Consider the following 56,264-nt stretch of genomic DNA (forward strand, 5'->3'; position numbering starts at 1 on the left):
CCGTCAGGCAGTACACCGTGATCGACTACACCTCGACCTTCTTCGGCTTCCTGTTCCTGGCCATGCCCTCGTTCTGGCTGGCCGTGCTGCTGAAGGAGGGCGGGGTCTTCGCCAACAACAACCTGGGCACGACGGTCTTCTACACGGTCGGCGAGTCCTCGGTCGTGGTGGAGGGCGGCTTCTGGGCGAGCTTCGTCGACGGGCTGGGACACCTGATCCTGCCCACGATCGCGCTGGCCCTGATCAACTTCGCCTCCTGGAGCCGCTACCAGCGCGCCTCCATGCTGGAGGTGCTCAACAGCGACTACGTACGGCTGGCCAGGGCCAAGGGCCTGCGCTGGCGCAAGGTCATGACCAGGCACGCGCTGCGCACCGCGCTCATCCCGCTGGTCACGATCACCGCGCTCGACCTGGCCAACATCATCGGCGGGGCGGTCGTCACCGAGACCGTCTTCCAGTGGCGCGGCGCGGGCCGCCTGCTGCTCGACGCGATCAGGGCCAGGGACGTGCACGTCGTCATGGCCTGGCTGCTGGTCGCCTCGGTCGCCGTGGTGCTGTTCAACCTGCTGGCGGACCTGCTGTACGCCAAGCTCGACCCGAGGATCCGCTATGACTGACCCCCCTCAGCAGGTCCGCGCACCGCTGCCGCTCGCCGACCAGCCGTTCGCGGTCACCGAGCGGACCCAGACCCAGCTCGTCCTGCGCCGCTTCCTGCGGCACCGGCTGGCCGTGCTCAGCCTGCTGGTGTTCGTCCTGATCGTGCTGTTCGCCTTCGTCGGGCCGCTGCTGTGGAAGTACACCTACTTCACCAGTACGCCCGACAACTCCCAGCCGCCCTCGCTCACCCACCCGTTCGGCACCACCGGCGACGGCAAGGACCTGCTGGCCCTGGTCATGCGGGGCACCCAGCAGTCGGTGAAGATCTCGTTGCTGATCGCGGTGGTCTCCACCGCGTTCGGCACGATCTGGGGCGCGGCGGCCGGCTATTTCCGCGGCGTGGTCGACGCCGTGCTGATGCGCATCGCCGACCTGGTCATCATCCTGCCGATCCTGGCGGTGGCCGCCGTGCTGGCCAACTCCTCCGACGGCGCCTGGTGGATGGTGTCGCTGGTCATCGCCGGGCTGGTCTGGTCGCACGTGGCCCGGGTGGTACGCGGGGTGGTGCTGTCCCTGCGGGAACGCGAGTTCGTCGAGGCGGCCAGGGCACTCGGCGCGACCGACGCCCGCATCATCTTCCGCCACCTCGTGCCGAACGCCATCGGCCCGATCATCGTGGCGGCCACGGTCCTGGTCGCCTCCGGCATCCTCATCGAGACCGCGCTGTCGTTCCTCGGCTTCGGCGTGCAACCCCCCGACACCTCGCTGGGCATCCTGATCAGCGAGGCACGCACGGCCGTGCAGACCCGGCCGTGGCTGTTCTACTTCCCCGGCCTGTTCATCATCCTCATCGCGCTGTGCGTCAACTTCATCGGTGACGGCCTGCGCGACGCCCTCGACCCCAAGCAGACCAGGGTGCGCCAATGACCGTGCTCCAGGTGGAGGACCTCCACGTCGGCTTTCCCACCGATGACGGGCTCGTACAGGCCGTCCGCGGCGTGAGCTTCTCGCTGGCCGCGGGCGAGTCGCTCGGCATCGTGGGCGAGTCCGGATCCGGCAAGTCGGTCACCTCCCTGGCCATCATGGGCCTGCTCCCGGTCAACGCCCAGGTCAAGGGGGAGATCCGGTTCGAGGGCAGGCAACTGCTGGGGCTGAACGACGACGAGATGAGCGACGTGCGCGGCGGCCGCATCGCGATGATCTTTCAGGATCCGATGACGTCGCTCAACCCCGTCTACACCGTCGGCTACCAGGTCGCCGAGGCGATCCTGGCCCACCGCGACGTGGGGGAGGCCAAGGCCCGCAAGAGGGCCATCGAGCTGCTGGAGATCGTCGGCATCCCGCACGCCGAGCAGCGGGCCGGCAGCTACCCGCATGAGTTGTCCGGCGGCATGCGCCAGCGGGTCGTCATCGCCATCGCGATGGCCAACGACCCCGACGTCATCATCGCCGACGAGCCCACCACCGCCCTCGACGTGACCGTCCAGGCGCAGATCCTGGCCGCGCTGGAGCGGGCCAGGCAGGAGACCGGGGCCGCGCTGATCCTCATCACCCACGACCTGGGCGTGGTGGCCGGGCACACCGACCGGGTCGCGGTCATGTACGCGGGCCGGCTGGTGGAGACCGGGTCGGCGCGGGAGGTGTTCTACCGGCCGCGCATGCCGTACACCATGGGGTTGCTGGCCGGGGTGCCGCGGCTGGACCGGCCGCAGCGGCGGCTGACCCCCATCGCCGGGGCGCCGCCGTCGCTGCTCAGCCTGGGCGCCGGATGCCCGTTCGCGCCGCGTTGCCCGCTCGCGGAGACCGCCTGCGAGCAGGAGCCGGAGCTGCGCGTGGTCTCGCCCGCCGGGCAGCGGGCGGCCTGCCACTTCGCCGAGACACTGACCGGCGGGACCGTCTACCCGCCGGAGGAGGAGCGGCCGCTGCCCACCGTCGGCGAGCCGATCCTGCGGGTCCGCGAGCTGGTCAAGCACTTCCCGCTGCGCTCGCGCGGGGTGCTTCGCAAGCAGGTCGGCACCGTGCACGCCGTGTGCGGGGTCTCCTTCGAGGTACGGCAGGGCGAGACGCTCGGCCTGGTCGGCGAGTCCGGCTGCGGCAAGACCACCACGGCCCGGGCGCTGCTGAACCTGGTCAAACCCACCTCCGGCCAGGTGCTGTACGGCGACCGCGACCTGGCCACGCTCAGCCGCTCGGACATGCGGCCGCTGCGCCGGGACCTGCAGATCATCTTCCAGGACCCCTACGCCTCGCTCGATCCCCGGATGACGGTCAGCGAGATCGTCGCCGAGCCGCTGCGCATCCACGGCTCCTACGACCGCGCCCACGTCAGGGAGCTGCTGCGGCTGGTCGGGCTCAATCCCGAGCACGGCAACCGGTATCCGCACGAGTTCTCCGGCGGCCAGCGCCAGCGCATCGGCGTGGCCCGGGCGCTGGCGCTCAAGCCGCGGCTGCTGGTGCTCGACGAGCCGGTCTCCGCGCTGGACGTGTCGATCCAGGCCGGCGTGCTCAACCTGCTGAAGGATCTGCAGGAGGAGCTCGGGCTGGGCTACCTGTTCGTCTCGCACGACCTGTCCGTGGTCAGGCACATCGCCCACCGGGTGGCGGTCATGTACCTCGGCAAGATCGTCGAGGTGGCCCCGGCCGAGCAGCTCTTCTCCCGCCCGGCCCACCCCTACACACAGGCGCTGATCTCGGCCATCCCCATCCCCGACCCCGACAAGGAACGCAGCCGCCCGCGCATCCTGCTGACCGGGGACGTGCCCAGTCCTTCGGCGCCGCCCAGCGGGTGCCGCTTCCGTACCCGCTGTCCGACCTTCGCCCTGCGGCTGAGCCAGGACGAGCGCGCCCGCTGCGTGGAGGAGGAGCCCATCCTGGAACGGCGCGGCGCCCCGGGCGCCGAGGGGGCGCCGGTCGCCTGCCACTACGCGGAGGAGGCCACGCTGCTGTAGCTCACGCGGCAGGCCGGCTTCGTGTCGCGGTCGCCCGGTGCGGGCCGGACGTCAGGGGAGGTGGCGCAGGCCCGAGGGAGCGGCGGCGGCGCGGAGGCGTGCCGCGTCCTGGCCGGGCGGGGCACCGAACAGGCGCCGGTATTCACGGTTGAACTGTGACGGGCTGTCGTAGCCGACGAGATGCCCGACGCCCGCGACGTCGTCGGACCGGGCGACCAGCAGCGCCCGGGCCTCCTGCAGCCGGATGCGCTTCTGGAACTGCAGCGGGCTCATCCCGGTGACCACGCGGAAATGGCGGTGGAACGCGGACGGGCTCATCCCGGCCAGCCGGGCGAGGTCCTCGATCCGCAGCGGCTCGGCGTAGTTGCCGCGGATCCAGCCGATCGCCCGGTTGACGTGGGTCAGGCTGCTGTCGACCAGCCCGATCTGGCGGAGCATGCCGCCGTACGGGCCGGTGAGCAGCCGCCACAGGATCTCCCGCTCGACCAGCGGGGCGAGCACGCGCGCGTCCGCGGGGTGGCCGACCAGCCGCACCAGCCGGATCGCGGCGTCGAGCAGGTCGGGCCCTGCCTCACCGGTCATGATCGCGGGCAGCCCGGCCGTGGTGCGCGTCCACTGCCCGGCCGGGGCCTCCAGCAGCAGCGGGGCGATGGCGGCCGGGCGCAGCACCAGCCCCATGCCCAGCGCCGGGGTCCGTGGGGTGGCGCCGACGAAGTGGCCGGTGACGGGCAGGTCGGCGGTGACCAGGAGGCACTGACCCGCCCCGTACTCGTAGACCCGGTCGCCGAGCAGCAGCCGCTTGCCGCCCTGGGCCATGACGACCAGCAGCGGTTCGGTCAGGGAGTAGTCGGGCTCCGACGTCTCCGTCCTGGACAGCAGCAGCGTGCCGATCGGGGTCCGCAGGTCGGCTGTGGCATGGGCGTCGATCAGGTCGCGGAGCTCGGCCAGGTGGTCGTAGGGGGCGCGCACAGGTTCACGAAAGCATGCGGGGAACGGCCGGGGCAAGCCCGATCCAGGCAAGTTCGGCAGGATCGTGCAAGAGCGGGAGCGGATCGATCTACCGCCTACCAGGCGGATCGAGATTCCATAGGGGAACCGATACGACACACAGGAGGCGGATCATGCCGCTCGATCACTACGTCACTCTCGGCCGGTCGGGGCTGCGGGTCAGCCCGTTCGCGCTCGGCGCCATGACCTTCGGGGAGGAGCCGGGGGCCGCCGGGACCAGCGTCGAGGAGTCGGAGAAGATCCTGGCGACCTACCTCGACCTGGGCGGGAACTTCATCGACACCGCCAACTTCTACACCAACGGCCACTCCGAGAAGATCCTCGGGGACTGGTTCGCCGCCCGACCCGGCCGGCGCGGGCGGGTGGTGCTGGCGTCGAAGTTCTTCGCCAACCTGTTCCCCGGCGACCCCAACGGAGGTGGCGCGGGCCGCTCGTCGATCATCGGCCAGCTCGACGAGACGCTGCGCCGGCTGCGTACCGACTACCTGGACCTGTACTGGCTGCACAACTGGGACCGGAACACCCCGATCGAGGAGACGATGCGCACCCTCGACGACCTCGTCCGCGCCGGAAAGATCCGCTACATCGGGTTCTCCAACACCCCCGGCTGGGTCACCGCCCAGGCCCAGACCATGGCGCTGCTGCGGGGCTGGACGCCGCTGATCGCGCTCCAGGTCGAGTACTCGCTGCTGGCCCGCACGGTGGAGGGCGAACTCGCGCCCCTCGCGCTCGACCAGGGCATGGCGCTGGTTCCGTGGAGCCCGCTGAAGAACGGGTTCCTGTCGGGCAAGTATCGTCGCGGCACCCAGGTCGCCGACTCCGCCCGTACGGCCTTCGTCGGCGGTCCCGGCCGGCACGAGTACCCGGTCATCGACGCGGTCGCCGAAATCGCCGCCGACCTCGGGGCCACGTCGGCGGCGGTGGCGCTGGCCTGGCTGCGTACACGTCCGGGCACCGTCGTACCCATCCTGGGCGCCAGGCGGGTGGCGCACCTCCACGACAACCTCACCGCCCTGGACGTGACCCTCACCCCGGACCACCTGCGCGCACTGGACGAGGTGTCGGCCCCGTCCCTGAACTACCCGGCCCCGATGCACGGCGAGCTGCGCGCGATGCTCCAGTTCGCCGGGACCACGGTGGACGGCGAACCATCCACCGTCTATCCCCCACTCCTCCAGAGCACCGTCCGCTACTGACGTGTTTTCACCGTGGAGGACCGGGTTTCGACGCGACCGCCATCAGGTGAGCGCTGATGCCCAGCATGGACGGCTCACCTTCGGTCAGCCGGATCACGCGCATCAACTGCTCAGGCTCCCGCAGCAGTTCCGCGAGATTGCCCACCGAGCCCGCGAACCCCTCCACGGCGAGGAGGCGTTCGTTACTGAACCCGGCCCGCTCCACCTCGGGCCCCACTTCCTCGACGCGATGGAAATACGCCCAGAAGACCTCATCGGGCCGGTCCGGCGTATTGCTGTGTCCGGTGCGCAGATTCAGATCGAACGTGTCCCAGACACCTTCCTGGCCGAGCAAACCTTGGGCGGTGGCGTCGATGATCCACGCGTAGCGGCTGATGACTTCGGCCAGTAACCGCCCCCCGGGCCGCAGCACCCGGTACGCCTCCCGCAGCGCCACCTGCCTGTCGGCGGCATCGGCAAGGTGATAGAGCGGCCCCATCAGCAGCACCACGTCGAAACTCGCGTCAGGCAGCGGAAGGCGGCGAGCGTCTCCGAGCAGGCACGCGAACCCGGCACCGTGATCGGCAGCGGCGGAGGCTTGTTCGATGTGCTTGGGCACCGGATCGACCAGGGTCACCTCGTAGCCGAGCCCCGCCAGATGCGATGCGTGCGTGCCCGGACCACCTCCGACGTCGGCGACCCGTCCGCCGCCGGGAAGGAACCGCGAGAAGATGTCCCAGGTGCGTAGCCGGGTCAGCGCGCCACGAGCGGTGGTCCAGAGCCGGCCGGCCTCGTCGTTCAGCGCGTAGTGCCGAAGCACCCGCTCAGCGCCCCGGTCCGTCACCACGGGACCGGGGCCACTGTGACGGCTACCAGCAGGACGGGTTCATGACCGCCGAAGCAGGGCACGTCCAGCGCCCCCGCCCTGCGCCACGTGGCCGCCCGGTCAGCTGACCGGAAGGCCCGCCGAGGCCCTCGTCCCGGACCTGCCGGGGCGAGGGGCAGAGGTTCCGGGCCGCGGTCACCATCACAGACGTCTCTGCCACCGGCGACGACGCCGATCACTCGCTCACCGACGCCGGGCCGGTGAACACCCCCGGCAGGACCAGCAACAGCGCGGCGAACATGGCGGATCGGCAAAGCTTCGACAACACGGATGCTGCCCCCCTTGGCAGGTGACACGACCCCGTGCCACGACCTGTTCTGATCGGCTCCCAGTAGATCAGCAGGGGGCCGCCGACGCATCGCGAACGCGGATCTTCTCCGCCTGAGCATCGTTCAGCGGAGGAATGTGGACCAGTTGGCCAAGATTCCGGACCTGGGCCGGGGGAGTCCTTACGGCGTCGGGTGGAACTGGCGACGCTCGGATCATGACGCTACTGTCCGAGTCGGCCGGTGTGCTGCCGGCCGTCGCCCGCCGCTGGCCTACGCTGCTCGGGCTGGGGTTCGCCGCATTCAACCTGCTGGACGTGGCGGATGGTCGCCGTCTGGGATTCGTCGTGTTCCTGGCGGCGCTCATCTACCTCGGTACGGCGGTGCTCGATAGGCCCGGTGCGGTGTGGGTCCTGTTCGTCGTCAGCGTCGTGGGGTGGGGGGTGCTGGAGCGGCTTGGGATCGACCCGTGGCCCGGCCTGGTGGGTGCGGCGATCTGTGTCGTCGTCCTCGGGCTGGCCGGCGGGTTGCTACGCCGGCCGGCGCTGACGGCGGCGCAGGTGCCGGCCATGCTGGTGTTCGGCGGGGCGGCACTGCTGGCGCTCACCCTGTCGCCGCAGGCCGGCGGTCTCCTGGCCGCGGCGGCGTTGATCGGTCACGCCGTGCAGGACGTGCTGGTCTGGCGGGCCAAGCAGGTCGTGGCGCGGTCGATGGCCGAGTTCTGCATGGTCCTCGACCTGGCCCTCGGTGTCGGCCTCGTGGTGCTGAGCCTCTGAGCGCGCAGCTCCGGCATCCGGCTGCGCGGCATACGCTTGATGCCGTCCTGGACGACGGCGAGAGCGAAGGATCCCTCATGTCGTACACCGTCCGGCCGCTGGACGCCGCCACGTGGGCCGCGTTCGCCGAGCTCCTCGAGCGCAACAACGGGATCTTCGGCGGGTGCTGGTGCGTCGGCTTCCATCCGGAGGGCAACCAGCGGGGACCGGGCCGTCGCGCGATCAAGGAGGACCGGGTCCGTACGGATCGCGCCCATGCCGCGCTCGTCCTCGACGAGCACGGCACCGCGCAGGGATGGTGCCAGTACGGCAGCCCCGACGAGCTCCCCGGCATCAAGCACCGGCGCGCCTACCACAAGGACGCGCCGCCCCGCCCGGACTGGCGGATCACCTGCTTCTACGTCGACAAACGGCATCGCGGCCAGGGCGTCGCCCGGGCGGCCCTCGAAGGCGCGCTCGACCAGATCGCCCAGGCCGGGGGCGGACTCGTCGAGGCCATCTCCGAGGCGACCGCCGACCGCGAGGCGCCGGCCCGCTTCCTGTTCAGCGCGACCGTCGAGCTCTTCGAACAGTACGGATTCACCCGCGGCCGGCAGCTCGGCAAGCACGCGTGGATCGTGAGCAGGGTGATCGATCCGGGGTGAGGCGAGCGGCGTCGCCCGGCCCGTTCGGGCTGCCCGGCCACGTCACAGGACGGGGCGCGGGCCCTCCGGAGGCAGGTCGCGCGGAGGCACCGGACCGGGAGGAGGAAGCGTCCCGCCGGGAGGCGCGTTGTCGCCGCCGACCGTGCCGGGCGGGACCGGCCCGGGCTCACCGTACGTGGAGCCGGGCCCGCCGTACGTGGAGCCGGGCTCGTGCGGGCCGGGCACGTCGCCGCGCCACCCGCCGGTCTGGCGCCCGTGCGCCTCGATGAACGCCCTGAACCGCTTCATGTCGTTGACGACCCGCATGCGGACGAGCTGCAGCCAGTCGCCCGCGGTCTCGACGAAGCCCTCGGGGTCGTACTCCATCCGCAGCGTGACCTTGGTGGCGGAGTCGCCGAGCCGCTGGAAGGTCACCACGCCCGCCTGGTGCGGCTTGCCGGTCGAACGCCAGGCGATGCGGTCGTCCGGGTGCTGCTCGGTGATCTCGGCCTCGAACTCGCGCCGCACCCCGGCGATCTCCACCACCCAGGCCGTGCGCGTGTCACCGAGCTGCTTGACCGACTCCACACCCTCCATGAACTCGGGGTAGCTCTCGAACTGCGTCCACTGGTCGTAGGCCACCCTGATGGGAACCTCGACCTCTTCTGAATGTTCGATGGTGGTCATAGGGCGTGCCACTGCCCGCGTACGCCGGGGGCTAACGCCCGGCGGGCGGCACCTCCGGGAGGCATTCTTGACCTATGGGCGATGAGCTGGACCCCTTCACCATCCAGAGTCGGGACGAAGTTAACAAGCGCCGCTTCACCCGCATGTTCGGCGATCCTGATCAGGCGGCACGACTGCTGGCGGAGGCCGCGGAGCAGGACCGGGCGCCCCTCGGGGTCTCCAGCATCCTGCTCGACCGCGCGTCCGTGGACTATGCCTGGGGCTACTTCGGCGGGAATGCGAAGCCGCCCCGGCTCACTCTGCCGGCTGTGGCCGAGTTCGTGAACGCGGCCGTGCTCTATGACCACGTGCTCACCGGCCCCGAAGGAAGCCGGTCGGAGCGTTTCACGCGAGGGCCTGACGGGAGCTGGATCGAGCAGCCCCTGTGGAAGGGCGCCGGGGAGGTGGTCGAGGAGATCGACGGGCATCTGTCCTGGGCTGAGATCTTCTCGGTGCTCGCGGTGGCGAAGGGCCCGGCCCTGGAGGGCCTGGAGGTGACCGTTCCGGGAGTCGAGCAACTCCTGGACGCCCCGCTGGACCAGCGGAAGGTCGCCGGTCGGCTGGCGGCCATCACGCCGCGGGCGGCGATGCTCTCACCGCACAAACTCTACGATCTCGTGGACCGGGACGATCACTACTACAGTGACTTCTCGCTCGGCACGCTGGGGCCGACGAAGGCCGCGCTCGACACCGTGGATCCGGAGCTCGCGGGAACGTCGCCGCGTAACAGGCACTGGGACGTCTACGCGTACAGGGACGGCGAGAGCTTCCCCGAACAGGACACCGGGGAGCACTTCGCCGCGCACCTCGTCTACCGCACGCACGTCTACCTGCTGTTCGCCGACCTCCTCGGCTGCCCCTACAGCGCGGACGCGGTGCGCGGTGAGCTGGTCTCGCGGCTGGACGGGCCCCGGCGCGGTTTCGCCGAACGCGTCGTGGATCTGGTCGGGCAGGCGGAGCAGGCCAAGGACGAGCAGGTCAACGCGTTCCTGGGGAGCCCGGCGTTCCGGGTGCGCATCCCGCTGGTCCTCAAACACGTGCTCAGCCGCGCCCGCACCCGCGAGGAGGTCCTCCAGATCACCATGGACACCCGCGACAGCCGGGAGGCACGCAGGTTCCGCCGCTACGCCAGGAACGTGGACGAGGCGATCGCCGAGGGCAGGCGCGAGGACGTGGTCCGGGCCTGCGCGGAACTCACCGCGTACGGGGTGACGTTCGACGCCGGACTGGCGGAGCGCTCTCCGCGGAGCTCCGCCGGCACCGTGATGACCGACGTCGCCAAAGAACTCGTCAGCGTCGGCTCGCCCCTGCTGGGTGCCCTCGTCCCGGGGGTCGCACTGGCGTCCGGGCGGCTGCGGCACCGGTTCGGGCGGCGCAGGTTCGCCTTCGTGGAGCGACTGACGCGGCTCCCGCGTAACCTGAACGCGCTGGAACGGGAGTTCTCCGGCCTGTGGCCCCATCCGTAGCAGCCCGCCACTTGCCCTGACTGCCCCGCCCGGGCGTACCCGGCCGTTAATGAGGTGCGGCGCGTGGACCGCCCGGATGATAATCGCGGCGCCTGGCTTGCCGCCGGAGGGGTCCCACAGGAGGAGCGCCTGCCATGAGCGTCATCGAGTCCGTCGGTCCCGAGGTCCGTGTCACGGCGGGGAGGCTGCGCGGCCGGATGGAGGATGGCGTGGCCGTCTTCCGCGGCGTGCCTTTCGCCCGCCCGCCGGTCGGTGACCTGCGGCTGGCCGCGCCGGAGCCCGCCGAGCCGTGGGACGGGGTACGCGAGGGCGGCGCGTTCGGTCCGCCACCACCACAGTCCAACCTGCTGGGCACCTCGCCGGGAACCGGCTCGGACGGCGACTGGCTGACCGCCAACGTCTGGACTCCCGCCCCGGGCGCCGCAGGGCTGTCGGTGATGGTGTGGATCCAGGGCGGGGGATACATGTACGGGTGGTCCGGAGACCCGCTGTTCGACGGCGGCGTGCTGGCCAGGGACGGCGTCGTCGTGGTCACCTTCAACTACCGCGTCTCCGCGGAGGGGTTCGGGCACTTCGAGGGGGCGCCGGCCAACCGCGGGCTGCTGGACCAGGTGGCCGCGCTCCGCTGGATACGCGACGACATCGCGGCCTTCGGCGGGGACCCGGACCGGGTCACCCTCTTCGGCGAGTCCGCGGGAGCCGGGAGCATCGCGGCGCTGATGACGATGCCCCGCGCCGCCGGCCTGTTCCGCAGGGCGATCGCGCAGAGCGTGCCGGGCCTGTTCTTCACTCCGGAGCTGGCCGCCGACCTCGCAGGCGCCGTCGCCGGCCGGCTGGGCCTGCCGCCGTCCGCGAGCGAGCTGGCCCGCCGCTCGCCGGAGCAGCTGAACGACGCCGCGGACGCGGTGGCCGACGCGATGGGCGGCTGCCCGCGGTGGGGCCGGGCGGCACACGTCCAGACGCCGTTCGCGCCGGTCGTGGACGGCGAGGTCCTGCCCGCGGTGCCGTGGCGGGCACTGGCGGACGGGGCCGGGCGGGACGTCGAGCTGGTCGTGGGCCACACACGCGACGAATACCGGCTGTTCATGATGCTCAAGGGCGAAACCGGCCAGATCACCCCCGACCGCGCGAGCGCGGCGCTGCGGGTGCTCGCCCCGGACCCGGACGCCTACCGCGCCGCCCACCCGGGGATCGGCGCGGAGCGGCTGTACGAGTTGGTGCACTCCGACTGGCTCTTCCGCATGCCTTCCCTGCGGCTGGCCGAGGCCACCCACCAGGCGGGCGGCCGGGCCCATCTGTACGAGCTGACGTGGGCGGCCCCCGGCATGGGCGGCGATGTCCTCGGCGCGTGTCACGGGCTCGGCCTGCCGCTGACCTTCGGCAACCTCACGGCCGGAGCGGCAGGGCTGCTGATCGGCGGGGAGCCGACTGCGCAGGTGGCCGAGCTGTCGGCACGGGTCCGCGCCGCATGGACGGCTTTCGCCGCGACGGGCGATCCGGGATGGCCGGCCTACGAGCCAGCTGGCGGTCATACCTGGATCATCGACACCGAACCAGCCATAGCGGCATACCCGGAGGAAACCTCCCGGCGGTTGTGGGCCGGGCACACCTTCGACCCGCTCACCCTGGCCGCTGTCCCGTCCTAGCCCCGGCGTATCGGAGGGTGAGGGGGCCTGCGTCCCCGCAGGCCGGAGGCAAAGCGCCGGAGGATCCACACCCCGGCCATGACCGCCGGCAGGCTGGTCAGCCGGTCACGGCCTGGGCCACCAGCAGTCCCACCAGGCCGGCGCCGAGCCCGGCCACCACGCCGGCGACGACGTTGGCCAGCGCGTAGAAGCCCGAGCCGTTCTGGGCCAGCCGCAACGTCTCGTAGCTGAACGTGGAGTACGTGGTCAGCGTGCCGCAGAACCCGGTGCCGAGCAGCACCGACCAGGTCGCGTCGGCGGGCAGGCCCACCAGCAGGCCCAGCACGAACGACCCGGTCAGGTTGACGACCAGGGTGCCCCAGGGGAACACCGAGTCGTGCCGGGCCTGCACCAGCCGATCGGTCAGATAACGCAGCGGCGCGCCGATCGCCGCCCCGAGGGCCACCAGCAGGATCGTCATCGGCCGCCCGCCGACCCGGGCGTACGGCCCGCGTAGCGGATCACTTCGACCTCGTCGAGGATGACCAGCCCTTCGCCGATCAGCTCGTCCAGCTGGGGCAGGAAGCCGCGGATTTGCTCCTCGGTGTCCACGATGACGACGGCCACGGGCAGGTCCTCCGACAGTGACAGGATGCGCGTGGTGTGGACGCGGTTGGAGGCGCCGTACCCCTCCATGCCGCGGAACACGCTCGCGCCGGCCAGCCCGGCCGCGTGCGCCCGGCGCACGATCTCGTGGTGGAGCGGCTTGTGGTGCCAGGTGTCGGTGTCTCCGATGAAGACGGTCAGCCGCAGCGCGGGTCCGTGCAGTTTCACCGTTGCCTCCCGCGTTCGCTCCGGCGCCGGGCGAGCGCCAGCGCCTGACGGGTGATGGTGGTGCCCGCCCACACCGCCGGCAGGGCGGCGACCAGCGTCGCGGCCAGGTAGGCCAGGGCCACGCCGGGCGCGCCGGCCCGCATCGCCTGGTGGATGTCGAGGATGTACGTGGAGAAGGTGGTGTAGCCGCCCAGCACCCCCACTCCCCAGAACGGGCGCAGCAGCCGGCGCCCCGTCCACACCTGGTCGACGAGGGTCATGAGCACGCCGATCAGCAGGCAGCCCGACACGTTGACCAGGAACGTGGACCACGGGAAGCCGGTCGGGCCGTGCGGCAGCGAGGAAGAGATCCCGTAGCGCGCCAGCGCGCCCAGCACGCCTCCCGCGGAGATGGCCGCCAGCACCGGCCAGGCGTGCGGCCGCAGCTCCTCGCGCATGCCCGGGACATGAACGTCGACGTCGGAGTCGACGGGCGTAACAGGCTCGTGCATACAGCTCTCCCTACCAGAACGACACGCGCTTCTCCTGGCAGGGACCGTTGGCGGCGCTCACCGCGGTTTCCCCGTGCCGATCGGGGCGGCGGGCCCCACCGCCGCGAACCTCACCTTCCGGTCGAGATCCTCCTCGTCCACTGTACCGGCAGCGCCGGGCCCTGGGCCGTCACACCGCCTGGCTCCCGGCCGCCGGCGTCATGAGGTCGCGTGCTCGGCGGCGGTCAGGATGGCGCCCAGCTGGACGGCGACCAGCTTGCGCGGCTCGATCGGCGGGCCGGGGGAGTCGGCCGCGGCCTGGCCGTACCAGGTCTCGAAGCGCTCGCCGAGCAGGCGGCGCTGCTCGCGGACGGCCGGTGTGTGGTTGCCGGCGGCCAGTTCGGCGTCCAGCATGCGGAGGAACGTCCCGGTCAGGCGCAGCCGCATCAGGTGCGTCGCCTGGCGGTTGCCGAACTCCTCGGCGACCGTGACCGGGCGGTCCCGATCGGGCAGCGCCTCCTCCAGCTCGCCCAGCGTGCGGAAGGTCTCCAGCGTGCTCTCGGCCGAGCGGCGGAACGGCGAGGGCACGCGTAGATCGCCGGCGACCGATCGCATGCCCGCCGCCAGCGTGTCGATCACGTCGCGCCTGGCCGCGGCGCCCTCGGCGAGGACCTGCCCATGGGTACGGCCGATCGGGCGCCGGTCCGCCACCCGCTCGTCGGCCCAGAAGGGCACCTCGGTGATCAGGTGGAGCGCGCCGAACCTGGCCGCGTGGTCGGCGCTGCTGCCGCCTGCGCCGAAGGCCGGTCCCACCTGCGACCCGGGCGGGGTCAGGTAGACGGCGGAGCCGATCGGCTCGGCGCGGGGCAGCTCTGGCTCGCCGTGATGCAGCGGCAGGCCCTCCAGTCCCGGCAGGGCGGCCAGCCGCTCGGCCAGGCGGGCGTCGCGGCGGTTGAGGTAGAAGAACGCGCCCTGGTACTCGCCGTTGTGCAGCGAGCAGACCAGCGCCGGGCGTACGTCGTCCATCAGGCGCATCAGCGCGGCCGTCTCCGGCAGTGTCCGGTCGAAGCGGTAGTCGCCGGCGGTCAGCGGGAAGGTCCATTCGACCTGCTCGGCCGGGGCGGGGCGGTAGAAGTGCTCGGCGTACGCGCGGCGGTCGCCCGGCCTGTCGTACCAGCCCTCGTTCAGCCGGGCACCGTCGGGGTCCGCGCACGCCACGACGTGCCAGCGGTAGCCGAGCTCGGCCCGCAGCCGCCAGTCCTCGCACAGCAGCCTGACCAGGGCGAGGGAGGTCAGGGTGCCGACCGGCTCGTTGGGATGCGGGTCGGCGATGATCACCGCGTCCCGCGGCCCGTCGCCGATCGTGAGCGCGTACAGCGGCTCGCCCAGCCGGGAGGCGCCGATGCGGCGCGACCGTACCAGGCCGGGGTGGGCGGCGACCAGCCGCTCCAGCTCCGCCTGCAAGGTGTCGACGGACGGGAACGCGGCCTGGTGGGGGACGCGGTTCATGTACTTGGCAACGTTCATAATGGGATTACGGTAATAATTTGGTTATGAGAATGACAAGGGCCGAGGCCAAGGAGCAGAACCGGCGGGCCCTGCTGGAGGCCGCCCGCCGGATCGTCACCAGGGACGGCCACCGGGCCAGGCTGGACGAGATCGCCGAGCAGGCGGGATTGACCACCGGCGCCGTCTACTCGCTGTTCGGCAGCAAGAACGGGCTGCTCATGGCGCTGGTCACCGACTGTCTCGGCCCACACCTCGACGGCATCGAGCAGGCCGTGCCCGCCGGAGCGGGCCTCGCCGAGGCGGTGGAGACCTTCGCCCGACACTACCGCCGTCAGTGCGATGACCCCGACGCGCTGCGCCACCTGTCGTTCGAGATCAGCCTGCTGGACCTGGCCCTGCGCGACCCCGAGCTCCGGCCCAGGTTAGCCGCCTCCGTCCGCGCCCACGAGGAACGCCTGGCCGCACTGCTGGCCGGCAGGCCCCACCACGGCACACCGCTCACGCCGAGGCAGGCGCAGCGCCTGGCCACGGCACTGCGCGCCCTCCTGGTCGGGCTCAGCCAGGGCGTCATCCTGGGCCTGACCAGCGCGGTCCCCGAACAGTACTTCGCCGAAAGCGCCCGCGTCCTGGTCGCCCCGGACGTGCTCGGACCGGCCTGAATCGCGGAGGTGAGCTGGGGACCGCTCGTGTCGCGCGGAGCCGTGCCGGAACTCCTTGGGGTGGTCGGGGCGGTCAGGATTCGGTTCGGTCGCCGTCGAGGTAGGCGTTCAGGGCGGCGGCGCCCGCGAGCATGGCGCGGCTCCTGGCCGACAGGCGGGCGTGCCAGTCGAGCAGCGTCGCCTCCAGCGGGGCGACGCCGCCGGCGGCGCGGACCTGGGCGATCAGCGGCGCGATCTGCTCCAGCAGGTAACCGCCCCGCCTGAGCTGGTGGACCAGTCGGGCATCGCGCACGTCGGCCGCGCTGTAGACCCGGTAGCCGGTCAGCGGGTCGCGGCTCGGCCGGACGAGGCCGGCGCGCTCCCATTTGCGCAGGGTGGCCGGGCGGAGGCCGAGCCGGCGGGCCAGCGGGCCGATGAAGGTGTCGCCGCGTTCCTGGGGCACGGGCGCGAGGTCGCGGAGCGCGGCTTCGACGGCCTGGAGGGTACGGCGGTCGTCGAGCAGTTGGGCGTGGCTCTCGTCGATGAGCCGCAGCGCGTCCTCGACCGCGCCCCGGTTGACCGCCTGCATGATCGACGTGGCCGTCCGGTGGCCGTGTCCGGGCACGAGGGCGAGGAACGCGCCCAGGGCTTGCGCGTGCCGCGGTGTGTAGGTGCGATAGCCGTGCGGGGTGCGCCCGGCGGCGGGCAGGATGCCGGCCTCCTCGTAGTTCCTGACCGCCTGGGTGGACAGGCCGTGCCCGCGTGCCAGGTCGACCGGCCTGAACCGTACGCCCTCTTGAAGGTTTCGCCCCATCAGCCTGTCGATGTCTTGGGAAAGTATCAACGCCCAGTCAACGATACCGTTGATGGCAGGCTTGTCGGCGTCAGCGGGGCATGCGCGGACGGGGTAGTGCGGGATCGGCCACGTCGAGGCTGAGATGAACGAGGTTGGGCTTGTGCCTCCGACCGAGCATTCCGAGGCTGGTGACGAGGAGCCCGTCGTCGATGACGGCGATCGCGGACGGGCCGTCGAGGCCGTCGGCCTCGGTCGCGAGGATGGTCATGGCACCGTTCGGGGTGATGCGCAGAACGGTATCGCGCGGGTGGACGGCAAGATACAGCGTGCCCGAACTGTCGAAGGCGAAGTCGTCAGCGGGTATGCCGGTGTGCATCTGCTTCACCTCGCCCGGGCGCCCATCGTCGATGCCGATACGCAGGACGGTGCCCTGGGCCGTGTTGGTCGCCCACAGGGCGCCGTCCCAGAGCTTGAGCCCGTTCACACCCGTGGACGACACGGGGTCGTCCGGCGACACCGGCGTCAGGTGGTCGTCGGCGAGCCAGAGCCGGAGCGTGTCGTCGCCGGGAGGACAGGAGAGGATCTCGCCGTTGACGGAGTCGGCCCCGAACAGCGTGCCGTCATCGGCGAAGGTGATGCCGTTGAGCCCTGCCCGGGTTTCCGCGGCGGCGAATCGCACCCAACGATGGGGCGCCTCACGCCGCCAGATTCCCGTCACGGTGCCGTCCGTACTGCGCACGGCGGCGTACAGCCGGTCCTCGGTGTCGGAGGCGAGGCCGACCAGGATGGCGTCGGCCGGTCCCGGGACCACCCGTTCCGGCTCGCCGCTGGAGAACCAGACGGTGCCTGCCAGCAGCAGCGTCGCACAGATGGTGCCGTCCGCGAGGACCACGACGTTCTCCGGCATCTCGCCGGCACCGTGATCAAAGGTTTTGAGGATCATGAATTGCGCCGTCCCATCGTGGCCATGTTATACAAGAAGCATAGCGTTGAGATATCAATGGTTGACGTTGGTATCTTTGACGATGCTCTGTGGTGATATACCGGGAAGGTGTCCGATATCCATCCCGTGATCAAGGGAATGCCTCACATCCCCGCGCTGCTGCTGGTCGGTGAGGAAGAGCCCGGCCTTGACCGCACCAATCAGGCATACCGGGCGATCAGGCGCCAGATCATCGACCTGACGCTGCCGCCCGGCAGCAGCTTCAGCGAAGCGTCGCTCGCGCAGCAATGGCACATCAGCAAGACACCGGTGCGCGAGGCGCTCGCGCGGTTGAGGCGCGACGGGTTCGTGGACGCGCTTCCGCGAGCGGGTTACGTGGTCAGCCCCATCACGCTTCAGGACACCGACGATCTCTGTGCCCTGCGGACGTTGCTGTCCGGTGAGGCCGCGGCCGCCGCCGCGCGCCGAGGCGTCGAGGCACCGGCGCTTGAGCGGCTCGAAGTGTTGTCGAAGGTACCCATCGCGCTCGCGGCGGGCGAAGCGCGACCCGAGGACTCGCTGCGGGCGGGGATGGAGTTCGAGGCCATCATTGCCAACGCCAGCGGTAACAACCGGTTCGGCAAGGCGATCGTCGACGTGCTCAACGAGTTGGAGCGGGTGCTGCGGATGGCCGCAATGATCGCTCCCGAGGCCGCGAGCCCGCCCGGGGAGCTGGGGGCCATCGTCGAGCGACTGCGGGCGCGGGATGCGGACGGCACTCGCGAGGCCGTGCGCAGGCGGTGCGAGCGCGTGCGTCACGACGTGCTCCAGGCCCTGGCGAAGAGCGCCTCCGTCAGCAAGGCGCATATCGAAATGCCGGCGTGACTCGTTCTGTCGCGGCGCACTGTGTAGCAGGCTCGCCGGCGCCGGTCGGGTGCCGTGCGCTGTCATGCCGCGACGTCGAGAACGACGGCATCGTGTTCATCTAAGGACCTGCCGGACAGCTGACCGCGCGGCATCCCACGGCCGATTTGACCTCAAGTGCGCTTGGGGTATCAGGCTGGGTCCGGAATTCATGGACTGTGGTCGTGGGAAGTGGGCAGCATGCGCGCGGTGCAGGTGACGAAGTTCGGCGGGCCCGAGGTGATGGAGCTGGTGGAGGTGCCCGAACCGGCCGCCGGTCCCGGGCAGGCCGTGGTGAGGGTCGAGGCGGCGGAGATCAACTTCGTCGAGACGCAGCTGCGGCGCGGGATCACGCCGGGCCCGGCGTTGCCCGAGCCACCGTACTTCCCCGGCGGCGGGATCTCCGGGCGGGTGGTCTCCCTCGGCGCGGGCGTGGCCGCCGCGTGGCTCGATCGGCGCGTCGTCGCGCCCACGGCCGGGTTGCGCGGCGGGAACGCCGAGCTGGCCGTCGCCGAGGCGGCCGACCTCGTCCCCGTGCCGGACGGCCTGGGCCTGCCGGAGGCCGCGGCGCTGCTGCACGACGGCAGTACGGCGGTCGGCCTGATGGCGAACGCCGGCGTACGGCCCGGCGAGTGGGTGCTGGTCGAGGCGGCGGCCGGCGGCCTCGGCAGCCTGCTGGTGCAGCTGGCGCGCGAGGCCGGGGCGCAGGTCGTGGCGGCGGCCGGCAGCGAGCCGAAGCTGGAGGTGGCCCGCGGCCTCGGCGCGGCGGCGGTCGTCGACTACAGCCGACCGGGCTGGACGAAGGCGATCTGGGACACGACCGGCGGCCACGGGTTCGACGTGGTCTTCGACGGGGTCGGCGGGTGGATCGGGCAGGAGGCGTTCGAGGTGACGGCGCGCGGGGGCCGCTTCTCCGTACACGGTGCCGCCAGCGGCCTGCCCAGTACGATCGCGCCGGAGGACGCCGCACGCCGCGGGGTCACGGTGATCGGCCTGGAGCAGCTGGCCGCCCTGGGCGCCGACTGGCGCAGCCGTACCGAGCAGGCCCTGGCCGCGGCGGCGGCGGGCCGGATCAGGCCGGTCATCGGCCGTACGTTCCCGCTGGAGCGGGCGGCCGACGCCCACGCGGCGATGGAGGCCCGCACGGTCCCGGGCAAGACCCTGCTGATCCCCTAGCAGCCGTTCTCGCGACGCCGGTCCACCGACCACGGGCGGATGGCGTCGGCTCGCAGGCGCAACGCGATCATCCGCTCGTTCCGGCGGGCCGCAGCCGGTCGCGGGGCTTTCAGCCGCCGGGGCCTTTCGCGACCGCGTGCCTGGCGCGGCCCGAGCTGAGACGCCGGCCCAGCCGTAATGCCGGGGCCTCCACGAAATGCCAGGTCAGCGTGCTGAGCCCGAGGAGCAGCGCCAGCACCCCCGCCAGGGCCGGCAGCCTCAGCGCCAGCGGTACGGCCAGGGGGTCAGGCCAGATTCGCTCGACACCCTCCAGGAGCAGAGGGTGGAGCAGGTAGATGGAGTAGCTGACCAGCCCCAGCCAGGCCAGCAGCCGTGGCACCCTCCGGTGCCGCAGCGCCATCCCGGCCCCGAAGGTGAGCCAGGCGGCGGCGATCGCGAGCTGCAGGCCGGGCTCACCGTGTGCCAGCCAGAGCCCGGCCAGCGGCACCAGCGCCACCCATAACGCCTGTTTCCCGGGGATCTGGCCCTGCTCGGCCCGATACAGTGCCGTGCCGGCGAACATGGTGGCCAGGATCAGCAGGCCCTGCCCGGGGCCGGGGTAGGTCTGGTTGACGGCCAGCAGCCCCAGCACGGTGACGCCGATGAGGATCGCGCCCGCCCGCCGTACGGTGTCCGAACCCGCGATCACCGCCGCCAGCCCCGCAGCCACCAGCGTCGCCACCAGCAGCACCACCGTCAGCATCCGCCCCGATCCGCCGGACGACAACAACGTGGCCGGCAGCACGCCCGCGCCCAGTACGGCGGCCACGGCGAAGCCGAGCGAGCCCGCGGTGCTCCTCCGGTGCACGCCGAGCGTGAACATGGCGGTCACCAGCAGGTAGAAGGCCATCTCGTACGACAGGGTCCACAGCACGTTGACCAGGTTCGGCACGTACAGCAGGTTCTGCAGCATCGTCAGATGGCCGACCGCCAGGGGGACCGGCCGCGAGTCCCACCAGATGTGCATGCCGTCCCAGCCCGCCGCCACCAGCAGCGCCACCCCCGCCACGCACACCCCGAACAGCGGATACAACCGGAAGAACCGCGAAACCCAGAAGGCCCGAACGCTGCCCCGCCGCTCCAGCGACGCCGGCACGATGAAGCCGCTGACCAGGAAGAACACCGTCACCCCGTACCAGCCGGGCTCGAAGACCGCTTTGACCGGCTCCCTGGCCTCGGGTAACAGGAACTTGAAGGCGTGCTCCAGCACCACCGCCGAAGCGGCGATGCCGCGCAGGGCGTCGAGCCAGGCCATGCGTCGCCCGGCCGGCTCGCCCGACGGAATTCTCGGCATCCGGCGATGCTAACCACCAAATGTCGGCAAACGTGGGCGATCAGGGTTCGCAGGTAGAAAGAGGCCGACATCCAGTGCCGGACGTCGACGGTCAACGCCCTCGCCGCCACGCCGCTGAACTACTACGCGATGAGCTCCCAGAGCCTCCTGCACCACGCGGTAGATCGTCCAGACGAGCGGCGCCGGCACAGGTCCGCCCTCCTGGCGGAGCGCTGAGCCGGTTCTACCGGGAACTGTTCCCGGGCGGCTGCTGCCGCCCGCGCTCATGCGGGAGATGACGTCCACGGTCCCGGTGAAGGACAACCCCATGCCCTGGGTGCGCGGCTTCGGGCTTGGCGTGCACCGCTACGACCTCGGGTGCGGCCCGGTGTACGGCCACATGGGCGGCGTACGGGGCTACACTGGCATCGTGGTCAGCACAGTCGACGGCCGCCGCCAGGCCGTCGTCGCCGTCACCCTCAACCCGAACCCGGCCGCCGTGCTCCCCGCTGCCATGAAGGCCGTGACCGCCGCCGTCTGCCCGTGACCGGCTGCCGTCAGGAAGGGGCCGTGGTCAGCGCTCGGCGGTCTCGGTCGTCGCCTTGATGAGCGCGTTACGCCGCAGGATGAGCCCGGTCATGTAGCGCCGCAGGACGAGGGCGTCGGCGAGGGTGCCCAGGGGGCCGGCGGGCGCGGCGAAGTCGATGAGGTCCTTCATCAGGGTCGCCTCGATGCCGTCGCCGATGCGGGTCGGTTCGAAGGTGTGCGTGTGGTGCCAGCGCCGGAACGGGCCCCTGACCTGCTCGTCGACGAAGGACGCGGGCCGGTCGTAGGCGCTGATCCTGGAGGTCAGGTGCCAGGTCAGGCCGAAGTGCACCGCCCGCCACGTGACCTGATCGCCGAGGGCGAGCCGTCCGGAGGTCACCCCGGCGACCGCCTCCTCGCGCGAGGCGCGCATCGAGGAGGTGTGCAGCTCGACGGATAAGGAGGCGTCGAAGACGACGGGCGGCGGGGCGAGGACCAGAGTGGCCACCTCGAAACGGGCCATGCGCGGATTCTAACTAGCGCCAGCGGGGGCGCTCGCCGGTGTCCCGCAGGGACCATCGGCCGTCGGGACGCAGCTCATCGTCGTAGTAGTAGACCGTGGCGGGCAGGCCCAGCGCCGGCCCCCCGTACGCCGTGAAGGCCGCGCCGCCCGCCTGCCGCAACAGGTCCGGGTCCACCGCGAGGGTCTCCGCGGCGACCTCGGCGAGGCGCTCCAGCGCGTGGTGGGCCATGAAGCTGTCGTAGACGAGGCTGAACACGTGCGGGGCGGGCTGGCGCACGTCGCGGGAGATGACGTTGACCGGTGGCAGCGGACCGGTCAGCCCCCGCCCCGCCCTGATCGCCGGATCGATGTTGACGGCGCAGTCCCGGTAGAACACCGCGGTACGGCGACCGTCGCCGTCATAGCCGAACAACGTGTTCTGGCCGTGCATCTCCAGCGCGCACCCGGTACGGGCGGCGGCCTGCGTCCAGAGCGCGACCATGGGCGTCACGACGCGCCGGGCCAGCCACAGCGCCGGGTCCTCGCCGCTGCGGGCGACGAGCTGCTCCAGCAGCGTGGGGTGCCGGGGCCGCAGGACGTCGCGGCCGTACAGGGCGAACAACGGCACCGTGTACGGCGGCGGCGACTCCGGATCCCCGGAGGGCGTGCCCCACGTGCGCGGACTCGCCTCGCGGACGAGGAACCCCCACGCGTCCCGCGGCCGGTCGCCCAGCACCCCACCCGCCACCTCGCAGAGCACGGGCAGCCCGTGGCGGGTCAGCTCCGCGGCGGCCCACAGCTCCAGGGTGATGATCGGCCGGCGCAGGCGCCGGGTGAAGCGTGACAGCCGCCTGGGGTAATGCAGCTTGACGAAGTGCGGTTCGACCGGTTCGTCGCCGATGCGCTCGACGAACACGGTGCGGGCGTTGGCGGAGGGCACCACCGTCAGCTCCGGGCCGCGCCCGGCGCGGCGCAGGGTGTCCCGCCCGGGCAGGCCGGGGAAGGCCAGCGTCTCCGGGTGGACGGGCAGCAGGAATCCGTCCGCGCCGCCGTAGCGGGCGCTCACCTTGGACTCCAGCTCCCCGGTCAGGAACGTCCCCAGCTCGGGCGGCACCAGGAAGGTGGGGACCTGGAAGCGGGGCAGGCCGCGCTGCGGGTGGTGGCGGTCGCCGATGTCGAGGTGGGCGGAGTAGGCGCTGTAATCACGGGTGCCGCCCCCGAGATAGCGCTCGGCGTACTGCCAGGTCCGCTGCGGGTCCCAGGACTCGTCGATGATCACGGTACGCCTTCCCGGTCGAGGTAGTGGAAGGTGGGCTCGGGATGCATGAGGAACTCGTGGTGGGACAGGTTCCAGGCATAGGCGCCGGCCAGGCGGAAGGCGATCAGGTCGCCCGGGCTCAGGCTGACGGGCACGTCCCGGGCGAAGACGTCCCGGGGCGTGCAGAGCTGGCCGACCAGGGTGACCGGTTCCCCGGGCCCGGCTGCCCCGCCGGTGCGGCCGATCACGGTGAACGGCTGGTCATGCCCCCTGGCCACCGGGGTGCGCAGGTGCTGGGTGCCGCCGCGCAGCACCGCGAAGCGCCGGCCGTGGTTGGTCTTGACGTCCAGGACGTCGGTGATGTACCAGCCGTGGTAGGCCGTCAGCGCGCGGCCCGGCTCGATGCGCAGCAGCGCCGGGACCCGCAGCCCCGCGACGGCGGCGCCGTAGGCCGGCCAGTCGAACAGGTGGTCCGGGCGGGCATAGTCGACCAGCATGCCGCCGCCCAGATCGATCTCGGGCCGGCCGAGCTCCGGCAGGTGCCGGTCCAGCCAGGACAGCGCCCACGTGGTGACATGGGCGGCCAGGCCGGCCATCGCCGGCGCGGGCGACCCCCACGACAGGTGGACGTGCACGCCGCGGGGCCGGATCCGGGGAGCCGCGCGCAGGATCGGCAGGCAGGCCGCCAGCGCGTGCTCGTCCATGCCGAACGGCGTGACGATGTCGGCACCCGCCTCACCGGAGGAAGGCGGGCGTAGGTTGGCGCGCAGGAGGATGTCCACGGGCCGCGCGGCGGCGATCCGGGCCAGCCGGGTGAGCTCGCCCGGGCTTTCCACGTGCAGCCGCGCGACGCCGAGTTCGAGGGCGAGGGCCAGCTCGGCGTCGGTCTTGCCGGGGCCGCTGAAGGCCGTCCAGGCGTGCGGCAGGATCCGGCGCAGGTGGGCGAGCTCGCCGCCCGAGGCCACCTCGAACCCGTCCACGTGGCGCGACAGGGCCCGCAGGATCCGCTCGTCGGGGTTGGCCTTGACCGCGTAGAGCACCTGCGCGGTCCCGTCCATCGCGCGCCTGACGGTGCCGGCGTGGCGGCGCAGGCCGTCCAGGTCGTACAGGTAGGCGGGCAGCGCGCCCGCCGCGGCCAGTCGTAGCGCCTTGGCCTGTAGGAGCATCGCGCCTCCGCGGACGGGCTGCCTTGGGCAACCAGCTTCCCCCGTGGAGCCGCCGGGTCACAACGGGCCGGTCAGATGACGCCGGCGCGGGCGGCGGCGGCAGCGGCGTCGGCGGCGCGCTCCGCGTCACGGGCGGTGACCGGCTCGTGGGTGATGAACAGCCGGTAGTAGACGGGGGCGACGGCCATCCTGATCACGTCGGTGACGTCCGTGTCCGCGGGCAGCTCGCCCCGTTCGACGGCTCGCCGTACCACGACGGCCGCCTGGTCGTGGCGGGTGGCGAAGAAGCCGTGCAGGGACTGCGCCGCGGCGGCGCTCAGCGCGGCGGCCGTCACGAACGCGGAGGCGACCGGCCCGGTGGCGGGATCGGCGAACTCGCGCTGCACCGACCGGACGATCTCCCGCAGATCCTCCCGGAAGGAGCCGGTGTCGGGGACCGGCCACGGCTCGCCCCGCGCCAGCTCCAGCGCGTCCGCGATCAGCCCCTCCGCGTTTCCCCAGCGGCGGTAGACGGACGTCTTGTGGACGCCTGAGCGGATCGCCACGTTCTCCACCGTCAGTCCGTCGTAGCCGTGCTCGGCCAGCTCGGCGAGCGTCGCCTGCCGTACGGCGTCGCGCACGCGAGCGCTGCGACCACCGGGACGTTTCTGCAAAGTCTACTCCAGTTGCGTTAACTCCCACTCTCAGGCTACATTAAAGCAACCTGAGTTGCGATAGGGGTTCCATTCTGATCACACAGCTCTCCCTCAGGGGAGTCTCGAAGTCGTACGGCGAGCGCCGGGTGCTCGACCAGATCACCGCGAGCGTGCGCCCAGGCGAGCGCGCGGGGATCGTGGGCGAGAACGGTTCCGGCAAGTCCACGCTGCTCCGGCTCATCGCCGGGGTGGAGAGCCCGGACGACGGCGAGGTGACGGTGGTGGCGGCCGGCGGTGTCGGCTACCTGGGCCAGACCCTCGACCTGCCCGGCCACCACACCGTCCAGCAGGCCATCGACGCCGCCCTGGCCGAGCTGCGCGCGATCGAGCGCGGCATGAGCGAGGCCGCCGAGGCCCAGGACATGGACAGGTACGCCGAGCTGCTCACCGCCTTCGAGGCCAGGGACGGATACGAGGCCGACGCCCGGGTGGACAAGGCGATGCACGGGCTCGGCCTGGCGCGCGTCGAGCGCTCGCGCGTGTTGTCGAGCCTGTCCGGCGGCGAGCGGGCCCGGCTGGGGCTGGCCTGCGTGCTGGCCGCCGCGCCGGAGATCCTGCTCCTCGACGAGCCCACCAACCACCTCGACGAGCAGGCGATGTCCTGGCTGGAGGACCGGCTGCGCGAGCACAAGGGCACTGTGGTGGCGGTCTCGCACGACCGGATCTTCCTCGACCGGGTGGCGACGGCGATCCTCGAGGTCGAGGGCGGCACGCTGACCAGGTTCGGCGGCGGCTACACCGGGTTCCGCGCCGCCAAGGCGGCCGCCAGGTCGCGCTGGGAGCAGGCGTACGCCGCCTGGCGGGAGGAGATCGAGCAGGTCAAGGAGTTCGCCGCGACCACCGCGCGTCGCGTCGCCGTGGGGCGCGACATGAAGGACAACAACAAGATGGCCTACGACCGCAACGCCGGGCGGGTGCAGAGCACGGTGGCCTCGCGGGTCCGGCAGGCCCAGGAGCGGCTGCGCCGGCTGGAGGACGACCCCGTCCCGCGCCCGCCCGAGCCGCTGCGCTTCCGCGGCACGTTCGCGCCCGCCGGTGCGCGTACGGGCCCGCTCGCGCAGATCGGGCCGGTGCGGGTCGAGGCCGGCGACCGGCTGCTGATCCACGGGCCGAACGGCGCGGGCAAGTCGACGCTGCTCGCCGCGGTCGCGGCCGAGGCGGGGGAGCGGGCCGGATACCTCCCGCAGGAGGTGACGTTCGATCCCGGCAGGACGGTCATCGAGACCTACGGCGGGCAGGCGGCGGCGCTGATGGCCACCGGCCTGTTCCGCCCGGAGGCCCTCGAAACCAAGGTCGGCGCCCTGTCGGTGGGCCAGCGGCGGCGGCTCGCCCTGGCCGTGCTGCTGGCGGGCGAGCACGACCTGCTGCTGCTCGACGAGCCCACCAACCACCTCTCGCTCACCCTGGTCGAGGAGCTCGAACGGGCGCTCGACGGCTACGGGGGAGCGCTCGTGGTGGTCACGCACGACCGGGCGCTGCGGCGCCGCTTCACCGGCACACAGATCTCACTTCCTGGAGCTACCCCATGTTGATCAATGGTTCCCCATACGGCGTCGTCACCGGTCCCGACGGCGCCCTGTGGTTCACACTCGTCCACGAGGGACAGATCGGGCGGGTCGTGCCGGGCGAGGAGCCCACGATCTTCCAGCTCGATCCCGCCGACGGCCGGCCCACGGTGATCACCGTGGGCGGTGACGGGGCCTTGTGGTGGACGGAGTTCACCGGCGGCCGGATCGGGCGGATCACCGTGGACGGCACGATCACCACCTTCGAGGTGGCCGCACCGTACGGCATCACCGCCGGCCCCGACGGCGCCATGTGGTTCACGCAGCTCCAGGGCGACGGGATCGGCCGCATCACCGCGGCGGGCCAGATCACCGTCCACCCGCTCCCCGCGGGCGCGATGCCGTCCATGATCACGACGGGACCCGATGGGGCGCTCTGGTTCACCCTCAACCAGGGCAACGCGATCGGCCGCGTCACCGTCGCCGGCGAGGTGACGCGATACGCGCTGCCCACACCGGACGCCGCTCCGGTGGGCATCTGCGCCGGGCCGGACGAGGCGCTGTGGTTCGTGGAGATCGGCGCGGGCCAGGTGGGCCGGATCGACACCGCGGGCGCCATCACCGAGTTCCCGCTGCCTGACGGCCTCGCCGCCCGGCCGCACGCCATCGTGACCGGCCGGGACGGCGCCCTCTGGTTCACCGAGTGGGGCATCGGCAGGCTCGGCCGCATCACGACCGGCGGCACGATCGAGGAGTTCCCGCTGGAAGGCGCCGAACCCCACGGGCTCACGGTCGGGCCCGACGGCGCGATCTGGGTGGCGATGGAGTCCGGGGCTCTGGTGAGGAGCTGATCCGCTGAAGGTCAGTATTCGAAGCCGACGCCGTGCGTGGCCGCGATATTGCCGGAATAGCCGCCGTGGACCAGCACCGGATTGCCGCTCACGTTCTGCACCCGCAGCGTCACCCGCATCCTGGCGCATCCGGCGAGCTGGGACTTGGTGAGGTAGAGGGTGTTGGTCGCGGTGAGATGGTGCTTGGCGGTGGAGATGGGCCGGGTGACCATCGGGCTGGTCAGCGCAGTGCCGCAGGCGGCCCCCGCGCTGGTCTGGGGCTGGGCGTGTATCCAGGTCCGTACGGTGGTGCCGGGGTTGGCGCTGGAGCCGCCGGAGCAGCCCGACACGGTCGACCCGGCCTTGCAGGTGGTGAGCGCGGCGTCCTGGGTGATGGCGATCTGGTCGGCCTCGGGCACCTCCGGCGTGTAGGTGGTGCCCAGCGTGGTGAGCGTGCTGCCGGGCCTGACGACGGTGGCGTCGGCCGCCTGCAGGGTCCATCGGCGGGCGTTGCGGTAGGTGGCCTGGGCCAGTTCCGCGCCGGCGGGGATCCTCATGGTGACCGAGCGGCCGTTCTCGATGATGGTGGAATAGCTGGCGATGCTGAGCAGGCAGGTGTAGGTGGCCGTGGCCGGCGGGACGAACAGCCAGCGGAGGGTCGGCGTGACCGCGGTCTCGCCCGGCGGCACGAGGTTGGTCGCCCAGTACGCTCCCTGTTCGCCGGGCACGGGCTGGCCGGCGCTGTCGCGGCAGCGGATGGCGAAGGTGTTCCCGATGTTGTCGCCCGCCGACAGCGCGGTCACGTTCCGCGTCGACAGGTTGCGCGTCCACAGATAGACCGGGGCGTCGACGGCCGCGGTGAACGTCTGCTCGGTGCCGGGGATGTCCCGGTAGGCGGCGTTGCGGGTGACGGGGTAGCGGAACTCGGGCGCGGCGGCGAGCTCGGGTGCCGCGGCGAGTTCCGGGGTCTCGGTGAGGGTGACGCCGGCGGCGGCCTTGCCGGTGCCGAGGCTGCCGTAGGTGGTCAGCAGAATGGCCAGCGCCGGTACGGCGGCGCGGCTGAGGTGCCGTAAAGGGATCATGCCGCCATGCAAACACGCAGGAGCAGCTCAGCGCAGCCCGGTCGAGGTGATCGGCCGCGGCCTGCGGGTCGGGCTCCTCATCGTGGACGGCACCGGCAAGATCCTCATGGTCAACCCCACCACCGAGCAGGTGCTCGCCCGTCCGATCCGGCGGGCGCCGGTGTGGCCGGAGGCGTGCGGGTCAGAGCGAGGGGCGGGCGGGGGCCCGGTCGCCGTCGAGGGAGGCCTGTCGCCCGGGGGCGGGACGGACGCCCGTGGAGTCGCGGATGACGAGCCTGCTGTGCTGGACGACGGAGACGGGCGGGAGCTCCTGGGCGCTCCTCACACGTTCGAGCAGGATCTCGGCCGCGGCGGTCCCGGCCGCCCCGCCGGCCGCCGCGACCGTGGTGAGCGCGGGCTGGGCCAGGCCGACGGGCAGCACGTCGTCGCAGCCGATGACGGAGACGTCCTGCGGCACCCGTACGCCGCGGTTACGCAGCCGGGACAGCACGCCGAGCGCCATCTGGTCGTCGAAGACCACGGCGGCCGTGTCCGAGCCGAAGATGAGCTCGTCCCCGGCCTGCACGCCCGACTCGTAGTGGGCGGTGAACGGGCCGATGGTGCGCATCCGCATGCCGAGGGTGGCCGCCTCGTCCAGCAGGGCGGCGCCGCGCTCCGCGTTGGACCACGACTCGGCGGGACCCGAGACGAAGGCGAAGCTCGTGTGGCCGAGCGCGCGCAGGTGCCCGAGCGCCTGTCGCATGCCGCCGGCCGTGTCGATCACCACGGACGAGACGTGCTCGCTCGTACGGTTGATCAGGACGACGGGCTTCTTCGCGGCGGCCCGGCGCAGCGCCTCGTCGGCCAGCAGGCTGGAGCACACGATGAGCCCGTCCACCTGGCGCAGGAGGTGGTCGACGAGGTGCTGCTCGCGGTTGGCGTTCTCCTCGGTGGTGGCCAGGAGGACGGACTGGCGGGCGGCGTTCGCGTAGTCGGTGACGCCCTTGATGATGGGGGGGAAGAACGGGTTGGTGATGTCGGGCACCACGACGCCGAGGTTGCCGGTGAGCCCCGTGACCAGGCCGCGGGCCGCGCGGTTGGGCACGAAGTCGGCCTCGCGGGCGGCCTTCATCACCGCTTCGAGCGTCTTCGGGCTCAGCCGCTCAGGCGAGCTGAAGGCACGCGAGACCGTGGAGATGCTGACCCCGGCGGCTCTGGCCACGTCGTGGATGTTCACTTGTACCCCTTCGCATCGCGCGCTGGACCGATTCTGGCGGGGACGTTGACAGCCGGCAAGCTTGTTGCAAAGGTTTGCACAACTCAGCAACGCGCGGGCGGCGACCGAAGGGAGCCTCGTGACAACAAGCGGCACCCGACCGGGGATCGGCGCCCCGCACGCCTCCATGACCTGGGAGAGCCTGCGATGACCGGCCCGCACACCCCGCCCGGGGCGATCCGGGCGCCGGGCACGTACGGCGGTCTCACCGTCTCGGTCTCGGCCGACGCCCGCACCGCCGGAGCGCTGGCGGGGCGGCAGGCCGCGGCCCTGCTCGCCGGGCTGCTCGCGGCACGCGACGAGGTACGCGTGGCCTTCGCCGCCGCGCCCTCCCAGGACGCGACGCTCGACGCGCTCGCCGCGGCGGACGGCATCGACTGGTCCCGGGTGACCGCGTTCCAGCTCGACGACTACGTGGGACTCGCCACCGGCGCGCCGGGCACGTTCTCTCGCTACCTCGACGAGCACCTCTTCGGACGGGTGCGTCCTGGCCGCGTCGAGTACATGTCGCTGTCCGGCGACGCCGAGGCGGAGGCGGCCCGCTACGGCGCCCTCGCCGCCGAGCGGCCGCTGGACCTCGCGCTGCTGGGCATCGGCGAGAACGGCCACCTCGCCTTCAACGACCCGCCTGACGCCGACCGCCACGACCCCCGGCCCGCCCGCCTCGTGCGGCTCGACGAGGTCTCCCGCGCGCAGCAGGTGAACGACGGCTGCTTCCCCGCGCTCGACCTGGTGCCCCGCCAGGCCCTGACCCTCACCCTGCCCACCATCCTCGGCGCGGGACGGATCGTGTGCACCGTGCCGGGGCCGCGCAAGCGCGACGCCGTCGAGCGCGCCCTCACCGGGCCGGTGAACGGCGGCTCACCCGCCTCCTACCTGCGCGAACACCCGGCCACCTGGCTCTACCTCGACACCGGCGCCCATCCCGGCACCGCGCCATGACAGCCGCCGAAGGCCATGGCGCCATGACGGCCGCCGTGGGCTCCGGCGCCACGACGGTGGTCGAGGGCCGGATCGCGGGCACCGCCTCCTCCGCCCGCGTCACGGTCCGCGGCGGGCGCATCCACCGCATCGAGCGCCTGACCGGCGACGCCGCCGCCGTCATCGTGCCCGGCCTGGTCGACGCCCAGATCAACGGCTACGAGGGCCACGACGTCAACGACGAGCACGTGGACGGCGGCACGATCCGCCGGATGGCCGCCGCGCTCTGGGCCCGCGGCGTCACGACGTTCCTGCCCACCGTCATCACGGCGGAGGAGGAGCGGATCGTCGGATCCCTGCGGGCGGTCCGCGACGCCCGCGCCCTGCACCCCGTACTCGGGCATGCCGTGCACGGCGCGCACGTCGAGGGACCCCACCTGTCGGCCGGCGACGGCGCGCGCGGCGCCCACGACCCCGCCCGGATGCGCCCGGCGGACGTCGCCGAGTTCCACCGCTGGCGGCAGGCCGCCGGCGGGATCGTCCGGATCGTCACCGTGGCGCCGGAGGTCGCGGGCGCCGTCGAGTACATCCGCCAGGTCAGCCTGGAGTGCCTCGTCGCGCTCGGCCACTCGTCGGCGAACGCGGCCGAGGCGCTGGCCGGCGCCGACGCGGGCGCCCGTCTGAGCACCCACCTCGGCAACGGCGTGGCACGCACGCTGCCCCGGCATCCCAACCTCGTCTGGGAGCAGCTCGCCGACCCCCGTCTGTCGGCGGGGTTCATCGCGGACGGCCACCACCTCGACGCCGCGGCGTTCGGCGCGATGGTGCGCGCCAAGGGCGTCGACCGCTCGCTCCTGGTGAGCGACGCCGTCGCCCTCGCCTCGGCCGGCAGGCCGCCCGGCGACTACCGCACCCCCGTCGGCGGCGAGGTGACCCTGCACGAGGGCAGGCGCCTGACCCTGCGCGGCAGCGAGCTGCTCGCGGGCGCGGTGAAGACCCTCGACGAGTGCCTGTCGTGGGCGGTCGCCGCCGCCGGGATCCCGCTGGCCGACGCCGTCCGGATGGCCTCGGAGAACCCGGCCGCGCTGCTCGGCCTCACCACGCGCGGGCGCCTGCAGTCCGGCGCCGCCGCCGACCTCACGGTGTACGACGACGAGCCGTCGATCGGCAGGACCCCGGCGAACGTCACGATCGTGGCCGGGACCTGCGTGCACCGCGGACCGTCCGACGCCGGGCTCGCCGAGCTGGGCGAGATACCGGAGGAGCTGCGATGACCAGGACCGCCCGGCCCCGCCTCGACGCCGGGAGCCTGCCGCGGGCCGACGCCGGCCACCGGCCCTCCTACGACCTCGGCGCCGTCCGGGTCGGCATCGTGCACCTGGGGTTCGGCGCGTTCCACCGGGCGCACCAGGCCGTCGCGTTCGACCGGATGCTGGAGCGCTTCCCCGATCAACCGTGGGGCGTGTGCGCCGTCGCGAACACCAACGCCGCCCTCGTACGCGCTGCCCGCGAGCAGGACCACCTCTTCGCGGTCGCCACCGTCGGCACCGACCCGGCGGCCGAGCCGGAGGTCCGGGTCGTCGGCTCGATCAGGGAGAGCCTGCTGGCGAGCGAGGCGGCCGAGGCCGTCGTCGCCCGCCTGGCCGCCCCGCAGATCCACACGATCACGCTCACCATCACCGAGCGCGGCTACGCCCCGCCGCCCGGCGCGCCCGCGGACAGCCTGCTCGGCCTGCTGGCCCTCGCCCTCGACCGCCGGCGCGCGGCCGGCCTGCCCGTCACCGTCCTGAGCTGCGACAACCTGGTCGACAACGGTACGGTCCTGCGCGCCGCGCTGCTCGATCTGGTGGAGCGGCAACCCGGAGCGTTCTCCGCCGGGCTGCCGGCCTGGCTCGGCGCGCAGGCGCGCTTCCCGCGCAGCGTGGTCGACCGGATCGTGCCCAAGCAGACGGCGGCCGACCGGGACCGGATCTCCGGCCTCCTCGGGCTCGACGACGCCCTCGGGCTCGTCGCCGAGGAGACCTTCCACTGGACGATCGAGGCGGACGAGGCGATGGCCGCCGGGACAGCCTGGGCGGACGGCGGCGTCGTCTTCAGCCCCGAGATCGACCGCGTCCAGCAGCTCAAACTGCAACTGCTGAACGCCACCCACTCACTCCTGGCCTACGCGGGACTCGCCCTCGGCATCGAACGCGTCTCCGACGCGGCACGCCACCCGGACGTGGCCGCGCTCGCCGCCCGGTTCCTCGCCACCGAGGCGCTGCCCTCCGTCGTCGCGCCGGCCGGCACCGACCCGGCGGCTTACGCGGACTCCGTACGGGCCCGCTTCGCCTCCCCGCTGCTACCCGACACGACGGCCCGCGTCGCGACCGACGGCAGCCAGAAGCTCCCGCAGCGGCTCACCGCCACGCTCCTCGCCTGCCGGGAGAGCGGCCGGCGGCCCCGGGTGTCGGCCACCGTCCTCGCGCTGTGGATGCATCTCAGGACGGCGCGGCCGGACGCCTTCTCCGACGAGAACGCCCGCGACCTGCGCATCGACGCGGCCACGCCGGACACCCTGCGCGCCTCGGTCTCGGCGGCGCTCGCGGACGTCGTACACCTGCCCGCCCCGGTGGCGACGGACCCGGAGCTGGTCGGGGCGGTGACCCACGCCCTGACGGCACTCCTGCGCGGAGACCCGCCGGGCACCCTCATCGCCGCGACCGCGGCCGGCGCCTGACCGCCTGCGCTGATAAATCGGTGGCATGCGCGGAATGCCGCCGGTTACCGTGAATCACGTCGAAAACAAAGGGCGGCGGCCCCGCAGCCGCTCCGCGAAAGTAAGGGAAAGGTCCGCCATGCGACGCGCAGCCGCCGCGCCGGAGCTCGAAGGGCATCGCCACTTCGCGCTGCTCGGCCGCGCCCTGGGCGGGCAGGCTTCCGGATAAACCGCGCCGAAAGACCATCCGGAGGCCGCCAGGTGAAACGCCGGGCGGCCTTTCTCTTTCCACCTTTCACATCCTGCCGATCAATGCCGCAGAGGCCGAACTGGTAAGGCAGCTGGCTTCCACCCAGCAGGACGGGGTTCGAGTCCCCGCTGCGGCTCTGATGCGTCCGTGGCCCAACGGCAGAGGCACCGGTTTCAGGTACCGGACGGTGCGGGTTCGAATCCCGCCGGACGTACGGCACAACGGGCCGCCCCGACACATGGGGGCCGGGGCGGCCACCTATCAAATCCCTCGTGGCCGGGGATGATCTCCGCCCACCAGCCGGGTCGAAGCGATCCATATGTGATAGCCTCTCACAATGTGATTGACCATCACATTAGGGAGTGGAGATGGAGCCGCGCAGGCTGGGCAGGACCGACATCGAGATCAGTCCCATCGGTCTCGGATGCATGCAGTTCGCGGGCACGGCGAACTACGCACGCCTGATGATCAATCCCATCGGCCAGGAGACGGCCACCTCGGTCGTGCGGGCCGCCCTCGACGGCGGGGTCACCTGGTTCGACACCGCCGAGATGTACGGCAACGGCCGCTCGGAGCAGGCGCTGGCCGCCGCGCTGAAGGAGTGCGGAGCCGTCCCCGGCCAGGTCGCCGTCGCCACCAAGTGGACGCCGTACCTGCGTACCGCCGCCAGCATCACCAGGACCATCGGCGACCGCCTGAACCATCTGGGCGGTCACCCCGTGGCCCTGCACCAGATCCACATGCCCACGGGCAGCCTGTCCAGCATCCCCGCCCAGCTCAAGGCCATGGCGGGGCTCGTGCACGCGGGCCAGGTCCGCGCGGTGGGCGTCAGCAACTTCTCCGCCCGCCAGCTGCGGCTCGCCCACCGCGCGCTGGCCGCCGAGGGCGTCACGCTGGCCGCCAACCAGGTGCGCATCAGCCTGTTGCACCGCAACGTCGAGCGTGACGGCGTGCTGCGGGCGGCCCGCGAGCTGGGCGTGACGCTGATCGCGTACTCGCCGCTGGAGGGCGGGGTGCTCACCGGGCGCTACCACGAGGACCCGGCACTGGCCAGGTCCGCGCCGCCGGCGCGGCGCTTCTTCAGCCGGAGCGTGCTCAGCGCCCAGGGGCTCGAACGCACCCGGCCGCTCATCGAGGCGATGCGCCGCATCGCCGACGGGTACGGCGCCACGGTCTCGCAGGTGGCGCTCAACTGGCTGATCACCCGCTACGGCGACACCGTCGTGGCCATCCCCGGCGCGTCCAAGCCGCGGCAGGCGACCGAGGTCGCGGGGGCCATGGGGTTCGCGCTGACCGAGGCGGAGCTCGGCAGGCTGGACGAGCTGTCGCTACCCTGAGTCGGTGCCACCGACGAAACGACAGACCTACCATCACGGCGACCTGCGGGCCGCGCTCATCGATTCCGCGCTGGAGCTCATCGCCGAGCAGGGGGTCCAGGCGTTCTCGATGGCGGAGGCGAGCCGGCGGATCGGGGTCGCGGTCAGCGCCCCCTACCGGCACTTCGCCGACCGTGACGAGCTGCTGTCCGCGGTGGCGGTGCGGGCGGGGGAGCTGCTGGTGGCGGCCGTGACCGCGGAGCGCGGCGGCAGGGCGCCCGAGGACCGGCTGGTGGCGGTGGTCAGGGGATATGTACGGTTCGCCGCCCGGCACCGGGCACTGTTCGAGGCACTGTCCGGCTCCTGGTCACCCGATCTGGAGCGGGCCTCCCAGCCGGTCAAGGAGGCGTTCCGGTCGGGGGCCATGGACCTGTCGGGTGGCGACCCGGTGGCCGCCGAGTCGTTCGGGCTGGCCGTGGCGGCCACCGCGCACGGGCACGCGGGGCTGCTGCACCTGGGCATGTTCGGGGCCGGCGAGCAGGCCGTGGACCTGGCCGTGCGGCGGGCGGCCGACGCCACGCTCGCGCTGATCGCCGGGCGCTCCAGGCTGGGAGTCACCACGGGCTGAGGCGGGCCCCTGGCGGAGCGGGCGGCCGGGCCTTTTCGCCTTGATCCAGGCTGGTCGGCCAGTGTCGGGGTATGCACTGTGCTGGGGGTTTGTGGTGACAAGGTGACCGCTGTGTTGTCGCGGTCGTCGGGGGGTGCGCGTGCCGGTCGATCCGGAATACCTGCTGCAGGCGCGGCAGATGCAGGCGCTCTCGCTCGCCGTGCACATTCCCTTGGTGTGTTTCGGGATCGCGTTTCCTGCGATGGTGTTGTTCTGTGAGTGGCGTTACCTGCGGACCGGGGATCCGCTGTTTCGCCTGCTGGCCCGGCGCTGGTCGAAGGTGATGCTGGCGCTGTTCGCGGTCGGCGTGGTGACCGGGACGATTCTCAGCTTCGAGCTGGGGTTGTTGTGGCCGGAGTTCATGGCGCGGTTCGGCAACGTGTTCGGGCTCGGGTTCACGCTGGAGGGTTTCTCGTTCTTCGTCGAGGCGATCTTCATAGGGATCTATGTGTACGGCTGGGACCGGCTGGCGCCCCGGCTGCACTTCCTGTCCGGCATTCCGATCGCGATCGCCGGGGTGACGGGCTCGCTGTTCGTGATCTCCGTCAACGGCTGGATGAACCATCCCGGCGGGTTCGAGCTGCAGGACGGACGGGCGGTCAATGCGCACCCGTGGTCGGCGCTGCTGGGCAATGTCTACTTCTGGCATGAGTTCGTGCACATGTACTTCGCCGGCTACATCGTCGCCGGTTTCCTGGTCGCCGTCCCGTACGCGTGGGGATTCCTTCGCGGCCGAAGGGGGCGATACCACCGTACGGCGCTGACCGTCGCGCTGTCGGCCGCCGCCGTCGCCGCGCCGCTGCAGATCGTGATCGGTGACTGGGCCGCGCGGGAGGTCGCGCGGCACCAGCCGACGAAGCTGGCCTCTCTGGAGGGGCTGGGGGAGACCACCCGTGGTGCTCCTGAGCACCTGCTGGGCTGGTACAACGGCCACGAGGTGGTCCACGGCATCAAGATCCCGAACCTGCTGTCGCTGCTGGCCTTCCACGACCCGGACGCGACGGTCCAGGGCCTCGCGGCGGTCGCGGTGCGGGACCAGCCGCCGGTCAACGTGGTGCGCTTCGCCTTCCAGACCATGGTGGGCATCGGCACGTTCCTGGCGCTGCTGAGCCTGGTGTACCTCTACGTGCGGTTGCGCCGCCGACGGCTGCCCCGCTCGCGCTGGTTCTACCGGGCCGTGGTGGTGGCGGGGCCGTTGTCGGTGGTCGCCCTCATCGCCGGCTGGGTGACCACCGAGGTCGGGCGCCAGCCCTGGATCGTGTACGGGGTCATGCGAACGCAGGAGGCGGTCACCGGCGCGTCCGGGATTCCCGTCGGCTACGGCACCCTGGTGGTGGTCTATCTGGGGCTGGCCGCCGCGGTCTGGTGGCTGCTGCACCGGTTCAGCCGGGTTCCGCTGGAGGCGGACGCGGATGGCTGAGGTCCCCATGCTGTTCATCCTCGCCGGCCTGGCGGCCTACACCGTGCTGGCCGGCGCGGACTTCGGGGCCGGCCTGTGGACCCTGCTGGCCCGCCGTGGGCGGACCGGCCGCGCGAAGGCCGTCGACCACGCCCGTCACGCCATGGGGCCCGTCTGGGAGGCCAACCACGTGTGGCTGATCTTCGTGCTCGTCGTGTGCTGGACCGCCTACCCCGTCGCCTTCGGTTCGATCACCTCCACCCTGGCCGTACCGCTGTTCATCGCCGCTGTCGGGATCATCCTCCGCGGGGCTTCCTACGCGCTGCGCGGCCAACTCGACGATGCCCGCGGCCGGCGCCCGGTCGAGAACCTGTTCGCGTTGTCGTCGATCCTGACGCCGTTCGCACTGGGCACCGTGGTCGGCGGCATCGCCTCAGGCCGGGTCCCCGTCGGCAACGCCGCCGGGGACCTCATCACCAGCTGGCTCAACCCCACGTCCATGGCGATCGGCGTGCTGGCCGTCGCCTCCGGCGGCTTTCTCGCCGCCGTCTACCTCGCCGCCGACGCGCGCCGGCTGCGCGAGCCGGCTTTGGAGCTCGACTTCCGCGCCCGCGCCCTGGTCTCGGGGGTGTGCGCGGGCGTGCTCGCCATCGCCGGCCTGGTCGTCGTCCACTTCGACGCACCGGCGTTGTTCGCCGGCCTCACCCGGGACGGCGGCGCCGCGATGGTCGGCGTCTCGGCCGCGGCCGGGCTGGCCACGCTGCTGCTGGTCTGGCGCGAGCGGTTCGGCCCGGCCCGCGCTCTGGCCGCTCTCGCCGTCACGGCCATCGTGGCCGGCTGGGGGCTGGCTCAACGGCCGCGATTCCTGCCCGGGCTCACGCTCACCCAGGCCGCCGCCGGCCGGGCCACCCTGATGGCGGTCATCGTCGCCGGCGTGATCGGCGCCCTGGTGCTGCTTCCCTCGCTGATCTTGCTGTTCCGCCTCTTCCTCCGGGGCCACCTGGACCCGTCCGCCGCCGAGGTTCCGGTGAGCGCCCCGCCGGTGGCCGGCCGCGGAGCCAGGCCCCGGCTGCTCGCCGCGTTCGCCGTGGCCACCCTGCTCGCGGGCCTGGCCATGGCGCTCCTCGGCGGTGCCGGCTGGGTCCTCGCCGCCGGCGTCGTCTGCCTCGTCGCCTGCGCCGTGTCCACCTTCGTGCTCGCCGTGACGGCGGATGCGGATCACCAGTCCTGAGGCGATCTCACGTACAGGATGAGTTGTCGTACGGACAAATTTGCGGAAGGTTTATTTTCCGACTTCCGTGCATATCGGCGCAAACGCATGCGGTAAGCCTTGCCGGAGAGTTTGGGTGGCGCCTGGGGGTAGGGGTCAAAGGCGGCCGAGCGGCGACGCGGGGGACATCATGCGGGCCGCCGGCGAACCGGGGGGCATCCATGGCAACGGACAAACCCATGCAGATCGGTATGATCGGGCTCGGACGAATGGGCGCGAACCTCGTGCGCAGGCTCATTCGTGACGGCCACCAGTGCGTGGTTCACGACATCGACCAGAACGCGGTGCAAGCCCTCGCGGGGGAGGGCGCGGTGGCCGCGACCTCGCTCGGGGACTTCGTGGCGAAACTGGAGAAGCCCCGGGTCGTCTGGCTCATGCTGCCCGCCGCCGTCGTACAGCGGACACTCGACGACCTGGTCGGCCTGCTCGACAGCGGCGACACGGTCATCGACGGCGGCAACTCCTACTACCGGGACGACATCGTCCGGGCGCGGCGGCTCGCCGAGCACGGGCTCCACTACGTCGACTGCGGGACCTCGGGCGGCGTGTGGGGGCTGGAACGCGGCTACTGCCTCATGATCGGGGGTGAGGACGACGTGGTCAGGCGCCTGGACCCGGTGTTCCGTACCATCGCTCCGGGCATCGGCGCGGCGGAGCCGACGCCGGGCAGGCGACACCCTGACGGCACCGCTCCCGAAGGCTACCTCCACTGCGGGCCCGCCGGTGCGGGGCACTTCGTGAAGATGATCCACAATGGCGTCGAGTACGGGATGATGGGCGCCATCGCCGAAGGGCTGTCGATCATCCGGCATGCCAATGTGGGAGCGGAGAGCCGTGCCGCCGACGCGGAGACCGCGCCGCTCCGCGACCCGGAATACTACCGTTACGACATCGACGTGGCCCAGGTCGCGGAGGTCTGGCGGCGCGGCTCGGTGGTCTCCTCCTGGCTCGTCGATCTGATCGCCGACGCGCTCTCGCGCTCGCCGCGCCTTGAGGGCTTCAAGGGGCGCGTCTCCGACTCCGGAGAGGGCCGCTGGACGGTGGACGCCGCGATCGACGAAGGCGTGCCCGCCCCCGTCATCACCTCGGCGCTGATGGAGCGGTTCGAGTCGCGGGGGCTCGGCCACTTCACCGACGCGGCCCTGTCCGCGATGCGCAGCGAGTTCGGCGGGCACGCGGAGAAGCCGGAGTGAGCGCGTGCGCGGGCACGGCGGCGCTCGGTCTGCCCGGCCGGGTCCGCGGGTGTCTGTTCGACATGGACGGCGTGCTGACGCGCACCGCGACGGTGCACGCCAGAGCGTGGAAGTCGATGTTCGACGAGTTCCTGCGGGAGCGGGCCGCCCGGACGGGGAGCCCGTTCGTGCCGTTCGACGCGACCGCCGACTACGACCGCTACGTCGACGGGAAGGAGCGGCTGGACGGGACCCGGAGCTTCCTGCGGTCACGGGGGATCGACCTGCCCGAGGGGTCGCCTGATGATCCGCGGGACGCGCTGACCGTGCACGCCCTGAGCAACCGGAAGAACGACCTCGTCCAGGCGATCATCGACAGGGACGGCGTGGACACGTTTCCCGGCTCCGTCCGGTACGTGCGGGCCACCCGGGACGCGGGGTTGCGCAGGGCCGTCGTGTCATCGAGCGCCAACACCGTGAAAGTCCTTTCAGCCGCAGGGCTCACCGAGTATTTCGAGGCCCGGATCGACGGTGTGACGGCCCAGGAGCGGCACCTGGCGGGCAAACCGGCCCCGGACATGTATCTCGCGGGCGCGCAGGCACTCGGGCTCAAGCCTTCGGAGGCGGCGGTGTTCGAGGACGCGCTGGCGGGGGTGGCGGCCGGCCGCGCGGGGGGCTTCGCGTTCGTCGTCGGCGTCGATCGGGCCGGTCAGGCGGACGAACTGCGCGAGCATGGCGCCGACATCGTGGTCACCGACCTGTCCGAGCTGCTGGAGACACGATGACCAGGCAGGTGGAGGGCGAGGTGGCACGATGATCACACATCCGGCGTTCGCGGTCGAGCCATGGTCCTTGCGGGAATGCCGGCTGGACATCGACGTGCTGGCGCAGACCGAGTCGGTGTTCTCGTTGTCCAACGGGCACATCGGCCTGCGCGGCAACCTGGAGGAGGGCGAGCCGTGCGGGGAGCCGGGCACCTACCTCAACGGGTTCTACGAGCTCAGGCCGCTGCTGTACGGCGAGGCGGGTTACGGCTATCCGGAGTCGGGACAGACGGTGGTGAACGTCACCAACGGCAAGCTGATCCGGCTGCTGGTCGACGACGAGCCTTTCGACGTGCGGTACGGCACGCTGCACGAGCACGTACGGGTCCTGGACCTGCGCGCCGGGACCCTGACCCGCACGGTTGGATGGAGCTCTCCGACCGGTGGCCAGGTGCGGCTGACGACCACCCGGCTGGTGTCCTTCACCCACCGCGCGGTGGCCGCGATCCGCTACGAGGTCGAGGCCGTCGACGAGCCCCGGCACGTGGTCGTGCAGTCCGAGCTGGTCGCCAACGAAACCCAGCAGTACGTGTCCGGCGACCCGCGCGTGGCCGCCCCTCTGGAGTCGCCGCTGGTCCTGGAGGAGAACGTTCCGGCGCAGGAGGGTGTGGCGATCATGGTCCACCACACTCGGGCGAGCGGCCTACGGGTGGCCTCCGCCATGTGCCACGACATCGCCGGGCCGGATGGCACCCTGATCGAAGCGCAGGCCAGCGGCGACGTCAACCGGGTGACCGTCGCCACACGCCTCGCCCCCGGCGGGCGGCTGCGGCTGGTCAAGTACTTCTCCTACGGGTGGTCGGCCAGGCGGTCCCGGCCCGCCCTGCACGATCAGGTCGTCGCGGCGCTGGCGGCCGCCCGGCTGGCCGGCTGGGAGGGTCTGTGCGCCGACCAGCGGCGGTTCCTCGACGAGTTCTGGCAGGGCGCGGACGTGGAGGTCGTGGGCGACCCCGAGGTGCAGCAGGCCATCCGGTTCGGGATGTTCCACCTGCTGCAGGCGTCCGCGCGCCTGGAGGACCGCCCCATCCCCGGCAAGGGGCTGACCGGCTCCGGCTATGACGGACATGCCTTCTGGGACACGGAGATCTTCGTGCTGCCGGTGCTCACCCACACCTACCCGCGGGCCGCCGCCGACGCGCTGACGTGGCGGAAGTCGACGCTGCCGTCGGCGCAGGCCCGTGCCACGCAGCTCGGCCTGTCCGGGTCGGCCTTTCCCTGGCGGACGATCAACGGCGAGGAGGGCTCCGGCTACTGGCCCGCCGGAACCGCGGCATTCCACATCAACGCCGACATCGCCTACGCGGTCGCCCAGTATGTCGACGCCACCGAGGACACGGCGTTCGAGCGGGACGTCGGCCTGCCGCTGCTGCTCCAGACGGCCCGGTTGTGGTGCGCGCTGGGCCATCATGACGCCCACGGGCGGTATCGCATCGATGGCGTGACCGGACCCGACGAGTACAGCGCCGTCGCCGACAACAACGTCTACACCAACCTGATGGCGCAGCAGAACCTGCGTGCGGCCGCCGAGGCCGCCGATCGCCATCCCGATCGGGCGGCAGAGCTCGGGGTCACCCCGGAGGAGACCACGCGATGGCGCGACGCGGCGGCCGTGATGGCCGTCCCCTACGACGAGCGCCTGGGCGTGCACCCGCAGAGCGAGGGCTTCACCGAGCATGAGGTCTGGGATTTCGCCGGTACGAAGCCGGAACAGTACCCGCTGCTGCGGCATTTCCACTATTTCGACCTCTACCGCCGGCAGGTGGTCAAGCAAGCCGACCTCGTACTGGCGATGCACCTGCGCGGCGACGCGTTCACGCCCGAGCAGAAGGCCCGCGACTTCGCCTACTACGAGGCGCTGACGGTTCGCGACTCGTCGTTGTCGGCCTGCACCCAGGCGGTGATCGCCGCCGAGGTGGGACAGCTCGAGCTCGCCTACCGCTACCTCGGCGAGGCGGCGATGATGGACCTGGCGGACCTGGAGCAGAACACCGTGGACGGCATCCACATGGCCTCGCTGGCCGGCGTGTGGATCTCCCTGGTCGCCGGATTCGGCGGGATGCGCGCCGGTCAGGGCCGGATGCGCTTCGCCCCGAGGCTGCCGCCGGGCCTGACCCGGCTCGCCTTCAGCGTGCGCTACCGCGGCAGTCTTGTCCACGTGAGCGTCACCTCGGACGCGACGACCTACCGGCTCCAGGAGGGCCCGCCGCTCACCGTGGCCCACCACGGCGAGCCGTTCCCCCTGCGGGCGGAGCCGGTCAGACTGCCGAACCCCTCGGCACCGGAGCCCGAGCAGCGGATCCACCAGCCGGCCGGCCGCGCGCCCCTTCCTCGCCACCCGGAGGGATGAGGTGTGGCACCCGGGGGCGCCTTGCCGGCCGGCCTTGGGCAAGGGGCGGAGTTCATCCTGTGGTCGGGAGGTTCTCGTCTCGTGGTGATCCCGCCGGGCCTCGTACGGCTTGGCGTGCCGTGAGGACGGCGGCGCCGGAGGCGACGAGGAGGCAGGCGATGACGAGTCCGGCGATCAACGGCCACGGCACGACGAGGACGACGTCCATGCCGAGCGTCGCCGCGAGGCCCGAGCGCATCCCGAGCAGTGCGGGCAACGCCACCAGGAGGCCGAGCGCGGTGCCCAGGGCGACGACCATGGCCGATTCGGTGGAGAGCGCCCGCACAACCTGTCGCCTGGTCGCCCCGGACAGGCGCAGGACGGCCAGGTCCCGCCTGCGTCCGGCGGCGGCCATCATCTGAGTGTTCGCGATCGAGACGGCGGTGTACCCGGCGGACACGATCACGAGGAGCAGGGTGAAGATCCAGACCAGGCGGTCCTCCTCGTCGGCGGACTCGGCCGCGTAGGTCGTCATGTCCACCGCCCGCGCGCCCACACCCGGCCGCACGGTGGCCGGGCCGCCCTGGCCGAGATACGCCTCCTCGGCCAGGGCGGAGGGATCGTGTTCGCGTACCAGGTCGTAGGGGAGCAGCACGCTGGTGGGGGCGTCGGCGACCACGGCGGCGATCGTCAGGGTGGTGGCACGGCCGTCCTCGAAGATGGCCTTGACCCGGTCGCCGGGTTTCCAGCCGCGTGATTCGGCGACCCACGGCACGATGGCCGCGCCATCGGGGGCGAGGGAATCCAGCGAACCGGAGACCACGTCGAGCGATCCGCGGCCCATCGCGAGCAGCCGAGGGGTGATCCCGGCGGCGGGGAGGGTCCGGTCGTCGTCCTGGTAGAGCGCCGTGGGGAGCATCGCCGCGCCGCCGCTCGCGGTGACCGCCGCGTCGGACAGCCCCGGCGTGCCGGACGGGATCACCATGCCGTGCGCCCGTAGGGAGGTGGCCCGCGCGGCGGAGTAGACGCCCGCCGTGGTCTGCACCATGCCGGTGATCAGCACCGCGAAGCCCACGGTGACCAGCACCGGGGTGGCCGTGGAGGCCGTACGGCGAACCGCGGTCAGGGTGCTCTCCCGCACCAGCAGGCCGGTGGCGCCGCGCAGCCGTCCGAGAGGCCAGGTGACTCCCCGGGCCACCGGTGGGACGATCGCCGGGGCGAGCAGCGCCAATCCGATGATCAACGCCATCGCGGTGTACAGGGCGAGGTTGAACAGGTCGCCGCCCTCGGCGCCCGCCGTGACGACGGCGCAGGCCAGGCCCGTGGCGGTGGACAGCCCGCCGGCGATCCACCGGCTGCGCGGCATCGGCCGGTCATCGACCGCGGCCTCGCGCAGCGCCTCCAGCGGACCCACCCGGCCCGCCCGCCGGGCGGCCGACCACACGCCGACCAGCGCGACGAGCACCCCCAGGACGAACGCCCCCACCAGTGGCAGCGGCAGCGGACGCACCTCGAAGCCAGGCGGCTCGAACCCGGCGGTGACCAGGGCGTCGCCCAGCACCGGGGCGAGCAGGGCGCCGAGCAGCACCCCGGCCCCGGCCGCCACGACCCCGACCGCGAGCGCCTCGCCGTACACGATGCCGCGGATCTGCCTCGGTGTCGCTCCCACCGCGCGCAGCAGGCCGAGTTCGTGCCGCCGTTGCGCGACGGCGAAGGCGAACGTGGAGGCCACCACGAAGATCGAGACGAAGGCGGACAGGGCACTCATGGCGGTGAGCACCTGGGTGCCGATCCACCGGACGCGGGCCTCTTCCAGGGGTTCGAGCGCGGTCCGTTCGTCGCCGGCGAACACCCGGCCCTGGCCGCCGGTGACGGCCCGGGCGGCCGACTCCACCGCGGACACGTCGGCGCCCGGCTCGGTGACCAGCCCGATCACGCGTACGCCCCCGGCCAGCGTCTCCGCCTCGGCGTCGCTCAGGTAGACGCCAGGACCGTCGGTCGTGCCCGTCACCGTGTACGGCGCGGGACCTTCGGCGGTCAGGACGGTGATCCGCGTGCCCGGTGCCGCGCCCAGCGACCGGTCGACGACCGCCTCACCTGTGTGCTGCGGTGCCCTGCCGGTCACCAGCCCGTACGGTCCCAGCGCCGTCGTGGACCACGCGTGGCCCCGGTCGGCCTCGGCCGGGGCGCCGCCGACGACGGCCTGTGCGTAGAAGGACCGCTCGGGGACCGCCCGCGCGACGCCGTCGAGCTCGCCCAGGCGCCGCACGAACGAGGCGGCCTGGCCGGGCGACCACGGCCGGTCGGGGGTGAAGTCGCCGTCGGCCCGCTCGATGGCCGGTGAGGCCACCAGTACGCTCGCCCCCGCCAGGCGGTCGGGCAGCCGCGGCACCCCGGAGAACCACGCCAGCGACGTCACCGTCACGATGGCCACGCCGAGCACCAGCGCGACCGCACTGCCCGCGAGGGCGCTCCAGCGTTCGCGCAGCGTTGCCAGGCCCAGCCGGAGACCCGTGCCGCGAGTCGGACGTTCGGTGCTCCCCCGGGGCGGTCGAGAGTCGTCAGCTGATCGGCGGTTGTCGCGGTGGCTCAGCATGCCGTCTCCAGGCCCGCCATGCGGCTCGCCACGGCCTCGGCGCTGATCTCGTCGCGGAGCTCGCCGACGATCCGGCCATCGGCGAGGAAGAGCACCCGGTCGGCGTAGGCGGCGGCCATCGGGTCGTGCGTCACCATGATCACTGTCTGGCCCTGGCGGGTCACGAGGTCGCGCAGCAGGCTCAGCACACCGCGCGACGACGTGGTGTCGAGCGCGCCCGTCGGCTCATCGGCGAAGACCACGGACGGCCCGCTGATCAGTGCCCGGGCGATGGCCACGCGCTGCTGCTCGCCGCCCGACATCTGGCTCGGCCGGTGCCGTGCCCGGTCGGCCATGCCGACCTCGGCGAGCGCCGCCCGGATCTCCACCGGCTCGAACCGCCGGCCGGCCAGGCGCAGCGGAAGCGAGACGTTCTGCTCCGCGGTGAGGGCCGACACCAGGTTGAACGCCTGGAAGACGAACCCCATCCGCTCGCGGCGCAGGAGCGTGAGGCCGGTCTCGTCGAGCGTGCCGAGGTCGGTGCCGTCGATCAGGACCGTGCCCTCGGTCGGCCGGTCGAGCCCGGCGGCGCAATGTAAGAGGGTGGACTTGCCCGACCCGGACGGTCCCATCACCGCGCTGAACGTGCCGGTCTGGAAGGAGGTGGTCACACCGTCGAGCGCGGTCACCGCCGCGTCGCCGGTGCCGTACGTCCTGCGCACCGTCCGCAGCCGGACGGTTTCGTTCGCTGCCATGGCCATGAGCCAAGCCGTTCCGGGCCCGCCGCACATTGGCGCCAGCGCGAGGACCGGAGGTAGACCCAGCACTACTGCCCTGGTCGGAGCCGGTCGGATAACGTCGAGGCGTGATCGCTCGCAACGCGCTGGAGGCCCTGACGACCAGGCCGTCGGCGTTCCTCCGGTCCATGTGGCCATGGCGATCGTTGGCATACCTGTCGTCGAGCGTGGTGTTCGCCGGGGTGGCCGTCGCCCTGGTCTACGTGGCCTACCGCTTCAGCGTCACGATCGGCTGCCTGCTCGGAGGGGTCGTGCTGGTCGTTCTCGGCCTGCCCCTCGCGAGGTTCGAGCGGCTGCGGCTGCGCCTGGTGGACGCCGCCCCGGCCCGTGACCCCCATCAGCCGCCCGGCCGTCCCGGCCTCACCGCCTGGCTCGGCAACCGGCTGCGTGAACAGGCGACCTGGCGTGAGCTGGGCTTCGCGATGGTGGCCCTGGCCGCCATCTGGTGCGTCGACCTGGGGGTGATTTCCGTGTCCGTGTGGATACCGTTCCTCCTGCTTTCGGCGCCGCTGCAACCCGAGGTGGACAGCCTGCTGACAGCCCTGCCGATCTCGGCGGCCGGCCTCGTCCTGTTGCCGCTGGCCGCCTACCCGGTGACCGCCTGGGCGGGAGCGCGAGCTTTGATCGTGCGTGCCGTGCTCGCCCCGCGCGAGGCGGAGATCATCAGGTCGCGGGCCAGGCTGGTCGACGCGTACGAGAGCGAGCGCCGCAGGATCGAGCGCGACCTGCACGACGGCGCGCAGCAGCGGCTGGTCGCGCTCACCATGAAGCTCGGGCTCGCGGGGCTCGACCTGCCGCCCGGGTCGCCCGCGGCCGTACAGGTGGAGGAGGCGCGCGTAGAGGCCATGAAGGCACTCGCCGAGCTGCGGGAGCTGATCCGGGGCGTGCATCCGCAGGTCCTCACCGATCGGGGGCTCACCGCCGCCGTCCGCGACGTCGCCGGCCGTTCGCCCGTGTCCGTCGACGTCGACCTGTCCCTGGCCGCGCGGCCATCGGCGTCCGTCGAGGCCACCGCCTACTACGTCGTCTGCGAGGCGCTCGCCAACGTGGCCAAGCACAGCGGCGCGACCCGATGCTCGGTGCGCGGCCGCATGTCAGGGGGGAGGCTCGTGGTGGAGGTCGGCGACGACGGCGTCGGCGGAGCCGACCCCGACCGGGGATCGGGGCTCGCCGGGCTCGCCGACCGGCTCGCCGTGATCGACGGCACCATGACCCTGTCCAGCCCGCGCGGCGGGCCCACCTGCCTTCGTGTGGAGATCCCGTGCCCGGCCTCCGCGTAGTCATCGCCGAGGACGCCGTCCTGCTCCGAGAAGGGCTCGCCGGGCTGCTCGAACGCTTCGGCCACGAGGTCGTCGCCTCGGTGGGGGACGCCCCCGCCCTGCTCGCCGCCGTCGAGGAGCACGGCCCGGCCGTCGTCATCGTCGACGTCAGGATGCCTCCCGGATACAGCGACGAGGGGTTGCGGGCCGCCCTCGCCCTGCGCGCTTCCCGGCCCGGCCTCGCCGTGCTCGTACTCAGCCAGTACGTCGAGCAGACCTACGCCGCCGAACTCCTCGACTCGGCTGGCGGCGCCGGCATCGGCTACCTGCTCAAGGATCGGGTGGGCGACGTGAAGGAGTTCGTCGACGCCCTCGCGCGGGTGGCCGACGGAGGTACGGTCGTCGATCCCGAGGTCGTCCGCCAACTCCTCAGCCGCCGCCGCGATCCGCTCACCCGGCTCACGCCCCGGGAGCACGAGGTGCTCGGCCTCATCGCGGAAGGCCGCTCGAATGCCGCCATCGCCCGCAGCCTCGTCGTGACAGAGGCGGCGGTCTCCAAGCACATCGCTTCCATCTTCACCAAACTCGACCTCCCTCCGGACAACGACGACCACCGCAGAGTCCTGGCCGTCCTCGCCTACCTCCGCGCCTGAGGGGAGTTACCGGGTCACCTGATCGGGCAGACCCGTGCCCTCGGTCCGAGGAGTCGGCCGCGGCCGGTCGTTCGACCCCCGCGGGCGGCCCGGCCACCAGTTCGCCCCGCCGAGCAACTGCATCGCGGCGGGTACGACGATCGCGCGGACCAGGGTGGCGTCGATCACCACGCAGAGTGTGAGCCCGACCCCGATGGTCATCAGGAACAGCGAGGTCGCGGTGAAGCCCATCGTGGCCAGGACGACGACCATGAGCAGCCCGGCCCGGGTGATGAGGGATCCGGTGCCGCGCAGGCCCACGATGATCGCACGCCGGTTGTCGCCGGTGGCCCGGTACTCCTCGCTGATGCGGCTCACCAGGAACATCTCGTAGTCGGTCACCAGGCCGAAGGCGATCGTGATGATGAGCCCCAGCGCCCACACGTCGGTGGTGCCCACCACGGAGAAGTCCATCAGGCCGGCCAGGCCGCCCTCCTGGAATCCCCAGACGATGAGGCCGCAGGAGGCCGCCAGCGACAGGAAGGCGACGACGACGGCCTTGACCGGTACGAGCACGGACCGGAACGCGAGGAACAGCAGGAACAGCGTCGACAGGCCGATGAAGGCCAGCGCCCACGGCAGCGCCGCCATCGTCGCGTCACTGTTGTCGAGGCTGACCGCCGGTCCGCCACCACCGCCGACGAGGACCTCGGTCGCGCCGGCCGGAGGTTCGAGTGCCCTGATGTCCCGTACCAGTTGCAGGTTGTCCGCGTCGTCGGCCTCGCCCCGGAAGGCGACCGTCGCCCAGGTCAGCTCGGAGTCGGCGAGATGCACGCCGGCCACCCCCGCTCCCTGGATGCCTTCGACGGACCGCAAGTAGTCGTCGAGGGCGGCCCGCCGCACGGGGCCGGCGATGGCGACGTCCATCCGCAGACCGGCCGGGCCGTCCTGCGGGAAGTCCGCCACCAGCATCCTCGGGACCACCTGGCCCTCGTTGCCGGCCGGCAGGTAGCGGTGGTTGGTGAGGCCCTGCTGCAGTGAGAGCAGCGGGGCGGCGGCGACCAGCAGCGCCAGCAGACCACCCGCCAGCCATGGCAGCGGCCGGCGGGTGACGGACGTGGCCAGCCGGTTCCACGCCCGGTTCTCCCGCGTGACGGCTCCGGCCCGGCGGCGCGGCCAGGGAAGACTCAGCGCGTTGATCCGGGAGCCGAGCACCGCCAGCACGGCGGGCAGTACGACGAGCGCGGCGAGGAGGTCGAAGAGGACGACCGCGATGCCGCCGAAGCCGAACGCCTGGGAGATCGGCTGCGGGAAGAACATCAGTCCGCAAAGTCCGATGACGACCGTCAGACCGGAGAAGGCGACCGTGTGCCCGGCCGTTTTCATCGTCGCCACCAGCGACTGCCGTACGTCGCCGCCGGTGCGCGCGAGTTCCTCGCGGAACCGGCTGACCATGAAGAGCCCGTAGTCGATGGCGAGGCCGAGCCCGAGCAGCATGGAGATCTCCATGGCGAAGATCGAGACATCCGTGACATAGGTCAGGGCGCGCAGCATCACCAGCGAGCCGAGGATGGCCATGATCCCCAGGGCGAGGGGGATGGCGGCGGCCACCACGCCCCGGAAGACGACCAGCAGCAGGAGCAGCAGGATCGGCAGCGAGATCATGTTGGCGGTGGCCAGGTTCTCCGTGGCGAGCCGCTGAAGGTGGAACACACTGGTGGAGCCGCCGGCGATGTGGGTCTCCAGGCCCTGAGCACGCATCTGCTGCTCGATCTCGCCGTAGGACTCAAGGCGCTCCTGGTCGTCCGCGCCGCGCAGAATGATCGTCGCCAACGTGGCGTGGCCGTCCGTCGAGACGTACCCCGAGCGCTGTTCCTCGGTGAGCTCCGGGCTCCAGTAACTGGTCCAGGAGACGACCTCGGTCTGCGGCAGGCTGCTGAGCGCCGCCGTCACCGCCTTCCTGAAGGCCGGGTCGTCCACCGACAACTCGCCGGTGGGGTCGCTGTAGATCGCCACCGCGTCCGCCTGCGCCGGCCGGTGCCCGAAGTGGCCCTCCAGGAGCTCGTTGGCCCGGTACGACTCCGCATGGGGAGATTCCAGCCCACCGGTGCTCAAGGCGCCGAACACCCCGCCGCCCCAGGCACCGGCGAGTACCACGAACAGGGCGGTCGCGATCAACAACGCGCGCCTGCGCGCATGGGCGAAATGCCCCAGCCACGAGAACATGGCGATGCCTCCTGAGTAGTCCTGGCTCACGCTGCCTGCATGCCGCCATCAACCGGGAGGACCGTCCCGGTCACGTAGGAGGCGCGGTCGCTGAGGAGCCAGGCGGCGGCCTGCGCGATCTCCTCGGGGTCGGCCGCGCGACGCAGGGGAGTGCGCGCGTTGAGCTGATCGACGATGCCAGGTGAGCTGTCGTTCCAGGCGCGCACCATGTCGGTCAGAGTGGTGCCGGGAGCGATGGCGTTGACGCGGATGCCCTCCGGGCCGTAGGTGACGGCGGCCGACTCGGTGAGACTGTTGACCGCCCGCTTCATCGCGCCGTAGGCGGGCAGCGTGGGGTTGCCCCTCAGGCTGCCGACGGATGAGGTGTTGACGATGGCGCCTGTGCCGGCGGTGGCCCGGATGGCGGCGACCTCGGCGGCCATGGCCGCCCAGGCGCCCTTGAGGTTCACGGCGTAGACATGGTCGAAGTCGGCCTCGGTCGCCTGGTCCATCGGGCCGGGCGGCACGATGGTCGCGCCGTTGTTGAAGGCGACGTCGAGCCGGCCGTACAGGTCGACGGCGCGGTCGACGGCGGCGCGCACACTGGCCCCGTCGGCAAGGTCGCACACCGCGTGGTCCGCGGCGCCGCCGGCCGCCCGGATCTCCTCGGTCACCGCCTTCAGCTGGTTCTCCGTCCGGGCCGCCAGCAGCACCCGGGCGCCCTCCCTGGCGAACAGCCGCGCCGCGGCGGCGCCGATACCGCGACCGGCGCCGGTGACGAAGGCGACCTTGCCGGCCAGCAGGCCGGGAGCGGCGGGGGTGAAGGTGTCGTCGTCCATGACAGCGAGCCTGCGTCCGGCCGCACAGCCGATCCAGGCACCAGCGGTACCTGGATCGGCTCCCTGGCACCCGTGCACACTGGGGGCGTGGACAGACGAGAGCTGGCCGGCTTCCTGCGCAGCAGGCGTGAGCGCATCAGCCCTGCCGACGTGGGGCTGCCCGCCGGGCCGCGCCGCCGCACCCCGGGGCTGCGTCGTGAGGAGGTGGCGCAGTTGGCGTTCATCTCGACCGAGTACTACTCGCGGCTGGAACAGGCCCGTGGCCCGCGCCCGTCCCGCGAGGTGCTCGCCGGTCTGGCTCGGGCCCTGCGCCTGTCGGACGCCGAGCGCGACCACCTGCACCACCTCGCCGGCGCCCCGCCAGGCCCGACGGCCGGGCCCTCACGCGAGGTGCGGCAGAGCATCCTCGACCTCCTGCGGCGGCTGCCGCACGCCGCGGCGATCGTGCTGTCCGCGACCTATGAGGTCATCGCCTGGAACGACCTGGCGACCGCCCTCCTGGAGGACTTCTCCGCCCTGCCCCGGCACGAACGCAACCTCGTGCGCCGTGCCTTCCTCGCGCCGCGATCGCGGGAGCGGCTTCGGTACAGCCTGTCCGACGTGGAGGCGTTCGCTCACGCCGCGGCCCGGGACCTGCGGGCCACCGCCGCCCGTTACCCTGACGACCCCGAGGTGGCCGCCCTGGTCGGTGACCTTCTCTCCGGCAACGCGGCATTCGCCCGGCTGTGGGCCGCCCATGACGTACACAGCGAGCTCACCCTGCGCAAGACCGTCAACCACCCGCTGATCGGCCCCATCACCCTCAACTGCGACGTCCTCGACATCACCGACCGAGACCAGCGAGTCGTGATCTACACCGCCGAACCCGGCTCCCCGGCAGAGGAGTCGCTGCGGCTGCTGTCGGTGATCGGCACGCAGCGCATGGACGTGCCCGGCTAGGTGGTCCGCCCGCTCGGGATCGCCGGGCAGAGGTTCGCCGGACGCTTCCGCCTCGCCTGACGAGTTCGCCCTAGCGGAGCGGGTAGCCGTACCGGAGCATGCCCGGGGTGGTGAAGGCGGTGATCATGCGGCGGCGGCCCGGGCGCATCGCCGTCCGCCATTCCTCGTCCGCCCTGAGCGGCACCACGCCGGTGCTGATGCGCATCGGGTTGCCCGCCACGCTGTGATCGGCGGGCAGGTCGATCGTGCCGTCGCCGAGGAACGGCGTGGCGGCCGACGGCAGCCCGGCGAACTCCAGCACCCTGGACAGCTCACGGCGGGGCTGGGCGACGAAGTCCTCATAGCGCATGAGCGTCCACGGGGTGTCGGTCAGGCGGAAGGACTCGATGGCGGCGTTGAAGGCCAGCCACTCGGCGGCGGTCTGCGCCGGTGAGTGGGTGGCCATCAGCCGCCCGCCCTTGTCGGCCCGCTGCACCCTGCGGGACCAGGAGTGGACGACGCCGTGCGGGCCGCGGACGAGCTGGACGATCCGCAGGTCGATGCCGGGCACCCGGCGCAGCAGCAGCGCCGAGGTGGGGAACTTGGAGGAGTCCACGATCACCGAGCTCCCGCTCACCTCGGCGATCGCCCGATAGACCGTGGCCATGGTCGCGGCGTAGCGGTGGACGCGTCGGGCGAAGGCGCCCGTCGTACCGGTGAGCACGTGGCGCGGGACGTGCCTGATGCGCATGACCGAATGGTGCAGCCGGGACATCTCGGCGGCGTCCACGTTGCGCCAGTCGCCGAAGGCGGCCCGGCCGACCTCCTGCCAGAACTCGCACCCGGCGAACCGCCGCCGGCACCCGCACAGCTGGTTCTTGGCCACGCCCTGCGTCCACAGGTAACGCAGCTCGCCCACGCAGGACGCCCCCTCGACCGCGCCCAGAGCGCGCGAGATCAGGGTGCTGCCCGACCTGCCGTGACCCCCGAGGAACAGGATGCGGATCGGCTGCGGCGGACGATCGGTTGCGGAGCGTGTTCGGATGGTCATAGAAACGTAAACTTACGGTCCTGCGGCTCCCGGCCGGCACCGAATCGCGGAAGAAGGCATGGTCGGAGCGCCAGGGGTGGGGGCGAAGGGGGCGATTGCGGACGAGGGAGTCGGGCTGCCCGCTCAGGTTACGAAGATCAGTCGCAATGGGTAATGCCGCATACCTCTTGCGGGAAACAGCCGTAAGCTCCCGTTGCGCGTCACGCCGGTCATGATCCGTGACCGATGTGACGAGTGAAGTGGCGATCAGAAAGGCGGTTCAACCCGTGACCCGAGGCCCATGGCCCCAGCAGCCCCCCGCGACCACGGCACCGGTTTCCGCCGAGCCACTGCTGACCAGGGACTACGACGCGGACCCCGCACTCGTGCACGAGAGGCTGCGCGAGACCTACGGCCCCGTCGCGCCCGTCGATCTCCTCGGGGTGCCGGTCTGGTTCGTCATGGGTTACGAGGAAGTGCTCCGCGTCCTGCAGAACCCCGGCGGAGCGTGGAGCAAGCGCCTGGACAACTGGAAGATGAACGCCGAAGGCCGGCTGCCGGCCGACTGGCCCCTGCTGCCCGTCTTCCAGGTCAACAACTCGACCTTCCAGGAAGGCGCCACGCTGAACCGGTTGCGGGCCGCCTGGACCACCGCCCTCGCCCCCTTCCAGGACTACGGCCACCCCCAGGCGCAGCAGCTGGAGCAGGCCGTCGTGAGCCACGCCGACGACCTCATCGGCGTGCTGGCGGAGGGCGGCGCCGCGGGGTGGGCGGACCTGGCCGCCCAGTACGCGCGACCGCTCCCGCTGATGGTCGCCGACCGCATGCTCGGCTTCACCGCCGCACGCGGCGAGGACGTGGTGATGGACATCTGGCGGATGCTCGACGCCGGCCCCGACGCGGCCGCGGCTTTCGAGCGGTTGTACGCCGCCATGACCGAACTGGGCGCCGCCAAGCGGGAGTCCCCCGGCGAGGACCTGCCGTCCTACCTGATCAACGCCAAGCCGGACATCACCCTGGACGAGCTGGCCCGCGAGCTCCTGATGCTGCCCGGCCTGCTCGACTTCACCGGCAGCCTCGTCTGCAACGTGGTCGTCGAGGTCATCGCCAACGCGGGGGTGCGGGAGAGCCTGTCGGCGGGCGCCATCGACGAGGCGGTGAACAAGGTCGCCCTGCTCAACCCGCCGATGGCCAACCTGACCTTCCGCTACGCGCTGACGGACGTGAAGATGGGCAACTACACCATCCCCGCCGGCGATCCCGTGATGCTCTCCGTCGCCGCCGCCCATGGCGACCCGCGCTTCGCCGGGGCGATCGACTGGCACGCCATTCGCAGCACCCGCGCCCACCTGGCCTGGGGAGCGGGGCCGCACAGCTGCCTGGGCCAGGTGCTGGCCACCCGGATCGCCGTCATCGCCGTGCAAAGGCTGTTCAGGCGGTTCTCCAAGGTGAAGCTCGCGCTCCCGGCCGACCAGCTACCCTGGCGGCCCTCCCCGTTCATGCGGTCGCTGCGGTCGCTGCCCGTCCAGTACGAGCTCGCCAGGGTGCCGGCGCCCCCGGCCGATACCGCCGCCGCCGAGGACTCCGACGCGCAGACGGCTGCCACGCCGGCTGCCGGGGCGGCATCCGGGGCCGCTTCACCGGCGGACGAGCCGGCCGGCAAGCCGTCCCGGTCCCCGCTCTGGAGTTTTCTGCGCGGGCTGCGCCGCGCACGCTGAGCGGGCATGCGGGCCTTGCGCGTGATCCGTCCGGCGGTATGAAGAAACAGAGGAACCGTCGGCGGATGGGAGCCCGCTGTGCAGAAAGAGCCTCGGATCAGTTACGTGCCGCTCGAGTCGATGGACGAGGCGATGCGAAAGGAGATGCACAGATGCGCCCGCGAGGGCACGCCCAGGCCGGAGAGTTCGGCGGTGCGGGCGCACGCGCCGAACGCGTTCTGGGCGTTCGCCGACTCCTGGCAGGCGATCTTCGACCACGGCGTGTGCGATCACGCGATCAAGGAGCTCTGCCGGGTCTACATCTCCCGTACGGTGAAGTGCGAGTTCTGCGGTAATCAGCGCTCGATCAAGGCGGCCGAAGGCGGGTTGTCGGAGCAGCAGTACGACGAGTTGCTGAATTTCGAGTCCTCGCCGAAGTACGACGAGCGGCAGCGGGCGGCGCTTTCCTACGCCGAGGCGATCGCCTGGCGCCTCGACACCGACGATGCGTTCTGGGAGCGGCTGCACCGGCACTTCACCGAAGCGGAGCTGGTCGAACTCGGCTGCTTCATCGCGCTCACCTTCGGCCAGCAGAGCTGGATCAGGTTGCTCGGCATCGACCACCACCAGTATCTCCCGGGCACGCCGGCGGCGATGGCTCCCGGATTCGAGGACGCCGAGTCCGCGGCGGCCACGAAGGCCCGGGACGGCTACTGGGCGGCGGGCTGAGTTCGAGCCGGCGTCCGGGCGCCGATCCGCCGGGCGAGTTGCGGCCGGGATGCGGGGAGCCGCCGTGCGGCGGGGCGTGTTCGAGCACGCCTATCGCCCGTCTTCCGGCGGGCAGATCGCGTCCGGGAGCGGCTCGTAGTCGATCACGGTCAGTGGGCGGTGATTTCGGGGAGTTCCCTGACTGCGCATGCTCGGAGAAGCGGACCGGTCTGTGCGGGCGGACGCTATGGGGGCAACGGATTCGTCCCGTGAAAGGGTGATCACCCATGGTAAGCGACAACGCCAGCGAAGCTCGCGTGCGGCAACTGCGCAGCTTGCTCGTGCCCGTCGACGAGCACCCCGCCGGTCGGCTCATCGACCTGGAGTCCAGCGTCGCCGCGATGGCCGCCGACCCGCTGCCCGCGCCCTGGGGCATGGTCTGGGCGCCACCCAGCTGCCAGAACTACCTCGAAGAGGCCGTACCGGAGCTGCACTCGCTCAACGGCTGGGTACGGCTGACCGACCGGCGGGCCAAGAGCTTCAGCCACGACAACTTCTACATCGACATGGTCATCGAGTCGCCCGGCGGCGTCGACGTCCAGCGGATCAGCCGGGCGGCCGGCACCTGCAGCTCGGGCACCCTGACGCTGGACGCCAAGGTCGTCGGCAGGGTGACCTACACCGAGCTGGCCTCGCCCGCCCTGGCCGACGCCAGCACCCTGACCATGCAGATCCAGGTCCAGTTCGAGCCGCCCGCCGACCGCGAGAGCGCGGAGATCCTGGCCAAGTACGGCTACGTCTCCGCCAGGGACGCCGACGGCCAGGACATCGGGGTCAACAACGTCAAGCAGGTCTCCTACGTCGCGACCGGCGACACGCTGTTCATGGTCCTGTCGCCCGATCCGGACATTCACCGGGCGATGCCGACGACGCTGTACCAGCGTGCGAGGAGTGCGGGCGACCACTGAGTTCGGTGGCGCGACCTCCGGCACACGAACGGCCCCTTGTGGAGCGTTCCGACGTGGTCCTGGCCGACGTCGGCCAGGACCACGTCGTGCCGGGACCGTCGCGGCCCCCGGTGAGGAGAAGGGAGTCAGGCCCGATGAACGTGCAGCTCAAAGTGCTCCCCGTCCCGGTGACGGACGTGGAGAGAGCCAAGCGGTTCTACGGCGAGCAGGTCGGGTTCCTGGTGGACCGCGACACCCAGCCCGGCACCGGCAACCGGACGGTACGCCTCACGCCGCCCGGCGCCTGGTGGTCGATCGTGATCGGCCCCGCCCCCGCGAT

Annotated in this window: 52 protein-coding genes and 2 tRNA genes (2 of these 54 only partly in view); 33 read left to right on the top strand and 21 right to left on the bottom strand. The window is 72.0% G+C overall.

Annotated elements, in window-relative coordinates; genetic code table 11:
• The 3 genes in view from BLS95_RS31595 to BLS95_RS31605 are tightly spaced (each overlapping or abutting the next) and all read left to right on the top strand, a layout consistent with a single transcriptional unit that may run on beyond the window.
• Nucleotides 1-617, top strand: the 3' portion of a protein-coding gene (locus BLS95_RS31595; protein WP_090939805.1) for an ABC transporter permease. Its footprint begins 364 nt before the window's first position; only the last 617 of its 981 coding nucleotides appear in the window; its start codon lies off the left edge, out of view; the stop codon is at nt 615-617.
• Nucleotides 610-1,524, top strand: coding sequence for an ABC transporter permease (locus BLS95_RS31600; protein WP_090939590.1), 915 nt, complete (start codon nt 610-612; stop codon nt 1,522-1,524). The genes BLS95_RS31595 and BLS95_RS31600 overlap by 8 nt, the downstream gene beginning before the upstream one ends.
• Nucleotides 1,521-3,545, top strand: coding sequence for an ABC transporter ATP-binding protein (locus BLS95_RS31605; RefSeq protein ID WP_090939593.1), 2,025 nt, complete (start codon nt 1,521-1,523; stop codon nt 3,543-3,545). The genes BLS95_RS31600 and BLS95_RS31605 overlap by 4 nt, the downstream gene beginning before the upstream one ends.
• 51 nt (nt 3,546-3,596) lie before the next feature.
• Here BLS95_RS31605 and BLS95_RS31610 read toward each other — a convergent pair whose 3' ends face one another.
• Entirely contained in the window at nt 3,597-4,514 is a 918-nt protein-coding gene (locus BLS95_RS31610) for an AraC family transcriptional regulator (protein WP_090939596.1), read from the bottom strand.
• Nucleotides 4,515-4,666: 152 nt separating this feature from the next.
• Here BLS95_RS31610 and BLS95_RS31615 point away from each other — a divergent pair, with 152 nt between their 5' ends.
• A complete protein-coding gene (locus BLS95_RS31615) occupies nt 4,667-5,749 on the top strand; it encodes an aldo/keto reductase (RefSeq protein ID WP_090939599.1) in 1,083 nt (360 codons plus the stop codon).
• 7 nt (nt 5,750-5,756) lie between these two features.
• Here BLS95_RS31615 and BLS95_RS31620 read toward each other — a convergent pair whose 3' ends face one another.
• Nucleotides 5,757-6,548, bottom strand: a complete 792-nt coding sequence (locus tag BLS95_RS31620) for a class I SAM-dependent methyltransferase (RefSeq protein WP_090939602.1) — start codon at nt 6,546-6,548, stop codon at nt 5,757-5,759.
• A 550-nt stretch (nt 6,549-7,098) separates the two neighbouring features.
• Between BLS95_RS31620 and BLS95_RS55960 the strand changes: the two genes are divergently transcribed.
• Together BLS95_RS55960 and BLS95_RS31630 are read left to right on the top strand one after the other, a co-directional pair.
• On the top strand, nt 7,099-7,656 hold the full coding sequence (locus BLS95_RS55960; protein ID WP_090939605.1) for a hypothetical protein: 558 nt from the start codon (nt 7,099-7,101) through the stop codon (nt 7,654-7,656).
• A 77-nt stretch (nt 7,657-7,733) separates the two neighbouring features.
• The gene (locus BLS95_RS31630) at nt 7,734-8,300 is read left to right on the top strand and encodes a GNAT family N-acetyltransferase (RefSeq protein WP_090939608.1); all 567 of its coding nucleotides are present in this window, start codon (nt 7,734-7,736) and stop codon (nt 8,298-8,300) included.
• Nucleotides 8,301-8,342: 42 nt separating this feature from the next.
• Here BLS95_RS31630 and BLS95_RS31635 read toward each other — a convergent pair whose 3' ends face one another.
• Nucleotides 8,343-8,966 carry an SRPBCC family protein gene (locus tag BLS95_RS31635; RefSeq protein WP_090939611.1) on the bottom strand — a complete coding sequence of 208 codons (624 nt, stop codon included), beginning with the start codon at nt 8,964-8,966 and terminating at the stop codon, nt 8,343-8,345.
• A 74-nt stretch (nt 8,967-9,040) separates the two neighbouring features.
• Between BLS95_RS31635 and BLS95_RS31640 the strand changes: the two genes are divergently transcribed.
• Both BLS95_RS31640 and BLS95_RS31645 read left to right on the top strand, forming a co-directional pair.
• Nucleotides 9,041-10,471 (top strand): hypothetical protein, encoded by a 1,431-nt coding sequence (locus tag BLS95_RS31640; protein ID WP_090939615.1) that lies wholly within the window; start codon nt 9,041-9,043, stop codon nt 10,469-10,471.
• A 134-nt stretch (nt 10,472-10,605) separates the two neighbouring features.
• On the top strand, nt 10,606-12,117 hold the full coding sequence (locus BLS95_RS31645; RefSeq protein ID WP_090939618.1) for a carboxylesterase/lipase family protein: 1,512 nt from the start codon (nt 10,606-10,608) through the stop codon (nt 12,115-12,117).
• A gap of 97 nt (nt 12,118-12,214) precedes the next feature.
• On the opposite strand, the gene crcB is transcribed toward BLS95_RS31645, so the two are convergent.
• The 4 genes from crcB to BLS95_RS31665 all read right to left on the bottom strand — a co-directional run bounded on the left by crcB (nt 12,215) and on the right by BLS95_RS31665 (nt 14,927).
• Nucleotides 12,215-12,577: a fluoride efflux transporter CrcB gene (gene crcB, locus BLS95_RS31650; RefSeq protein WP_090939621.1), complete on the bottom strand. Its 363-nt coding sequence runs from the start codon at nt 12,575-12,577 to the stop codon at nt 12,215-12,217.
• Nucleotides 12,574-12,930, bottom strand: a complete 357-nt coding sequence (locus tag BLS95_RS31655) for a DUF190 domain-containing protein (RefSeq protein WP_090939624.1) — start codon at nt 12,928-12,930, stop codon at nt 12,574-12,576. Before BLS95_RS31655 ends, crcB begins: the two co-directional genes overlap by 4 nt.
• A complete protein-coding gene (locus BLS95_RS31660; RefSeq protein WP_090939625.1) occupies nt 12,927-13,421 on the bottom strand; it encodes a fluoride efflux transporter FluC in 495 nt (164 codons plus the stop codon). The genes BLS95_RS31655 and BLS95_RS31660 overlap by 4 nt, the downstream gene beginning before the upstream one ends.
• Before the next feature lie 198 nt (nt 13,422-13,619).
• A complete protein-coding gene (locus tag BLS95_RS31665; protein ID WP_090939628.1) occupies nt 13,620-14,927 on the bottom strand; it encodes a M14 family zinc carboxypeptidase in 1,308 nt (435 codons plus the stop codon).
• Between the two features lie 26 nt (nt 14,928-14,953).
• On the opposite strand from BLS95_RS31665, the gene BLS95_RS31670 reads away from it, so the two are divergent.
• Nucleotides 14,954-15,568: a TetR/AcrR family transcriptional regulator gene (locus BLS95_RS31670; RefSeq protein ID WP_090939631.1), complete on the top strand. Its 615-nt coding sequence runs from the start codon at nt 14,954-14,956 to the stop codon at nt 15,566-15,568.
• 73 nt (nt 15,569-15,641) lie between these two features.
• Here the strand turns inward: BLS95_RS31670 and BLS95_RS31675 are convergent, their stop codons facing one another.
• Together BLS95_RS31675 and BLS95_RS31680 are read right to left on the bottom strand one after the other, a co-directional pair.
• Nucleotides 15,642-16,361, bottom strand: coding sequence for a TioE family transcriptional regulator (locus BLS95_RS31675; RefSeq protein ID WP_090939634.1), 720 nt, complete (start codon nt 16,359-16,361; stop codon nt 15,642-15,644).
• A 70-nt stretch (nt 16,362-16,431) separates the two neighbouring features.
• On the bottom strand, nt 16,432-17,250 hold the full coding sequence (locus tag BLS95_RS31680) for an SMP-30/gluconolactonase/LRE family protein (protein ID WP_143043939.1): 819 nt from the start codon (nt 17,248-17,250) through the stop codon (nt 16,432-16,434).
• 144 nt (nt 17,251-17,394) lie between these two features.
• Here BLS95_RS31680 and BLS95_RS31685 point away from each other — a divergent pair, with 144 nt between their 5' ends.
• Both BLS95_RS31685 and BLS95_RS31690 read left to right on the top strand, forming a co-directional pair.
• Nucleotides 17,395-18,150 (top strand): GntR family transcriptional regulator, encoded by a 756-nt coding sequence (locus tag BLS95_RS31685; RefSeq protein ID WP_090939640.1) that lies wholly within the window; start codon nt 17,395-17,397, stop codon nt 18,148-18,150.
• A gap of 219 nt (nt 18,151-18,369) precedes the next feature.
• A complete protein-coding gene (locus BLS95_RS31690) occupies nt 18,370-19,344 on the top strand; it encodes a zinc-binding dehydrogenase (RefSeq protein WP_090939643.1) in 975 nt (324 codons plus the stop codon).
• 109 nt (nt 19,345-19,453) lie between these two features.
• Here BLS95_RS31690 and BLS95_RS31695 read toward each other — a convergent pair whose 3' ends face one another.
• Nucleotides 19,454-20,677 (bottom strand): acyltransferase family protein, encoded by a 1,224-nt coding sequence (locus BLS95_RS31695; RefSeq protein ID WP_090939646.1) that lies wholly within the window; start codon nt 20,675-20,677, stop codon nt 19,454-19,456.
• A 274-nt stretch (nt 20,678-20,951) separates the two neighbouring features.
• Between BLS95_RS31695 and BLS95_RS31700 the strand changes: the two genes are divergently transcribed.
• Nucleotides 20,952-21,203: a hypothetical protein gene (locus BLS95_RS31700; RefSeq protein ID WP_143043940.1), complete on the top strand. Its 252-nt coding sequence runs from the start codon at nt 20,952-20,954 to the stop codon at nt 21,201-21,203.
• A gap of 27 nt (nt 21,204-21,230) precedes the next feature.
• Here BLS95_RS31700 and BLS95_RS31705 read toward each other — a convergent pair whose 3' ends face one another.
• The 4 genes from BLS95_RS31705 to BLS95_RS31720 all read right to left on the bottom strand — a co-directional run bounded on the left by BLS95_RS31705 (nt 21,231) and on the right by BLS95_RS31720 (nt 24,760).
• Nucleotides 21,231-21,704 (bottom strand): SRPBCC family protein, encoded by a 474-nt coding sequence (locus BLS95_RS31705; RefSeq protein ID WP_090939654.1) that lies wholly within the window; start codon nt 21,702-21,704, stop codon nt 21,231-21,233.
• A 13-nt stretch (nt 21,705-21,717) separates the two neighbouring features.
• Entirely contained in the window at nt 21,718-22,962 is a 1,245-nt protein-coding gene (locus BLS95_RS31710; protein WP_090939657.1) for a ferric iron reductase, read from the bottom strand.
• Nucleotides 22,959-24,107, bottom strand: a complete 1,149-nt coding sequence (locus tag BLS95_RS31715; protein ID WP_090939660.1) for an alanine racemase — start codon at nt 24,105-24,107, stop codon at nt 22,959-22,961. The genes BLS95_RS31710 and BLS95_RS31715 overlap by 4 nt, the downstream gene beginning before the upstream one ends.
• Nucleotides 24,108-24,178: 71 nt before the next feature.
• Nucleotides 24,179-24,760, bottom strand: a complete 582-nt coding sequence (locus BLS95_RS31720) for a TetR/AcrR family transcriptional regulator (protein ID WP_245765397.1) — start codon at nt 24,758-24,760, stop codon at nt 24,179-24,181.
• Between the two features lie 71 nt (nt 24,761-24,831).
• Here BLS95_RS31720 and BLS95_RS31725 point away from each other — a divergent pair, with 71 nt between their 5' ends.
• A complete protein-coding gene (locus BLS95_RS31725) occupies nt 24,832-26,334 on the top strand; it encodes an ABC-F family ATP-binding cassette domain-containing protein (protein ID WP_425434760.1) in 1,503 nt (500 codons plus the stop codon).
• Nucleotides 26,328-27,158: a Vgb family protein gene (locus tag BLS95_RS31730; protein ID WP_090939669.1), complete on the top strand. Its 831-nt coding sequence runs from the start codon at nt 26,328-26,330 to the stop codon at nt 27,156-27,158. The genes BLS95_RS31725 and BLS95_RS31730 overlap by 7 nt, the downstream gene beginning before the upstream one ends.
• Before the next feature lie 11 nt (nt 27,159-27,169).
• Here the strand turns inward: BLS95_RS31730 and BLS95_RS31735 are convergent, their stop codons facing one another.
• Together BLS95_RS31735 and BLS95_RS31740 are read right to left on the bottom strand one after the other, a co-directional pair.
• Nucleotides 27,170-28,219, bottom strand: coding sequence for a hypothetical protein (locus BLS95_RS31735; RefSeq protein WP_090939671.1), 1,050 nt, complete (start codon nt 28,217-28,219; stop codon nt 27,170-27,172).
• Nucleotides 28,220-28,400: 181 nt separating this feature from the next.
• Nucleotides 28,401-29,435 carry a LacI family DNA-binding transcriptional regulator gene (locus BLS95_RS31740; protein WP_176993476.1) on the bottom strand — a complete coding sequence of 345 codons (1,035 nt, stop codon included), beginning with the start codon at nt 29,433-29,435 and terminating at the stop codon, nt 28,401-28,403.
• 186 nt (nt 29,436-29,621) lie between these two features.
• On the opposite strand from BLS95_RS31740, the gene BLS95_RS31745 reads away from it, so the two are divergent.
• The 12 genes from BLS95_RS31745 (at nt 29,622) to BLS95_RS31800 (ending at nt 42,338) form a co-directional block, all read left to right on the top strand.
• Complete coding sequence (locus BLS95_RS31745; protein WP_090939677.1) at nt 29,622-30,416, top strand: 6-phosphogluconolactonase; 795 nt, start codon at nt 29,622-29,624, stop codon at nt 30,414-30,416.
• 23 nt (nt 30,417-30,439) lie between these two features.
• Nucleotides 30,440-31,669, top strand: a complete 1,230-nt coding sequence (locus tag BLS95_RS31750; protein WP_090939680.1) for an N-acetylglucosamine-6-phosphate deacetylase — start codon at nt 30,440-30,442, stop codon at nt 31,667-31,669.
• Nucleotides 31,666-33,114, top strand: coding sequence for a mannitol dehydrogenase family protein (locus BLS95_RS31755; protein ID WP_090939683.1), 1,449 nt, complete (start codon nt 31,666-31,668; stop codon nt 33,112-33,114). Before BLS95_RS31750 ends, BLS95_RS31755 begins: the two co-directional genes overlap by 4 nt.
• A gap of 293 nt (nt 33,115-33,407) precedes the next feature.
• Nucleotides 33,408-33,479, top strand: a tRNA-Gly gene (locus tag BLS95_RS31760).
• A 5-nt stretch (nt 33,480-33,484) separates the two neighbouring features.
• A tRNA-Leu gene (locus tag BLS95_RS31765) sits at nt 33,485-33,557 on the top strand.
• 154 nt (nt 33,558-33,711) lie between these two features.
• On the top strand, nt 33,712-34,680 hold the full coding sequence (locus tag BLS95_RS31770; RefSeq protein ID WP_090939806.1) for an aldo/keto reductase: 969 nt from the start codon (nt 33,712-33,714) through the stop codon (nt 34,678-34,680).
• Nucleotides 34,681-34,684: 4 nt separating this feature from the next.
• Nucleotides 34,685-35,287 (top strand): TetR/AcrR family transcriptional regulator, encoded by a 603-nt coding sequence (locus tag BLS95_RS31775; RefSeq protein WP_090939686.1) that lies wholly within the window; start codon nt 34,685-34,687, stop codon nt 35,285-35,287.
• A 139-nt stretch (nt 35,288-35,426) separates the two neighbouring features.
• Nucleotides 35,427-36,746, top strand: a complete 1,320-nt coding sequence (locus BLS95_RS31780) for a cytochrome ubiquinol oxidase subunit I (RefSeq protein WP_218136072.1) — start codon at nt 35,427-35,429, stop codon at nt 36,744-36,746.
• Nucleotides 36,739-37,956 carry a cytochrome d ubiquinol oxidase subunit II gene (locus tag BLS95_RS31785; protein WP_090939689.1) on the top strand — a complete coding sequence of 406 codons (1,218 nt, stop codon included), beginning with the start codon at nt 36,739-36,741 and terminating at the stop codon, nt 37,954-37,956. The genes BLS95_RS31780 and BLS95_RS31785 overlap by 8 nt, the downstream gene beginning before the upstream one ends.
• A gap of 218 nt (nt 37,957-38,174) precedes the next feature.
• Nucleotides 38,175-39,188 carry a phosphogluconate dehydrogenase (NAD(+)-dependent, decarboxylating) gene (gnd, locus tag BLS95_RS31790; RefSeq protein ID WP_176993477.1) on the top strand — a complete coding sequence of 338 codons (1,014 nt, stop codon included), beginning with the start codon at nt 38,175-38,177 and terminating at the stop codon, nt 39,186-39,188.
• Nucleotides 39,185-39,952: a beta-phosphoglucomutase family hydrolase gene (locus BLS95_RS31795; protein WP_281250050.1), complete on the top strand. Its 768-nt coding sequence runs from the start codon at nt 39,185-39,187 to the stop codon at nt 39,950-39,952. The genes gnd and BLS95_RS31795 overlap by 4 nt, the downstream gene beginning before the upstream one ends.
• 28 nt (nt 39,953-39,980) lie before the next feature.
• Nucleotides 39,981-42,338 (top strand): glycoside hydrolase family 65 protein, encoded by a 2,358-nt coding sequence (locus tag BLS95_RS31800; RefSeq protein ID WP_090939697.1) that lies wholly within the window; start codon nt 39,981-39,983, stop codon nt 42,336-42,338.
• Between the two features lie 52 nt (nt 42,339-42,390).
• On the opposite strand, the gene BLS95_RS31805 is transcribed toward BLS95_RS31800, so the two are convergent.
• Both BLS95_RS31805 and BLS95_RS31810 read right to left on the bottom strand, forming a co-directional pair.
• The gene (locus tag BLS95_RS31805; RefSeq protein WP_090939700.1) at nt 42,391-44,913 is read right to left on the bottom strand and encodes an FtsX-like permease family protein; all 2,523 of its coding nucleotides are present in this window, start codon (nt 44,911-44,913) and stop codon (nt 42,391-42,393) included.
• A complete protein-coding gene (locus tag BLS95_RS31810; RefSeq protein WP_245765398.1) occupies nt 44,907-45,647 on the bottom strand; it encodes an ABC transporter ATP-binding protein in 741 nt (246 codons plus the stop codon). Before BLS95_RS31810 ends, BLS95_RS31805 begins: the two co-directional genes overlap by 7 nt.
• 110 nt (nt 45,648-45,757) lie before the next feature.
• Here BLS95_RS31810 and BLS95_RS31815 point away from each other — a divergent pair, with 110 nt between their 5' ends.
• Together BLS95_RS31815 and BLS95_RS31820 are read left to right on the top strand one after the other, a co-directional pair.
• Nucleotides 45,758-46,969 carry a sensor histidine kinase gene (locus tag BLS95_RS31815; protein ID WP_176993478.1) on the top strand — a complete coding sequence of 404 codons (1,212 nt, stop codon included), beginning with the start codon at nt 45,758-45,760 and terminating at the stop codon, nt 46,967-46,969.
• Entirely contained in the window at nt 46,951-47,601 is a 651-nt protein-coding gene (locus BLS95_RS31820; protein WP_090939705.1) for a response regulator, read from the top strand. The genes BLS95_RS31815 and BLS95_RS31820 overlap by 19 nt, the downstream gene beginning before the upstream one ends.
• A 6-nt stretch (nt 47,602-47,607) precedes the next feature.
• Here BLS95_RS31820 and BLS95_RS31825 read toward each other — a convergent pair whose 3' ends face one another.
• Both BLS95_RS31825 and BLS95_RS31830 read right to left on the bottom strand, forming a co-directional pair.
• Complete coding sequence (locus BLS95_RS31825; RefSeq protein ID WP_245765399.1) at nt 47,608-49,836, bottom strand: MMPL family transporter; 2,229 nt, start codon at nt 49,834-49,836, stop codon at nt 47,608-47,610.
• The gene (locus BLS95_RS31830) at nt 49,833-50,624 is read right to left on the bottom strand and encodes an SDR family NAD(P)-dependent oxidoreductase (protein ID WP_090939708.1); all 792 of its coding nucleotides are present in this window, start codon (nt 50,622-50,624) and stop codon (nt 49,833-49,835) included. The genes BLS95_RS31825 and BLS95_RS31830 overlap by 4 nt, the downstream gene beginning before the upstream one ends.
• A gap of 87 nt (nt 50,625-50,711) precedes the next feature.
• Here BLS95_RS31830 and BLS95_RS31835 point away from each other — a divergent pair, with 87 nt between their 5' ends.
• Complete coding sequence (locus BLS95_RS31835; RefSeq protein ID WP_090939711.1) at nt 50,712-51,563, top strand: helix-turn-helix transcriptional regulator; 852 nt, start codon at nt 50,712-50,714, stop codon at nt 51,561-51,563.
• A 70-nt stretch (nt 51,564-51,633) separates the two neighbouring features.
• On the opposite strand, the gene BLS95_RS31840 is transcribed toward BLS95_RS31835, so the two are convergent.
• Nucleotides 51,634-52,593, bottom strand: a complete 960-nt coding sequence (locus BLS95_RS31840) for a sulfotransferase (protein WP_090939713.1) — start codon at nt 52,591-52,593, stop codon at nt 51,634-51,636.
• Between the two features lie 266 nt (nt 52,594-52,859).
• On the opposite strand from BLS95_RS31840, the gene BLS95_RS31845 reads away from it, so the two are divergent.
• From BLS95_RS31845 to BLS95_RS31860, 4 genes are all read left to right on the top strand, one after another.
• Entirely contained in the window at nt 52,860-54,290 is a 1,431-nt protein-coding gene (locus tag BLS95_RS31845) for a cytochrome P450 (RefSeq protein ID WP_090939822.1), read from the top strand.
• A 78-nt stretch (nt 54,291-54,368) separates the two neighbouring features.
• Nucleotides 54,369-54,998, top strand: a complete 630-nt coding sequence (locus BLS95_RS31850) for a carboxymuconolactone decarboxylase family protein (protein ID WP_090939715.1) — start codon at nt 54,369-54,371, stop codon at nt 54,996-54,998.
• A gap of 266 nt (nt 54,999-55,264) precedes the next feature.
• Entirely contained in the window at nt 55,265-55,945 is a 681-nt protein-coding gene (locus BLS95_RS31855; RefSeq protein ID WP_090939718.1) for a hypothetical protein, read from the top strand.
• 134 nt (nt 55,946-56,079) lie between these two features.
• A protein-coding gene (locus BLS95_RS31860) for a VOC family protein (RefSeq protein ID WP_090939824.1) crosses the window boundary here: on the top strand, nt 56,080-56,264 show its start. The gene runs 223 nt beyond the window's last position; only the first 185 of its 408 coding nucleotides appear in the window; it begins with the start codon at nt 56,080-56,082; its stop codon lies off the right edge, out of view.

Source organism: Nonomuraea jiangxiensis, assembly GCF_900099965.1.
GTDB lineage: Bacteria > Actinomycetota > Actinomycetes > Streptosporangiales > Streptosporangiaceae > Nonomuraea > Nonomuraea jiangxiensis.

Coding starts and splice junctions, on each gene's coding strand:
- BLS95_RS55960 (WP_090939605.1), top strand. CDS start 7,099: ATGACGCTACTGTCCGAGTCGGCCGGTGTGCTGCCGGCCGTCGCCCGC.
- crcB (WP_090939621.1), bottom strand. CDS start 12,577: ATGACGATCCTGCTGGTGGCCCTCGGGGCGGCGATCGGCGCGCCGCTG.
- BLS95_RS31695 (WP_090939646.1), bottom strand. CDS start 20,677: ATGCCGAGAATTCCGTCGGGCGAGCCGGCCGGGCGACGCATGGCCTGG.
- BLS95_RS31830 (WP_090939708.1), bottom strand. CDS start 50,624: ATGGACGACGACACCTTCACCCCCGCCGCTCCCGGCCTGCTGGCCGGC.
- BLS95_RS31635 (WP_090939611.1), bottom strand. CDS start 8,966: ATGACCACCATCGAACATTCAGAAGAGGTCGAGGTTCCCATCAGGGTG.
- BLS95_RS31665 (WP_090939628.1), bottom strand. CDS start 14,927: ATGAACGTTGCCAAGTACATGAACCGCGTCCCCCACCAGGCCGCGTTC.
- BLS95_RS31705 (WP_090939654.1), bottom strand. CDS start 21,704: ATGGCCCGTTTCGAGGTGGCCACTCTGGTCCTCGCCCCGCCGCCCGTC.
- BLS95_RS31605 (WP_090939593.1), top strand. CDS start 1,521: ATGACCGTGCTCCAGGTGGAGGACCTCCACGTCGGCTTTCCCACCGAT.
- BLS95_RS31840 (WP_090939713.1), bottom strand. CDS start 52,593: ATGACCATCCGAACACGCTCCGCAACCGATCGTCCGCCGCAGCCGATC.
- BLS95_RS31630 (WP_090939608.1), top strand. CDS start 7,734: ATGTCGTACACCGTCCGGCCGCTGGACGCCGCCACGTGGGCCGCGTTC.
- BLS95_RS31755 (WP_090939683.1), top strand. CDS start 31,666: ATGACCAGGACCGCCCGGCCCCGCCTCGACGCCGGGAGCCTGCCGCGG.
- BLS95_RS31745 (WP_090939677.1), top strand. CDS start 29,622: ATGACCGGCCCGCACACCCCGCCCGGGGCGATCCGGGCGCCGGGCACG.
- BLS95_RS31615 (WP_090939599.1), top strand. CDS start 4,667: ATGCCGCTCGATCACTACGTCACTCTCGGCCGGTCGGGGCTGCGGGTC.
- BLS95_RS31750 (WP_090939680.1), top strand. CDS start 30,440: ATGACGGCCGCCGTGGGCTCCGGCGCCACGACGGTGGTCGAGGGCCGG.
- BLS95_RS31810 (WP_245765398.1), bottom strand. CDS start 45,647: ATGGCAGCGAACGAAACCGTCCGGCTGCGGACGGTGCGCAGGACGTAC.
- BLS95_RS31800 (WP_090939697.1), top strand. CDS start 39,981: ATGATCACACATCCGGCGTTCGCGGTCGAGCCATGGTCCTTGCGGGAA.
- BLS95_RS31670 (WP_090939631.1), top strand. CDS start 14,954: ATGAGAATGACAAGGGCCGAGGCCAAGGAGCAGAACCGGCGGGCCCTG.
- BLS95_RS31600 (WP_090939590.1), top strand. CDS start 610: ATGACTGACCCCCCTCAGCAGGTCCGCGCACCGCTGCCGCTCGCCGAC.
- BLS95_RS31675 (WP_090939634.1), bottom strand. CDS start 16,361: ATGGGGCGAAACCTTCAAGAGGGCGTACGGTTCAGGCCGGTCGACCTG.
- BLS95_RS31660 (WP_090939625.1), bottom strand. CDS start 13,421: ATGCACGAGCCTGTTACGCCCGTCGACTCCGACGTCGACGTTCATGTC.
- BLS95_RS31680 (WP_143043939.1), bottom strand. CDS start 17,250: ATGCCGGAGAACGTCGTGGTCCTCGCGGACGGCACCATCTGTGCGACG.
- BLS95_RS31785 (WP_090939689.1), top strand. CDS start 36,739: ATGGCTGAGGTCCCCATGCTGTTCATCCTCGCCGGCCTGGCGGCCTAC.
- BLS95_RS31730 (WP_090939669.1), top strand. CDS start 26,328: ATGTTGATCAATGGTTCCCCATACGGCGTCGTCACCGGTCCCGACGGC.
- BLS95_RS31700 (WP_143043940.1), top strand. CDS start 20,952: ATGACGTCCACGGTCCCGGTGAAGGACAACCCCATGCCCTGGGTGCGC.
- BLS95_RS31735 (WP_090939671.1), bottom strand. CDS start 28,219: ATGATCCCTTTACGGCACCTCAGCCGCGCCGCCGTACCGGCGCTGGCC.
- gnd (WP_176993477.1), top strand. CDS start 38,175: ATGCAGATCGGTATGATCGGGCTCGGACGAATGGGCGCGAACCTCGTG.
- BLS95_RS31645 (WP_090939618.1), top strand. CDS start 10,606: ATGAGCGTCATCGAGTCCGTCGGTCCCGAGGTCCGTGTCACGGCGGGG.
- BLS95_RS31805 (WP_090939700.1), bottom strand. CDS start 44,913: ATGCTGAGCCACCGCGACAACCGCCGATCAGCTGACGACTCTCGACCG.
- BLS95_RS31855 (WP_090939718.1), top strand. CDS start 55,265: ATGGTAAGCGACAACGCCAGCGAAGCTCGCGTGCGGCAACTGCGCAGC.
- BLS95_RS31715 (WP_090939660.1), bottom strand. CDS start 24,107: ATGCTCCTACAGGCCAAGGCGCTACGACTGGCCGCGGCGGGCGCGCTG.
- BLS95_RS31770 (WP_090939806.1), top strand. CDS start 33,712: ATGGAGCCGCGCAGGCTGGGCAGGACCGACATCGAGATCAGTCCCATC.
- BLS95_RS31640 (WP_090939615.1), top strand. CDS start 9,041: ATGGGCGATGAGCTGGACCCCTTCACCATCCAGAGTCGGGACGAAGTT.
- BLS95_RS31690 (WP_090939643.1), top strand. CDS start 18,370: ATGCGCGCGGTGCAGGTGACGAAGTTCGGCGGGCCCGAGGTGATGGAG.